Origin of the sequence: Pontibacter vulgaris, assembly GCF_022758145.1 — a bacterium.
GTDB lineage: Bacteria > Bacteroidota > Bacteroidia > Cytophagales > Hymenobacteraceae > Pontibacter > Pontibacter vulgaris.
Window position 1 is genome coordinate 115,343 of sequence record NZ_JAJVDH010000007.1, and the last position, 57,671, is coordinate 173,013.

The 57,671-nt window shown below is 48.1% G+C and carries 44 protein-coding genes (2 of these 44 running past the window's edge); 35 read left to right on the forward strand and 9 right to left on the reverse strand.

The window, feature by feature from the left end:
• Window positions 1-178, forward strand: the end of a protein-coding gene (locus LWP20_RS16295) for a serine/threonine protein kinase (protein ID WP_242929240.1). The gene continues 1,391 nt to the left of window position 1, outside the view; the window shows 178 of its 1,569 coding nt (coding positions 1,392-1,569); its start codon lies off the left edge, out of view; it ends in the stop codon at window positions 176-178.
• A 166-nt stretch (window positions 179-344) separates the two neighbouring features.
• Window positions 345-2,951 (forward strand): M1 family metallopeptidase, encoded by a 2,607-nt coding sequence (locus LWP20_RS16300; protein ID WP_242929241.1) that lies wholly within the window; start codon window positions 345-347, stop codon window positions 2,949-2,951.
• An 87-nt stretch (window positions 2,952-3,038) separates the two neighbouring features.
• Here LWP20_RS16300 and LWP20_RS16305 read toward each other — a convergent pair whose 3' ends face one another.
• The 4 genes from LWP20_RS16305 to LWP20_RS16320 form a co-directional block, all read right to left on the reverse strand.
• Window positions 3,039-4,043, reverse strand: coding sequence for an MlaD family protein (locus LWP20_RS16305; protein WP_242929242.1), 1,005 nt, complete (start codon window positions 4,041-4,043; stop codon window positions 3,039-3,041).
• Complete coding sequence (locus LWP20_RS16310; RefSeq protein WP_242929243.1) at window positions 4,044-4,817, reverse strand: ABC transporter ATP-binding protein; 774 nt, start codon at window positions 4,815-4,817, stop codon at window positions 4,044-4,046.
• 12 nt (window positions 4,818-4,829) lie between these two features.
• On the reverse strand, window positions 4,830-5,645 hold the full coding sequence (locus tag LWP20_RS16315) for an MlaE family ABC transporter permease (protein ID WP_242929244.1): 816 nt from the start codon (window positions 5,643-5,645) through the stop codon (window positions 4,830-4,832).
• A gap of 165 nt (window positions 5,646-5,810) precedes the next feature.
• Complete coding sequence (locus tag LWP20_RS16320) at window positions 5,811-7,577, reverse strand: chloride channel protein (protein WP_242929245.1); 1,767 nt, start codon at window positions 7,575-7,577, stop codon at window positions 5,811-5,813.
• A 330-nt stretch (window positions 7,578-7,907) separates the two neighbouring features.
• On the opposite strand from LWP20_RS16320, the gene LWP20_RS16325 reads away from it, so the two are divergent.
• Window positions 7,908-10,412, forward strand: coding sequence for a penicillin-binding protein 1A (locus LWP20_RS16325; protein ID WP_242929246.1), 2,505 nt, complete (start codon window positions 7,908-7,910; stop codon window positions 10,410-10,412).
• Between the two features lie 286 nt (window positions 10,413-10,698).
• Here LWP20_RS16325 and LWP20_RS16330 read toward each other — a convergent pair whose 3' ends face one another.
• Window positions 10,699-11,079 (reverse strand): histidine kinase, encoded by a 381-nt coding sequence (locus LWP20_RS16330; RefSeq protein WP_242929247.1) that lies wholly within the window; start codon window positions 11,077-11,079, stop codon window positions 10,699-10,701.
• A 21-nt stretch (window positions 11,080-11,100) separates the two neighbouring features.
• Window positions 11,101-12,366: a PAS domain-containing protein gene (locus tag LWP20_RS16335; RefSeq protein ID WP_242929248.1), complete on the reverse strand. Its 1,266-nt coding sequence runs from the start codon at window positions 12,364-12,366 to the stop codon at window positions 11,101-11,103.
• Window positions 12,367-12,653: 287 nt separating this feature from the next.
• Here LWP20_RS16335 and namA point away from each other — a divergent pair, with 287 nt between their 5' ends.
• From namA to LWP20_RS16385, 10 genes are all read left to right on the forward strand, one after another.
• On the forward strand, window positions 12,654-13,721 hold the full coding sequence (namA, locus tag LWP20_RS16340) for an NADPH dehydrogenase NamA (RefSeq protein ID WP_242929249.1): 1,068 nt from the start codon (window positions 12,654-12,656) through the stop codon (window positions 13,719-13,721).
• 216 nt (window positions 13,722-13,937) lie between these two features.
• Window positions 13,938-14,687: an outer membrane lipoprotein-sorting protein gene (locus LWP20_RS16345; protein ID WP_242929250.1), complete on the forward strand. Its 750-nt coding sequence runs from the start codon at window positions 13,938-13,940 to the stop codon at window positions 14,685-14,687.
• A 3-nt stretch (window positions 14,688-14,690) separates the two neighbouring features.
• Window positions 14,691-15,908, forward strand: coding sequence for an ABC transporter permease (locus tag LWP20_RS16350; RefSeq protein WP_242929251.1), 1,218 nt, complete (start codon window positions 14,691-14,693; stop codon window positions 15,906-15,908).
• Window positions 15,909-15,914: 6 nt separating this feature from the next.
• Window positions 15,915-17,132, forward strand: a complete 1,218-nt coding sequence (locus tag LWP20_RS16355; RefSeq protein WP_242929252.1) for an ABC transporter permease — start codon at window positions 15,915-15,917, stop codon at window positions 17,130-17,132.
• A 187-nt stretch (window positions 17,133-17,319) separates the two neighbouring features.
• On the forward strand, window positions 17,320-18,012 hold the full coding sequence (locus tag LWP20_RS16360) for an ABC transporter ATP-binding protein (protein WP_242929253.1): 693 nt from the start codon (window positions 17,320-17,322) through the stop codon (window positions 18,010-18,012).
• A gap of 1 nt (window position 18,013) precedes the next feature.
• A complete protein-coding gene (locus LWP20_RS16365; RefSeq protein WP_242929254.1) occupies window positions 18,014-19,234 on the forward strand; it encodes a hypothetical protein in 1,221 nt (406 codons plus the stop codon).
• 162 nt (window positions 19,235-19,396) lie between these two features.
• Complete coding sequence (locus LWP20_RS16370) at window positions 19,397-20,194, forward strand: bestrophin-like domain (protein ID WP_242929255.1); 798 nt, start codon at window positions 19,397-19,399, stop codon at window positions 20,192-20,194.
• A 5-nt stretch (window positions 20,195-20,199) separates the two neighbouring features.
• Window positions 20,200-20,379, forward strand: coding sequence for a hypothetical protein (locus LWP20_RS16375; protein ID WP_242929256.1), 180 nt, complete (start codon window positions 20,200-20,202; stop codon window positions 20,377-20,379).
• A gap of 529 nt (window positions 20,380-20,908) precedes the next feature.
• Complete coding sequence (locus LWP20_RS16380; RefSeq protein ID WP_242929257.1) at window positions 20,909-21,343, forward strand: hypothetical protein; 435 nt, start codon at window positions 20,909-20,911, stop codon at window positions 21,341-21,343.
• A gap of 146 nt (window positions 21,344-21,489) precedes the next feature.
• Window positions 21,490-21,897 (forward strand): VOC family protein, encoded by a 408-nt coding sequence (locus LWP20_RS16385; RefSeq protein ID WP_242929258.1) that lies wholly within the window; start codon window positions 21,490-21,492, stop codon window positions 21,895-21,897.
• Window positions 21,898-22,177: 280 nt separating this feature from the next.
• On the opposite strand, the gene LWP20_RS16390 is transcribed toward LWP20_RS16385, so the two are convergent.
• A complete protein-coding gene (locus LWP20_RS16390; RefSeq protein ID WP_242929259.1) occupies window positions 22,178-22,363 on the reverse strand; it encodes a hypothetical protein in 186 nt (61 codons plus the stop codon).
• Between the two features lie 125 nt (window positions 22,364-22,488).
• Complete coding sequence (locus LWP20_RS16395; protein ID WP_242929390.1) at window positions 22,489-24,627, reverse strand: glycoside hydrolase family 97 protein; 2,139 nt, start codon at window positions 24,625-24,627, stop codon at window positions 22,489-22,491.
• A gap of 525 nt (window positions 24,628-25,152) precedes the next feature.
• On the opposite strand from LWP20_RS16395, the gene LWP20_RS16400 reads away from it, so the two are divergent.
• The 16 genes from LWP20_RS16400 to LWP20_RS16475 all read left to right on the forward strand — a co-directional run bounded on the left by LWP20_RS16400 (window position 25,153) and on the right by LWP20_RS16475 (window position 41,844).
• Window positions 25,153-25,584: a CBS domain-containing protein gene (locus LWP20_RS16400; RefSeq protein WP_242929260.1), complete on the forward strand. Its 432-nt coding sequence runs from the start codon at window positions 25,153-25,155 to the stop codon at window positions 25,582-25,584.
• 62 nt (window positions 25,585-25,646) lie between these two features.
• Window positions 25,647-26,117 carry an NADH-quinone oxidoreductase subunit A gene (locus LWP20_RS16405; protein ID WP_242929261.1) on the forward strand — a complete coding sequence of 157 codons (471 nt, stop codon included), beginning with the start codon at window positions 25,647-25,649 and terminating at the stop codon, window positions 26,115-26,117.
• Window positions 26,101-26,739, forward strand: a complete 639-nt coding sequence (locus tag LWP20_RS16410; protein ID WP_302467600.1) for an NADH-quinone oxidoreductase subunit B — start codon at window positions 26,101-26,103, stop codon at window positions 26,737-26,739. The genes LWP20_RS16405 and LWP20_RS16410 overlap by 17 nt, the downstream gene beginning before the upstream one ends.
• A gap of 254 nt (window positions 26,740-26,993) precedes the next feature.
• The gene (nuoC, locus tag LWP20_RS16415) at window positions 26,994-28,745 is read left to right on the forward strand and encodes an NADH-quinone oxidoreductase subunit C/D (protein ID WP_242929262.1); all 1,752 of its coding nucleotides are present in this window, start codon (window positions 26,994-26,996) and stop codon (window positions 28,743-28,745) included.
• 28 nt (window positions 28,746-28,773) lie between these two features.
• Entirely contained in the window at window positions 28,774-29,643 is an 870-nt protein-coding gene (locus LWP20_RS16420) for an alpha/beta fold hydrolase (RefSeq protein WP_242929263.1), read from the forward strand.
• A gap of 17 nt (window positions 29,644-29,660) precedes the next feature.
• The gene (nuoE, locus tag LWP20_RS16425) at window positions 29,661-30,125 is read left to right on the forward strand and encodes an NADH-quinone oxidoreductase subunit NuoE (RefSeq protein ID WP_242929264.1); all 465 of its coding nucleotides are present in this window, start codon (window positions 29,661-29,663) and stop codon (window positions 30,123-30,125) included.
• Between the two features lie 5 nt (window positions 30,126-30,130).
• Window positions 30,131-31,414: an NADH-quinone oxidoreductase subunit NuoF gene (gene nuoF, locus LWP20_RS16430; RefSeq protein WP_242929265.1), complete on the forward strand. Its 1,284-nt coding sequence runs from the start codon at window positions 30,131-30,133 to the stop codon at window positions 31,412-31,414.
• Complete coding sequence (nuoG, locus tag LWP20_RS16435; protein ID WP_242929266.1) at window positions 31,415-34,150, forward strand: NADH-quinone oxidoreductase subunit NuoG; 2,736 nt, start codon at window positions 31,415-31,417, stop codon at window positions 34,148-34,150. It abuts the gene before it with no gap.
• On the forward strand, window positions 34,120-35,079 hold the full coding sequence (gene nuoH, locus LWP20_RS16440; protein ID WP_242929267.1) for an NADH-quinone oxidoreductase subunit NuoH: 960 nt from the start codon (window positions 34,120-34,122) through the stop codon (window positions 35,077-35,079). The genes nuoG and nuoH overlap by 31 nt, the downstream gene beginning before the upstream one ends.
• A gap of 150 nt (window positions 35,080-35,229) precedes the next feature.
• Window positions 35,230-35,745, forward strand: a complete 516-nt coding sequence (gene nuoI, locus LWP20_RS16445) for an NADH-quinone oxidoreductase subunit NuoI (RefSeq protein ID WP_242929268.1) — start codon at window positions 35,230-35,232, stop codon at window positions 35,743-35,745.
• Window positions 35,746-35,748: 3 nt separating this feature from the next.
• Window positions 35,749-36,276 (forward strand): NADH-quinone oxidoreductase subunit J, encoded by a 528-nt coding sequence (gene nuoJ / locus LWP20_RS16450; protein WP_242929269.1) that lies wholly within the window; start codon window positions 35,749-35,751, stop codon window positions 36,274-36,276.
• Entirely contained in the window at window positions 36,273-36,581 is a 309-nt protein-coding gene (nuoK, locus tag LWP20_RS16455; protein WP_242929270.1) for an NADH-quinone oxidoreductase subunit NuoK, read from the forward strand. The genes nuoJ and nuoK overlap by 4 nt, the downstream gene beginning before the upstream one ends.
• Window positions 36,582-36,584: 3 nt before the next feature.
• The gene (gene nuoL, locus LWP20_RS16460; RefSeq protein WP_242929271.1) at window positions 36,585-38,474 is read left to right on the forward strand and encodes an NADH-quinone oxidoreductase subunit L; all 1,890 of its coding nucleotides are present in this window, start codon (window positions 36,585-36,587) and stop codon (window positions 38,472-38,474) included.
• On the forward strand, window positions 38,471-40,042 hold the full coding sequence (gene nuoM / locus LWP20_RS16465; RefSeq protein ID WP_242929272.1) for an NADH-quinone oxidoreductase subunit M: 1,572 nt from the start codon (window positions 38,471-38,473) through the stop codon (window positions 40,040-40,042). The genes nuoL and nuoM overlap by 4 nt, the downstream gene beginning before the upstream one ends.
• Window positions 40,029-41,483: an NADH-quinone oxidoreductase subunit N gene (locus tag LWP20_RS16470; RefSeq protein WP_242929273.1), complete on the forward strand. Its 1,455-nt coding sequence runs from the start codon at window positions 40,029-40,031 to the stop codon at window positions 41,481-41,483. The genes nuoM and LWP20_RS16470 overlap by 14 nt, the downstream gene beginning before the upstream one ends.
• Before the next feature lie 79 nt (window positions 41,484-41,562).
• Window positions 41,563-41,844 carry a GNAT family N-acetyltransferase gene (locus LWP20_RS16475; protein ID WP_242929274.1) on the forward strand — a complete coding sequence of 94 codons (282 nt, stop codon included), beginning with the start codon at window positions 41,563-41,565 and terminating at the stop codon, window positions 41,842-41,844.
• 2 nt (window positions 41,845-41,846) lie between these two features.
• Here LWP20_RS16475 and LWP20_RS16480 read toward each other — a convergent pair whose 3' ends face one another.
• The gene (locus LWP20_RS16480) at window positions 41,847-43,991 is read right to left on the reverse strand and encodes an FUSC family membrane protein (protein WP_242929275.1); all 2,145 of its coding nucleotides are present in this window, start codon (window positions 43,989-43,991) and stop codon (window positions 41,847-41,849) included.
• Window positions 43,992-44,545: 554 nt separating this feature from the next.
• Between LWP20_RS16480 and LWP20_RS16485 the strand changes: the two genes are divergently transcribed.
• From LWP20_RS16485 to tamL, 6 genes are all read left to right on the forward strand, one after another.
• Window positions 44,546-48,916, forward strand: a complete 4,371-nt coding sequence (locus LWP20_RS16485) for a CusA/CzcA family heavy metal efflux RND transporter (protein ID WP_242929276.1) — start codon at window positions 44,546-44,548, stop codon at window positions 48,914-48,916.
• 4 nt (window positions 48,917-48,920) lie between these two features.
• On the forward strand, window positions 48,921-50,060 hold the full coding sequence (locus LWP20_RS16490; RefSeq protein WP_242929277.1) for an efflux RND transporter periplasmic adaptor subunit: 1,140 nt from the start codon (window positions 48,921-48,923) through the stop codon (window positions 50,058-50,060).
• A gap of 26 nt (window positions 50,061-50,086) precedes the next feature.
• A complete protein-coding gene (locus LWP20_RS16495) occupies window positions 50,087-51,220 on the forward strand; it encodes a VIT1/CCC1 transporter family protein (RefSeq protein ID WP_242929278.1) in 1,134 nt (377 codons plus the stop codon).
• A 55-nt stretch (window positions 51,221-51,275) separates the two neighbouring features.
• Window positions 51,276-51,959, forward strand: a complete 684-nt coding sequence (locus LWP20_RS16500) for a phosphatase PAP2 family protein (RefSeq protein WP_242929279.1) — start codon at window positions 51,276-51,278, stop codon at window positions 51,957-51,959.
• Between the two features lie 277 nt (window positions 51,960-52,236).
• Complete coding sequence (locus LWP20_RS16505) at window positions 52,237-57,270, forward strand: translocation/assembly module TamB domain-containing protein (RefSeq protein WP_242929280.1); 5,034 nt, start codon at window positions 52,237-52,239, stop codon at window positions 57,268-57,270.
• Between the two features lie 15 nt (window positions 57,271-57,285).
• Window positions 57,286-57,671 carry the 5' portion of a translocation and assembly module lipoprotein TamL gene (gene tamL, locus LWP20_RS16510; protein ID WP_242929281.1) on the forward strand. Its footprint extends 1,981 nt past the window's final position, so 386 of the gene's 2,367 nt are visible here — the first part of the coding sequence; the start codon lies at window positions 57,286-57,288; the stop codon falls past the right edge of the window.

The following is a 57,671-nucleotide window of genomic DNA, read 5'->3' on the forward strand; positions in this document are numbered from 1 at the left end:
AGATAAGGCTCAACTTTTCGATAATAGTGCTGCTGCCCAGGAGCCATTTTCAAGGGAAGAATTTATAGATATACTTTTGAGCATCGACAGCACCAGCACGGTAAGAGTAGACAGCATGGAAGAAGATGAAAAAGGTAAAATAGAAAAACTTCATTTTTCTATAGAAGACAAGCTGTAAGGCTTTTGAAAAGTATAAATGCATTAACTGATGTGCTTTTACTTTACAGTTTATACTTTGGGATAAGTCTTAAAAGTGTTGCTTTGTTTTATCTGTAAAATAGCTGAAATTACCTTTCAGGGTCCTTAACTATGAAACCGGCTCTCATTGAAAGTATAAATTCAGCATGAACAGAACATCCCGAAAACACCTGAAAACAGGATTGCTTATACTTACCGCAGCAGCAGCAGTTGCCTGCACTAAAGAGTTAACCACAACAGCTTCTACAAACATCGAAACCGGTGTTTCGCAGGAACTGGCCATTTACCGGAAAAGCGTGCTGCAGGGGCTGTCTTACCAGCTGCATTTTGCTATACCTGCACAAGCAACAGCACCTATTCCTGCATCTGAAACTATACTTTTTAAACTGCTTGATAATAGACAGCCACTGCAAATCGATTTCAAAGAAAAAACGGATCACCTGCAAAGCGTAAAAGTGAATGGCAAGCAAATACCAATTCAGCACACCAATGAGCACCTGATTATACCTGCCAGGTATTTAAGGAAGGGGGCAAATAAAATCGAAATTGAATTTACTGCCGGAAACCTGTCGCTGAACCGCAATGAGGATTACCTGTATACCTTGCTGGTGCCAGACAGGGCGCGCACCGTTTTCCCCTGCTTCGACCAACCTGATCTGAAGGCCAGTTATACTTTATCACTTAGCCTGCCTAAGAACTGGAATGCGCTGGCAAACGGGCCTTTACAGGATTCTGTCGTAACTGCTTCGGGCAAAACCTACAATTACCTTCCCTCCGATACCATTAGCACTTACTTGTTTTCTTTTGCAGCAGGCGAGTTCAGCCACCTGCAACGCGAAGAAGCCGGGCGTACTATGCACTTTTATCACCGCGAAACCGATAAGAATAAGCTCACAGAAAGTATAGAACCTATCTTCAAACTCCATAGAGAATCGCTTGCTTTCATGAGCAAGTATACAGGCATTCCCTACCCTTTCCGGAAATTTGATTTTGTGGCCATACCTGATTTCCAGTACGGCGGCATGGAGCATGTGGGCGCTATACAATACAAGGCTTCGTCGCTGTTTCTGGATGAAGGCGCCACACAGGACCAGAAAATTGCCCGCTCCAACCTGATAGCCCACGAAACCGCTCACATGTGGTTTGGTGACCTGGTTACGATGCGCTGGTTTAACGATGTGTGGATGAAAGAAGTATTTGCCAATTTCATGGCCGATAAGATTACACAAACCTCCGTTGCCAATGCCAGTTACGACCTTAAATTCCTGACAGACCATTTTCCGGCAGCTTATAGTATAGACCGTACCACAGGCGCCAACCCGATACGCCAGCAACTGGATAACCTGCAGGATGCTGGCTCGCTTTACGGAAATATCATCTACCACAAGGCCCCCATTGTAATGCGCCAGCTGGAGTTGCTGATGGGCAAAGAAGAATTTCAGAAAGGGCTGCAGGAGTACCTGAAGAAGTACACCAATGGCAATGCCTCCTGGCCTGACCTGATCGAAATTCTGGATGCCCGCACCCCGACAGATCTGCAACAGTGGAACCAGGTATGGGTAAATCAGCCCGGCCGGCCGGTTTTTAATTCCGAACTAAAAACTAAAAATGGCAAAATAGAAAAGCTTATACTTAGCCAGAAAGGCGAAGATGGCTCCGACAGGCTTTGGCCACAAGTATTTGAGGTAGCGCTGGTATACCCGGACCGTGTGAAGGAGCTAACTGTTACAATGGATAAAGAACAGGTTAGCTTGCAGGAAGCAGAAGGACAGCCTGTACCTGCTTTTATACTTTACAACTCAGCGGGGCAAGGCTACGGCGTATTTCCGGTAGATGAGCACATGCTTGCTTCTGTTTATACTTTGAAAGACCCTGTAGCGCGAGCATCGGCTTACATCACGCTGTACGAGAACATGCAGAATAACCGTTCTGTAAGTCCTGAGCAGCTATTGGAAGTATACCGCAAAGGATTAACCCAGGAACCTGAAGAGCTCAACCTGAAGCTAATGACTGGCCAGCTGACAGATATTTACTGGAGATTATTATTACCCCAGGATCGTTTGAATCTGGCACCAGTGCTGGAAGCAGAACTCTGGAAAGCAATGGAGCAAAACAAAATGCCAAACGCTAAAAAGCTATTGTTTAAAGCCTACCAAAGTATAGCCTTAACCAAGCCCGCGCAAGCTAAGCTTTACCAGATCTGGGAAAAAGAACAGGCCCCGGCTGGTGTCAAATTATCCGAAGATGATTATACTTCGCTTGCACTTGCCCTTGCCGTACGTGATTATCCGGCACCTGCATCTATACTTGAAAAACAGACCTCCCGCATTGCCAACCCGGACCGTAAGAAGCGCATGCAGTTCCTTATGCCGGCCCTTTCTGCTGATGTGCAAGTGCGGGATGCTTTCTTCGCTTCGCTTAAAAAGGCAGAGAACAGAGAGAAAGAGGCTTGGGTACAAACCGCTTTAGGTTATTTACACCACCCTTTACGTACCGCAACTTCAGAAAAATACTTAAAAGAAAGCCTTGATTTGCTGGAGGAAATCCAACTCACAGGCGACATCTTCTTCCCTTATAACTGGCTACAGGCTACATTTGGCAGCTACCAAAGCCCGGCAGCTGCAGCAATAGTACGGACCTTTCTGGCTGATAAACCTAACTATAACCCAAAACTAAAAGGGAAGATTTTACAGGCAACAGATGCCTTGTTCCGGGCAGAGAAGCTACTCTATACTTCCGGTTCCAAAAAGTAAAAGCCTGGAAGATTACAGTGCTCCATTAAAACACAAAAGGCCGCTTCACTACTTGAAGCGGCCTTTTGTATGTGGTATAATTATACTTTACTTCCGGTTTGTAGTATCAGCCTTTTCAGCCTTCTTAGCATCGCGTACGGCCTGGCGTTTGAAGTAGCCTTTCAGCAGGAAGTTACTTTTGATCGCTTCCATGTTCTCATCCAGTTTCTTGGTGCTGGTTTCCAGGTTACCCATTGTGCGCTGTAGCTGCCCTGCAAACTTTTCATCGTTCAGCAACACGCCCATGGCATTATCTGTGCTGTTAAGTTTGGCGCTGGTAGTTTTAAGGTTGCTTGTAATATCAGATGCAGCCGTAGTTGCCTGCTTTAACTGTGCCACAGAGCTTTGCAGTTGGTTAAATACGGCGGTATCTGTCAGCAATTGGTTGGCAAGGCCATCTTTGGTGTTCATTTTAGCTGTAAACTGCGATAGCGCCGCCGAAGCTCTTGCTGTATTAACTGATGTTTTTTCCAGCCCGGCAAGTATAGTCCGGAAGTTAGTGGCCATAGTTGAATCGGTAAGCAAGGCACCAACAGTACCTTTTCCGTTTACAAGTCCGGCGCTAAGTTGCTTAAAATCACCGGTTATAGCCTGCAGGTTCTTGTTGTTTTCCTGCAATGTGGCCATCATATCATCAGTGTTCAGGCCAGCTTCGGTCTGTAGCAGATCGCCGTTCTGAATTTGTGGAGCAGTCGGTGTTCCGCCAAGTATTTCGATAATCTGGTTACCGATAAGACTTTCAGAAGCCAGCCTGGCTTTCGCATCTTTATGTATAAATTTCTGGGCTGCTTCTTCAATAGTAAGCTCCACCTCTACCTGCGACTGGCCGGCAATTGTTATACTTTTTACAGTACCGATCTTCACACCTGAAAACCATACATTGTTTCCGGTTTTAAGACCTTCAACGTTTTCAAAAATAGCCCGCACTTTTACAGTCTGTACAAAGCGCTTCTGCTGGCCCCCCAGTGTAAGTATGGCCGCCACAAAAATAATGATGGCGATAAATACGAAAATGCCTACTATAACTGAACGTTTGTTTTCTGCACTACCCATTTAGTCTATGAAATTGTAATTGTAAAACGATTTAACGCGTTCATCATCTGTATTGAACACTTCTTCAAAAGTACCCTGGCGCTGAAACTGGCCATCCAGCAGCATCACGATCCGGTCGCCGGTTGCCCTGGCGCATGTTAAATCATGGGTAATAATAATGGAAGAAGTATTATACCTTTGCTGAACTTCATTTATAAGGTTATTTATTTCTATACATGTGATCGGGTCCAGACCTGCCGTGGGCTCGTCATAAAGCATGATATCTGGTTTTAGTATAAGCGTACGGGCAATACCGATACGCTTACGCTGCCCACCCGAAAGCTCCGACGGCATCTGATCCTTTGTCTGAGAAAGCCCAACCGCATCCAGTACCATATCTACAAGGCGGTCAATCTCTTTTCGGCTGAGATCGCGGGAGTTGCGCACCAGCGGGAACTCCAGGTTTTCCTGCACGGTCATACTATCGTAGAGGGCGCTGTTCTGGAAAGAGAACCCTATCTTAAGGCGCAGCTTATCCAGGTCTCTTGCAGACAGATTGTTCACATTCTGCCCCAACACATTAACCTGGCCTTCGTCCTGTTTCAGTAAGCCTGAAATGATCTTGATAAGCACTGATTTACCTGTACCTGAACGGCCCAGTACCACCAGGTTTTCGCCCCGGTAAAGGTCCAGGTCTACGCCTCTTAATACTTCGTAGTCATCAAAGGCTTTTTTAAGGTCCCTGATGGAGATTACTTTATCGTTATAGTCTATTTTCGAATTAGCGTGTTTCATGCAGTTTAATGGTTATAGAGCGCGTATGGCATTAATTACCTGCAGCGATAACAGCTCCTCAATAAATATGAGGAACATGGCTGTTACTACCGACGAGTTGGCTGCTTTGCCCACACCTTCTGTGCCTTTAGAAGAATGATAGCCTTTGTAGCAACCCACCATACCGATCGTGAACCCGAAAATAAACGACTTTATAACCGATGAAAATACATCCAGAAAGCTGATGGCATCAAACACCTGCACGAAGAACGTTACAAAGCTGGTTTGCTCGTGCTGGTTTACGTTTACGTAAGAGCCAAGCAATGCCACAAACACAGTGTACATCATCAGCGAAGGGATCATGAGCGTGGTTGCCAGAACACGCGTAACTACCAGAAATTTAAAGGGGTTGGTAGCCGATACTTCCATGGCATCAATCTGTTCTGTTACCTTCATCGAGCCCAGCTCTGCACCGATGTTGGACCCTACCCTGCCGGCTGCAATAATAGCCGTTACTAGCGGTGCCAGCGCCCTTACTATGGCAATAGACATTAGCGAAGGCAACCAGGCCGTGGCTCCAAACTCAGAAAGCGAAGGCCGCGACTGGTTCGTGAACACAATACCTATGATAAAGCCTGTTAAAGAGATAAGCGGAAGCGAACGTGCCCCTACCTCATAAAACTGGTTAATGATTTCTTTAAACTCGTAAGGAGGCATGAAAACCTCTTTAAAAAACCGGGTAATAAAGGTATATATTCTATACAGCTCAAAAAAAACGCGGTCTAACCTCCTGGAAAGTACGTATTTATTTGTTTTCGTATAGTCAGCTCCCTTCTGTTGGTCCCCCATATTATAACAAGTATAAACTCAGATCTAACGTAAACTTATGCGTAAATCTTCAGCATAAGTAATCCGCGAAATTAATTAAAGATTATTTCCTATCCTTATAAGATTTGAAATACAATACAGTTTACCGCTAAAATAGCCTCCTATGGCAAATACGGGCAGGTAAAACTAAAAGAAGCGGTTCACCTTTGTTAATTCTGCTCTATATTCTGTCAGAAGCCTGTTTTTAGAGATAAAACCAATTGATTTTCCGCGACTTACTACCGGCAGATACCTGCGTTTAGAATCATCAAACTTATTGAGTACCTGTGAGGCTGGCTCATTTATATCAACAGTTACCTGGGGCACATGCATAATATCGCGGGCATAAACGGTATCATAGGTTGATACTTCGTCGAGGTGTTTCCGGATATCGCTGAGCGAGATGATACCGACCAGTATGCCTCTTTCGTTCAGTACCTGCAAAAAATCCCGGTCGGAGTTAGAGAAGGTTTCCACCACTTTACGGAAGGTAGCTTCTTCAAGCACGGGTGCTTCATCGTCTTCGGTAAGCTGTCGTATGTTTAACTGGTTAAGCAATATCCTGTCTACCCTGAAGGCTTTGCTTTGCCCTTTTGGCTGTTCTACTGTTACACGCAGGTTCTCTACATAGTATTTAAGGAAGTATGCCACTGCACAAACGATCATGAGCGGCACAAACAGCTGGTAACTCTGCGTGATTTCGGCTACTAGGAAAATGGCGGTAACAGGTGCATTCATAACACAGGCAAAAACGGCCGCCATGCCCAGGAACATATAAGTAGGCGCATCCAGCCCTGCAGTCGGGAAAATCACCATCACTATTTTATAGAACAGAAAGCCTAAGAACCCACCTGTGATAATGGAAGGAGCAAAATAACCACCTTCGCCACCAGAGCTAACACAAATACCTGTACTTATGGGCTTTACCAGTGTAATAAGCGAAAAGAACAGCAAACTGGACCAGGCCGTATTTGGCAAAGCAGCAAAAGGCGAATTAAAAAACAGGGAGCGTTCTTCTAAGCGCAGCAGGGCCTCTATACTTACATAACCTTCGCCATACATGGGCGGCAATATAAAAATAATAGAACCCAGGGCAATACCGCCTGCAATAGCACGCAGATAGGCGCTTTTAATTTTTGAGAAGTAAACCGAACAGAAACTATAGGTACGCAGCAGATAAGACGAAATAAGCATGCCCAGCACGCCAAGCAGAATAATTAAGGGTATCTGGTCGTAAGTAAAATTAGCAATAGCAGCCTCAAACCGAAGATGGTCGCCCATTATAAACTCGTACAGGATTTTACCTGTAGCCGCCGCCACCAGCAATGGTATTAGCAAGGTTGGCGTGAATTCGGGAAGTATGGTTTCGAGCGCAAAGATAAAGCCACCTGTTGGCGCGTTATAAACAGCCGAAATACCAGCCGCTACGCCACAACCAATCAGCAAAGTACGCAAGCGATAGCCCAGGCCCAGGAAGCGCCCCAGGTTAGAACCCACGGCAGCTCCGTTAGTAATAATAGCAGCCTCTACCCCGGAGCTGCCTCCAAAACCAATGGTAAGCCCGGTAGTTATAAATTTAGTATAGATAAGCCTGAACCGGATAATTGAAGATTTCTGCTCGATAGCCTCGATGACATTGCGCGCTCCGTTAAAATAGGCCGTTTTCATAAACAGGTTTCTGTTCAGGAAGGTAACCAGCAGAAAACCGATGAGTGGCAGCAGGAAGTACAAAAGCTTGGGAGCAAAAAATACGGCGTACTGCTCGAAATAGAAAATGATGGTTTTAACAAGAATAGCCGAAAGCCCCACCACTATGCCTACCACAATGCTAAGTATAAAAGGAAGTATCCGATTGTTGCCCTGCTTCCGGCGCCATCGCAGGAAAGCCAGCTGGTATCGGTGATATCTGTTCATGTGCTCTGGTACCGGATTGCTTTAAACTACCAAGTTAGCAAATATTGCTAAAGTTGAATACAGCCCAACATCCTTTACCCTACGGTGTATTTTAACTAACAGCCGGATTTAGATCTAAATTTAAAGCAGGAAGATTGCCCCAGTTACAAGTATAAAGCTAAGGCTACCATGTGCTTCGGTTTAAACAGGTTAAAATAATTTAGGCTGCTTGTAAACTTTAGTGTGCAGTTTGTTCGTTTAAAGCCTGTTCCGGTTTACACTTGTTGGGCATCCTGCAAATCAGGGCCAGTAGGCAGGTTTAAAGCATAGTTTAAGAAATTTAAAAAGCTTTTGGCAAATAATACAGGGCATACCATAGCCCGCATACTTAATTTTATACTTCGCGAGTTCATTTACCCGGCCGGCCGTCTCCTGAAAGTAAGTCTTACCCGGTTTTACCTCCGTCTACGACCTAAATTTACACTAGCTTACATGCGGCAATTACGTTCCGGTGCATCAGCGGGCAGGCTGTTGCTCAAGGCTTTTTACCGGGGTAGTTTGTTCCTGCTGCTTTGCCTGGTTATGTTTTACCTGGCTGTGTATATGGGCTTTTTTGGCCGCCTGCCTACCACCTCCGATCTTCGCGATAAGCAAAACAACACGGCATCAGAAGTATACGCTGCCGATGGCGAACTACTTGGCCGTTATTACATACAGGACCGTACCAACGTAAAGTATGAAAACATTGCCCCCATTGTAAGCAAAGCCCTTATTGCTACTGAAGATGTGCGTTTTTATGAGCACGACGGCATTGATGTAAAAAGTTTGCTGCGGGTTATATTTAAAACCCTGCTGCTACAGGAAGAAAGCTCGGGCGGTGGTAGCACGTTGAGCCAGCAATTAGCCAAAAACCTCTATCCGCGGCAGGAGCATCTTATACTTACCATGCCTGCCAATAAACTGCGTGAGTTTATTATTGCCAGGCGACTCGAGAAACTATACTCTAAAGAAGAGATACTGGAACTGTACCTGAACACAGTACCAATGGGCGGTAACCTTTACGGTATAGAACGGGCATCGCGCCGCTTTTTTAACACCACTGCCGATTCTATAAAGACAGAGGAGGCTGCCGTACTGATTGGCATGCTTAAAGCCACCACCACGTATAACCCACGCCTTAACCCCGAGCGCGCCAAACAACGCCGCAATGTTGTATTAAGCCAGATGGCTAAGTATAACTTTTTATCGGTAGCCGCTGCCGACTCGCTGCAGCAACTGCCTTTAAAACTGAATTACCGATACGAAACCCATAACGACGGTATGGCGCCCTACTTCCGGGAGCAGCTCAGGCTGGAACTGGTACAATGGTGCAGCACAAAAACAAAAGAAAACGGGGAACCCTATAACCTGTATACCGACGGGCTTAAGATCTATACAACAATTGATGCCAACATGCAGGCACACGCCGAGCGCGCAGTACGCAAGCGCATGGCACAGCTGCAAAGCCAGTTTGATGCGCACTGGAAAGGCCGCATACCCTGGGGTAATAACACAACTGTAATACGCGAGGCAAAGGAACGCTCAGATCGTTATAAAAAGCTGAAAGCAGCCGGGAAATCTGATGCCGAAATAGACGACATATTCCGGGAACCGATACCGATGAAAGTGTTCAGTTGGAAAGGAACTTCAGAAAGAAGTATGAGCCCACTGGATTCGGTCCGGTATTACCAACGCTATCTGAATACGGGCTTGCTGGCCGTTGACCCTCAGTCTGGTTACATTAAAGTATGGGTGGGAGGTATCAATCATCATGCTTTCAAGTATGACCATGTGCGTTCTAAACGCCAGGCCGGCTCCACTTTTAAACCACTGGTTTATGCAGCAGCATTGGAAAAAGGCGTTGAGCCCTGCTCCTATTTCGAGAACAAACTGGTTACTTACCCGGAGTATGAAAACTGGACGCCCAAAAATGCGAACGACCAGTATGGCGGTGAATATTCTATGCGGGGTGCACTGGCCCATTCTGTAAACACTATATCGGCACAGGTGCTGCTGCAAACAGGCATAGACCAAACCGTTGCGCTTGCTCACCGCATGGGCATCCGGAGCGATTTACCTAAAGTACCCGCTCTTGCACTTGGCACAGCCAGCGTATCGCTTTACGAAATGGTGAGGGCCTACGCTACGTTTGCTAACGATGGCAACACGCAGGACCTGATTTATATCGAGAAAATAATTGATCGCAACGGCAAGGTTTTAAGGCAACACCACAAAGGTAGTAATGTTCGCAAAGCCATCTCTTCTGAAACCGCTGCCACCATGTTGCGCCTGATGCAGGGCGTGGTGGAAGAAGGCAGCGCTGCAAAACTCAGATCAGAGTTCGCCCTAAGTATGGATATTGCGGGCAAAACAGGCACGACGCAGGACCATGCCGATGGCTGGTTTATTGGCATTACCCCCGATCTGGTAACAGGTGTTTGGGTGGGCGCCGAAAGCCCGGCAGTTCGTTTCCGTACCTTAGCGTTGGGGCAAGGTTCACATACAGCTTTACCTGTCTGGGGCGATTTCATGTATCGTGTAACCCGCGACCGGACACATTCTTCTATGCGTTATAGTAAATTCAGTCCGCTACCTTACTGGTTGGAAGAACGCCTGGCTTGTGCTTCTATACTTGAAGAAAGAGTTGAAGAGCAACCTAATTTTATTGACCGGCTATTTGAAAGCATCAGAGGCAACCGTGGCAGAAGCTATGACGAATGGAAAGAGGAAGGCCGCAGAAACCGGAAAGAAGAAAAGAAACGTCGGAAAGAACGTGAAAAAGGCCGTAACAAACACCGCGATATTTTCAGGTGGTAATTTATTGTTTAAGTATGAAGCAGCTCAAGTATAAAACCAACAACAAGTTAAGTGCTCTCGCCTGCCTCTGGCGAGTGTGAGCTATACTTAGGGCTCCGGCCGTTTTAATTTATACTTTATACTTGTGGTTCAGCTCGCAGGTACGCCACCCTGTAATGCACACCCCGAATGCTTTCCGGACAAGTGCTGAAGAGTTTAAGTAAAGACTGATTAATAATGCTATAAAAAAGGCCGGGATGGCTGCTCATGCAGTTATCCCGGCCTTATATTTTAAAGGTAATTCGCTTTATACCTGCACAGCCAGTCTTCCCTCTAATTGCGAAAGTATAGCTAAAAACTGCTCCGACTTTTTATCTATTGTTCTGAGCCCTTCGTGTGCCTGGTCAATCTGGCCGCTTTTATAAAGTGTAAAGATCACATCAGCCTGCCGGCCTAACTCATTATGTAAACGGGTAAGCTCATTAAGTTCAGGTTCATTGCTGTAGCGCTCGTTACCAACCGTACGAAACCATAAGCTTATCGGCCCTACATGTGAAAAAAATACTTCGTCGTAAGTACCACCGTATAACACCGAGCGCACCTTCGTTTTATATAAAATATGTTTAATGCGGAGCTGCTGAAAATCTATCTGCGACTGGTTCATTGGCAACAGTTTCCTTTCAGGCAAGCTTCACAATTTTTTAGATGCTTAATCATTCGTTAGCGCCTGTAACTTTTGTCGGTAAATAACACGTTCGGTAACATCGTGCCCGAAAACCAGTATGCCGGTAATTTTATTATTCTCGTTAACTATTGGCTGATAAATAAAGGTCAGGTAATGTAAATCATACTGCCCGGATTCAGGCTGGTAAATTTTAAATGGTAACTCTTCTACCACAAACTCCTCGCCTGTATTAAAAACATTATCCAATAGTTCCATAACGCCCTGGTCCAGCACTTCCGGTAAGGCTTCGTCAACCGGTTTATGCAGCAGATCGCGGTTCGGGAACATATTCTGGTAGTTTTGGTTAACCAGCTCAAAACGGTGTTCCGGTCCTTTTAACACACAGCAGAAAGCCGGAGCCTTCATAATCAGATCCTTCAACAACCTACGCTCTGCTTCTGCCTTTTCGTAGGCCTTCTGTACCTGGTCAGATAGTTGCGCCATCTGCTCGTTAGAATCCAGTAACTCCTGCACCATCAGGCGGGAGTCATGTATATCTACAGAGCTGCCTATTCGCATTATGAGTGTTCCTTTTTCATCTCGCATGGGAGTGCTCCTTACCAGGTGCCAGCGGTAATTTCCATCCTTATCTCGTATGCGAACCTCAGTCTGAAAATCAACTCCATTTTCCTTTGCCTTACCCCATCTTTCCAGTACACCTAGCAAATCATCCGGATGAATAATCTGTTGCCAGCCAGAGCCAACCAGTTCTTTCAGAGGCAGGCCGGTATAATTTACAGTCCGCTGGTTTAAATAAGTAAAGTCGCCATCCGGGTTCGAAGTATGTACAAGCTGGGGCATTGCCTCAGCCATAAATCTGAACTTGTCTTCGCTTTCCGATAAGGCCAGCCTGGCTATTTCGCGTTCTGTTACATCCGAAGTACGTTGTATGATAAACTCCACATTTCCTTCATCGTCTAATACAGGCGTATGAGAGGCTTCCCAGTAACGGATATCAAACCCTCCCCCCAGCGCTTCCGGCTTCGGAATATCATAACGCAACACTTCCAGGTAGTCTATCTTTTTAGTATGCAGCGCATTATCCAGCGACTGGCGTAACAGCGAAACATTCTTAGACGCATCACTTGCGGGATTATCCGGAAAAACCTCCAGGAAATTCTGCCCGATAAGTTCATCGCGGGTGCGCATGGTAGTTTCCAGATAAGCATCGGTGGCCTCAAGTATTTTATACTCAGGTGAAACCACCACGATGGTTTCAGGTATGTTTCTGAATAGCTTATTTAAATCCATAGTTTGTATGTGCGGTACAAATTAATCTTTCAAAGATAACTATTTTATACTTTAGATCGTGTTGGTTAAAATTTCTATTAAAACGGGTAAAATGCCGGGTGTTTATACTTTAGCTAGTCATGTTCCGATATTATACCAAATAGCAAAAGCGTATATGAGCTGGTATAGCTTTTAAAGAGCTGATTTATACTTGGAGCATATCATAAAGCAAACATTTACCTCTAAGTAACTTAGCCGTAAGTAAGCTAAATCTCAATACATCCGAATAGTAAAATAATCAACATAAAATGGTAAACCTCTTCAGCCCGCTAACTATAAAAAGTATAACAATCAGGAACAGAATAGTGGTATCTCCTATGTGCCAGTACTCCTGCACCGATGGCTTTGCAACCGACTGGCATTTGGTACACCTGGGCAGCCGGGCAGTTGGGGGCGCCGGGCTTGTACTGGCAGAGGCCACCGCCGTGTCGCCGGAAGGCAGAATTACAGCAGATGACCTGGGCATCTGGTCTGATGAGCACATTACTATGCTGAAACGCATTTCTACTTTTATAGACTTACAAGGCGCTGTTGCAGGTATACAACTGGCTCACGCAGGCCGCAAGGCAAGCCATCTCAGCCCCTGGAAAGGTGCAGATCTTCAAATGCCTGAGGAAGGCGGATGGGACAGAGTTGCACCAAGTGCGATACCTTTTAAAGAAGGTGAAGCGCCACCATTGGCCCTGACGCAGGAAGGCATCAACAAAGTAATTTCTGATTTCAGAATGGCTGCAGAGCGGGCGCTTCAGGCTGGTTTTAAAGTGGTGGAAATACATGCGGCACACGGTTATCTTTTTCACGAATTTTTGTCGCCGCTGAGTAACCAACGTACCGATGCTTATGGCGGCAATTTTGAAAACCGCATCAAGCTGTTGCTGGAAGTTATCGAAAGTGTGCAGCAGGTCTGGCCAGCAAATCTTCCGCTTTTTGTCAGAATCTCGGCCACCGATTGGATCGAAGGCGGCTGGACAACTGATGACTCGGTTGCATTAGCCGGAATTCTGAAAGACAAAGGTGTAGACCTGCTGGATTGTTCAACGGGTGGTAACGTAGCCCGTGCCGATATACCCGTAGGTCCAGGCTACCAGGTGCCTTTTGCTGAACGCATCAGGAAGGAAACAGGTATACTTACAGGCGCTGTAGGGATGATCACGACAGCACAGCAAGCTGAAGAAATTATTAAAAACGGCAAAGCCGATACAGTTATGCTGGCCAGGGAACTCCTCCGCGATCCATATTTTCCGATACACGCCGCATTAGAACTGGGCTACGATTTAAAATGGCCCGACCAATATGAAAGAGCAAAACCCAGGTAAGCCGACAAAGTATAAAAAGCCGCTCTCATAACTTTAGAGCGGCTTTTTTGTTTCTAAATTATACTTTCTGCTACTATAAATTACGATCCGAACCTGATAGAAAACCAGGTAAGAAAAATAGCCAAGTATAAATGCCCGCTGTAGTTTATTTCAAAACTTATACGTAAAACTATACTTATACTATTTTATACTTTTTCAACCCATTTATAAGTTCCCATGCTTATACTTCCCATACTTTGGTTCATACTGTCTTTGCCTGGAGCCCCTGTTCAAAAGCAGCCTACTGCCCTGGAAATTGTGCAGCGTGCCGATGATAAAGTGCGGGGTAAATCGAACCAGGGCGAGATGGTGATGCGCATTGTGCGGCCTACCTGGAAACGCGAAATCGGTTTGAAAAGCTGGGCCAAAGGCACGGAACAGGCCATGATTTTGGTTACATCTCCTGCCCGCGACAAAGGTACTGCTTTCCTGAAACGAAAGCGCGAAGTATGGAACTGGCAACCCTCCATAGACCGAACTATAAAACTGCCTCCTTCCATGATGCTGCAATCCTGGATGGGCTCCGACTTTACAAACGATGACCTGGTAAAGGAATCGTCGGTAGTGCAGGATTATACCCACACCCTGGCTGGCGATACCATCATCGATAAACGCCCCTGTTACAAGATCATCATGATACCGAAAGAGGAAGCGGCGGTGGTATGGGGCAAGGTCATTTCCTACATCGACAAGAAAGATTACCTGCAACTGCTTGTCCTTTTCTATGATGAAGACGGAGAACTGGTAAACACGATGAAGGCTTCTAACATTAAAATGCTGGGTGGGCGCCTGTTGCCGGCTCGCATGGACATGACACCTACCGATAATCCTCGGAACCATACGATCATAGAGTATCGCTCTTTGAAATTTGATGTGCCGCTGGAGGATAGTTTCTTTTCCATTCAAAACCTGAAACGGGTAAAATAAGCGATGTACCTGCTCCTGGCCTGGCGAAATATCTGGCGCAACCGCCGCCGCACGCTCATCACACTGGCCTCTGTAGCCTTTGCCGTTTTCTTCTCCTGCATGATGCAGTCTATGCACACAGCCGCCTGGGGAAATCTGATAGATAATGCGGTACGCTTTTACACCGGCTACATACAAGTGCACCAGCAGGGCTACTGGAACGACAAGACCCTCGACAACAGCTTCGAGAACCAGCCAGCACTGCAAAAGAAAATTGCCGGAAGCCCGCATATAGTTACCGTTGTCCCCAGGCTAGAAAGTTTTGCGCTTGCTTCCGGCACCGATCGCACCAAAGGCACACTCGTTATCGGCATAGAACCAGAAAAAGAAGACGGACTAACCAACCTTCGGAACAAAATGCGGGGAGGCAGTTATTTAAAAACAGGGGAGAAAAAAGTATTGCTGGCCGAAGGCCTGGCCCATTTTCTGAAACTTTCTCCCAAAGATACGCTCGTGCTTATCAGCCAGGGCTATCATGGTTCAAATGCTGCAGGCAAGTATGAAATAGCAGGCATCGTAAAATTCCCCTCACCGCAGCTTAACGACCAGGTAGTATACCTGCCGCTGGCAGAGGCACAATGGCTTTACGATACCGGCAACCGTATTACGTCTCTTTCGCTGCTGGTAGATGATCCGGAGCAAGTGGAAGCTATAACCGAATCGCTGCAACAGGAATTGAACGCAACACAATTTGAGGTAATGAGCTGGCAGGAAATGATGCCGGAACTGGTGCAGAGCTTCGAGATAGACCGCCTTGGCGGTGAGATCATCCTGTTTATACTTTATGCGGTTATCGGGTTTGGTATTTTCGGTACTTTCCTGATGATGACTGCAGAGCGCCGCTACGAAATGGGTGTGATGATTGCGATTGGCATGAGCCGCCTGAAGTTGCAGGCAGTTATGTTTTTGGAGATTATTATGCTGGCCCTGGGCGGCACGCTGCTGGGAGTTTTGCTGAGCCTGCCCGTTATTTTTTACCTGCATTACAACCCCATACCTGTAACGGGTAACCTGGCAGAACTATACCAGAACTATGGAATGGAACCCGTTATCCCGTTCTCGCGCAAAGCAACCATCTTTTTGCGGCAGGCATACATTGTGGCCATCATCACCTCGGTTCTGGGCATTTACCCGATCTGGTTTATTCAGCGACTTATACCTGTAACAGCACTCCGAAACTAACGTCCTATGCCGATGCTCCTCCTTATAGCCTGGCGCAACATCTGGCGCAACCCCACCCGAAGTATAGTGGTGATAGCGGCCATAGCCGTTGGCATCTGGGCAATTGCACTTACGGTAGGCTTCATCAACAGCCTGTCCGACAGCTACATCCGAAACTCGATCAACTACGATTATTCGCACCTGCAGGTGCACCACCCGCAATTTCTGCAGGAACCCGAAGCACGTTACAGCATCCGCAATTCCAAAAGTATAACCGAATACCTGCAACACAACCCAGAAGTGAAGGCATACAGCCAGCGCGTGCTGATAAACGGGATGATCGCCTCTACAAGGGCGAGTTCCGGGGTGCAGATCTATGGTATAAACCTAGACCAGGAAAAGGCAGTTACCTCCCTCGACTCGTTACTGATAGAAGGGAATTACTTTACCGAAAAACCACGAAACGCCATACTTATCAGCCGGAAACTGGCCGACAAACTAAAGGCAGAAATGCGCACAAAACTGGTACTCACCTTTCAGGATATAGAAGGCAACGTTACAGCAGGCGCTTTCCGGGTACAGGGAATTTTCGATTCGCCCTCGCCACGCCTGACTGAAGGCGGCGTGTATGTGCGCCAGCAGGACCTGAACCAGTTACTCGGAACCGATACCCTGGTGCACGAAATAGCAGTGCTGATGCACGCCAACACGCAGACGCCAGCTGTAGCGCAGGAGCTACGGAGTAAGTACCCAGCTTCAGAAATAAAAACCTGGGAAGAGCTGTCGCCGGAACTGGAACTGATACAGGAACAATCGAACCTGACGATGGCTATACTGCTGGTGATACTGATGGTGGCGCTGGCTTTTGGCATTGTAAACACCATGCTGATGGCAGTGCTGGAACGCGAACGGGAACTGGGTATGCTCATGGCTATCGGCATGAACCGCCAGCGCATTTTCAGCATGATCCTGATGGAGACTGTTTTTCTGTCGTTGGTTGGCGGACCAGTTGGGTGCTTGTTAGGCTATGTCACCGTTACCTGGCTTGGCGATGTAGGCATAGACCTCTCTGCCTGGACAAAAGGTTTGCAGCAATACGGTTACAGCACCAAGTTATTCCCGTTTCTATCAATTAAAGAATACATACTAATGGTAGCCAGCGTAGTGCTGACAGCTATACTTGCCGCCATGTATCCTTCTTATAAAGCCGTAAAATTAAACCCGATAGAGGCAATGAGAAGCTGAGTGAGAATTGGGGAATTACGAATGGGAAGTATGAATTACGCTCTTTCGGATTTGCAATCCGGGCCAACGTAATTCTCCCCTTGAGGGGATAGTTTTAATTAGAACTTAAGTCCACTTTAAGGGGGTAGTGGGAAGGCAATCGTGCACTGAATATTAAAACCAAAGTATAAACCAAACCAAAGCTACCATGCCAGAAGTTGTGATCAGGACAAGTGGGTTAACCAAAGTATACCAGGAAACGAAAGTGCCTGTAAAGGCGCTGGGCGGTGTAGACCTGGAGATCCGGGAAGGTGAGTTTACGGCAGTAGTCGGTCCATCCGGCTCGGGTAAATCTACGTTGCTGCACATCATCGGAGGGCTCGATTATCCTACTCAAGGACAGGTAGAAGTTGGCGGTCATCACCTGAACGAACTCAACGACCGCGAACTGATCGATTTTAGGTTGGAACATATCGGTTTTGTGTTCCAGGCATTTAACCTGATACCGGTGCTCACGGCCAAAGAGAATGTGGAGTTTATTATGCTTCTGCAAAAGTTACCAGCCAAAGAACGGGAAGCTCGGGCCGTGCAGTTGCTTCAAGAAGTGGGTCTCGGTGACCGTATGCACAACCGGCCATCTGAGCTTTCGGGTGGCCAGCAGCAACGGGTGGCGGTGGCACGGGCATTGGCCTCGAGACCGCAGTTTATACTTGCCGATGAGCCCACCGCGAACCTCGACTCCAAAGCCGCCGCAAACCTGCTGAACATGATGGCCGAGATGAACCAGCGCGAAAAAGCCACCTTCATCTTCTCCACCCACGACCAGCGCGTGATCGAAAAGGCCCGGCGCGTTATAACTCTGGAAGATGGCGTGATCGTTTCTGATGTAACCAAAGCCTGAGATGCGTGGCTGGGTAACAATATGGTTTTTTATACTTTGGCTAAGCACCTGCAATGCCCTGGCGCAAACCGATTCAATAAGTATAGCTTCCGATACAGTTACACAAAATAAACCCCGCAACGCTATACTTCAGAACCTGCAGCTAAAGGGCTATGTGAAGCAACTGCAAACATTTATACTTGTCCGTGGCCTCGACTCCCTCCTCACCGACAACCTGCTGCACAACCGCCTCAACTTTAATTATAGTTTAGATACCACCCTGAACCTGGTAGTGGAAGTGCGAAACCGTGTTTTTTACGGAGACCTGCTGCGCCAGGTCCCCATTTACCCGCAACTGATCGACTCCGGAAACGATGTATGGGACCTCTCGGCAATGCCAGTTAAAAACCGCTCTTTGCTGGTGCACACCATGCTGGACCGCGCGTACCTGGAGTACACCAAAAAACAGCTGGAAGTGCGGCTTGGCCGGCAACGCATTAACTGGGGCCTCAACCTTGTCTGGAACCCCAACGATATTTTCAATGCCTACTCCTACTTCGATTTTGACTATGAAGAGCGCCCGGGCAGCGACGCGTTGCGGGTTCGCTACTTTTCGGGGTACGCTGGAGGAGTGGAAATTGCTGCCCGCCTCAGCACCGACCCTGAGAAGCGAACTATAGCCGGTCTGTATAAATTTAACCGCAAAGAGTACGACATTCAGTTGCTGGGAGGTGTGGTGGGCCGCGAGGCTGTAATAGGCTTGGGCTGGGCCGGAAGTATACAGGACGCAGGTTTCAAAGGGGAATTTACCTACTCCCGCCCCTACACAAACCCGCTCGATGCCAAGGGTCAGTTGCTGGCCTCAGTTTCCGGGGATTACTCTTTTGCCAGTTCGTTCTACCTGCATGGGTCTGTGTTGTACAACAGCCTTGGCGAGAAAAACCCTTCGGCTTTCCTGTTCCAGGCATTTCGGCCTGGCCGGTTGTCGGTTAAGGAGCTATCGCCTTACAAGTATAACGTGTTCGGTCAGGTGAGCTATACCTTTCATCCGCTGCTGGTGGGCGGGCTTTCTACCATTTATTTCCCCGAAGACCAGGCTTTCTTCCTCAACCCCGTCCTCACCTACTCCGCTTTCCCCAACCTGGATCTGGATGCCATCGGGCAGTTATTTATGGATTCGGAACAAGGCGAATTTAAAGCAACTACCAAGGTTATTTATGCGCGGGTGAAGTGGAGTTTTTAAAATAACGTATAAATAAAGACCCTTAACTATACTTTTTCTCCTGCATCTGATTAGGCTACCAGTAGCATTATTGCGAAATACGCCTATACTTCTACCCGATGCTCAGGAGATAAAACTTATACCTGCCATGCCTTACGTAGCCTGCAATTAAATAGCCTGCATATGAAACAGAACTCCTTATTGTACACAACAGATCTTAGTCTGATAATGCTCATACTCTTTGTGTTGTTAGTGGCAGCTACTTACTTGGGTATGCGGGTTGGGGTATTTCGGAGACCCTACGCAACAGCCACCGACGAGCATTCTGTTGTAATTGCGTCTGTGCTAGGCCTGCAGGGGCTACTGCTGGCATTTACTTTTGCCATGGCAGGCAGCCGTTTTGAAGCCCGGCGGACAAGTATTTCGGATGAAAATTCTGCCATACGCTCGGTTATACTAATGGCTGACCTTTATAACCCGACAGAGCGAAAGGCATTCCGGGAAGACATAAAGGCCTACCTGGAAACAAGAATCAAGTATTATGAAATGCCCTTTAACCCACCACAGATAGCCGCAGCCCGCGACCAAAGCCGTATTCAAATTTTACAGATCCTCCGAAAAGCGTTACAGCTATCCCATAATCCTGCTACCGGGCAAATAGCTTCCGAACAGATGATTACTGCGTTGCATGACCTACTGAAAGCGCAGGAAGCCAGGCATACAGCCGTAAGAGACCGTGTACCAGATGCGGTTGTATATATGCTTTTTATACAATCGTTGGCTACCGCATTTTTTGCCGGTTATGCCGGCATTGGCAGAAAAGGAAAAGACTGGCTCTCCATATTCGTCTTTCATTTATTAGTGATTCTTGTTACCTATATTACCTTAACCCTGGACCGGCCAAGAAGAGGTATAATTAAGCTGAATGATATGCATGAGATTACCTTGGAGCTTAGGAAGTTTTACAAACAAACTGAGTAAGGTAAATGGAGGAAGCAAAAATACGTGGCTACTCAACCACGTCCACGCCTACGCTGTTATCCCCAACCTTTATTTCAACTCTTTTAGGGCTGTTGTTTCTGGGTGCAGAACTGGGCGAGTTTAAAGCAACTTCAAAGATTATTTATGCGAAGGGGAAGTGGAGTTTTTGGGGTGATAATTTTTAATCTTAAAGCATAAACTTTTCCCTATATTTGATAAGATTGATAGTTCAAATATAGGAACCCTACTTCCACACATAGTGCAGATAGTAGGAGTAGGTACTCCTGCTAGCAGATAGTTGGGTGACATAATCATGAAATCAAAAGCAGTATCTCATTTTCTTGGAATTATAGTTGTATTAATAAATATTTTATTGATATACAAAGTTTGCTTGATTGTTATTAATGGGAATGACAAATCTGTTTTTTTCTTCTTGTTCTATTATCCAGTACTAATTGTATCAAACTTGATAACTGGAATGATTAGCAACAAGTGGTTTCCTTTATTTGGCAGATATTTGATAATTTCATTTGCGGTAATGACTATAATTGCTTTGCCTTTATTTATTTGGGTATCAATGTGTTGAATTTTATAAGTAAAAAAACAGATTCACTAATATATTAAAAAATTCCACCGCCCAACAAGGCATATAAGCCACACTTCGGCTGTGCCTCTTTCGCCTTTTATACAAGCCGTTAGCCGTAATATAAAGAGATGAAGAAGAAAGCTATTATAAATTATAAAATCACTATTTTCAGCTTATTCGTTTTACTTATTGCTTCTTTACCTTACATTGTAAATGAGGATTTACTTAAATTTTTGTACTCAGGAACCAGTGCAACTTATGCAGTTGCACTTATTTACAATAAATACTGGTTGGTGATAGGCTTATCATTTGTTGTTATTCTATTTTGTGTCTTATCAGCAGGATCTAAACGGCCAAGGTATTTATTTGCAATCTCTCTGATTGTTTGGGGGCTTTCATTACGGTCTTATGCTGTAATAGGAGGTTCTGCGAATACTATTGTGGTCCAAGGGATGTCGATTATTCCATTATATAGAAGTGACGTAGTCAAAAGTAACTCTGTAGGAAAGTTCGATTTCTTTTTAGGGGAAAAACTAAGAAGCACATTAGAAAAACAAAAATAATACTACCGCTAACAACACCTACCCAAAAGTAGTGAGACATTGGTTGAACCAAGCTTTGTGCTATTATCAAAGTTTCTGTTTGGTTGACAGTGAATTGCCCCAAAATCGCCACCTTCGGGTAGCTGCAAGCCGTTATATTTAAAACCATGATAAACCAGATCTTTGTAAACCTTCCTGTTCAGGACCTGAACAAGTCTAAAGAGTTCTTCACGAAGTTAGGCTTCTCGATAAACGAGCAGTTCACAGACGAAACGGCGGCGTGCGTAGTTATTTCTGAAACTATTTATGCCATGCTACTGACGCACGACAAGTTTAAAATGTTCACACCAAAAGGCATTTCAGATGCCACTAAATCGACCGAAGTGTTAACAGCGCTGTCAGTTAACAGCAAAGAAGAAGTGGACAAAATAATGGAGGCGGCTTTAGCGGCAGGTGGCACCGAGGCACGCCCAGCAGAGGATCTTGGTTTTATGTATGGCAGAGCTTTCAACGACCCGGACGGGCACATATGGGAAGTGTTCTGTATGGATATGAGCCAAATGCCGCAAAGCTAGTAAACTAAATTTCAGCTATACTTACAAAGTATAAAAGCCCCGCAGCATTTAAGTTGCGTGGCTTTTATACTTTGAGTAAATCTCGCAATTGAGAAGTGCAAATATTCTTATACTATAATCAAATTGGTTCTTCTTATTCAGGCACGCCCTCGCTCGCCTCTGGAGAGTGTGAGTAATTTGGTGGCGTCCCGCCACCTGTGCCATAGGCACAAATTAAAGCGGCCAGAGTCCGCCAGATAGCTCACACTCGCCAGAGGCGAGCGAGGGCCTTTGAAGCTGGCTAATGTTGTCTATCTTCTGCAGGCTTTATGGCGTTATAAAACACGGGGCTGAAAAAACGCAGGTTCTCTATAACGCAAGCCAGGCTATAAAACTTTTCGGGTTTAACTTCAGAGCTATTGGCCAGGGCTTCTAAGATCGTATCTAAAGTTTTAGTATAGTTTGCTTCAAATTCTTCGGAGGTCATAGGTAAAAGGCTAAAAGTTTATCTACCAAAAGATACAAACTATAACCTATAATAATTCGATTTCAGCAAAAAAAAGCGCCGTACAAAAATGCACGGCGCCCTGTTTGTAATCTATTTTATACTTACTACAGCTTCTTCAGGCCTTTTGCATCCTGCTTGCTGCCTTCTTTTATACTTACAGCCACGCCACCACCTGGGGCTATTGGCTGCTTCAGTACGCTCTTCGAGTTTACCAGCACTTTGCGGATGGTATACTTCTGCGGGTTCTTGTTCCAGCTGGCGTCTTTTGCATCGGCATAAATAGTAGCAATGTAATTTTTGCCTTTTGGCAGGTAATTGAAACGTATAGTTGCGGTGCGGGCATTTTCATCAGTGATACCACCAACATACCATTCGTTCTTACCTTTGGCTTTACGGGCAATTGTTACGTAATCGCCTGGCTCAGCTTCCTGCACCCATGTATCATCCCAATCCACGGCTACGTCTTTAATAAACTGGAAAGCATCCGGGAAGCGCTCGTAGTTCTCCGGCAGGTCGGCAGCCATTTGCAGCGGGCTGTACATGGTTACATAATAAGCCAATTGCTTCACCAATGTAGTGTTTACACGCTGGTTACCACCTGTGTTGTAGTACGATAAGTCTGTCTGGAAAATACCCGGCGTATAGTCCATCGGGCCACCCATCAGGCGGGTAAACGGAAGTATAGTAGCGTGTTCTGGAGCAAGACCACCCATCGCTTCAAACTCAGTACCACGAGCTGACTCTTGTGCAAACCAGTTAGGGTACGTACGGTGCAAACCAGTTGGTCTTACGGCCTCGTGGCTGTTTACACGTATCTGGTATTCAGCTGCTTTCTCAGCTACACGGATGTAGTGGTTCACCATCCACTGGCTGTCGTGGTGCTCACCGCGCGGTATAATTTTGCCTACATAACCAGTCTTCACAGAGTTATAACCGTTGTCTTTCATAAACTGGAAGGCATCATCCAGGCGACGCTCGTAGTTGGTAGCAGATCCTGACGTTTCATGGTGCATCATGATCTTTACACCCTTAGCAGCTGCATACTCTTTCAGCTCTTTTACATTGAAATCAGGGTAAGCCGTTACAAAGTCGAAAACCTCTTCTTTCCAGTTACCGAACCAGTCTTCCCAGCCAATGTTCCAGCCTTCTATCAGTACGGCATCAAAGCCATGCTTGGCAGCAAAGTCGATGTGTTTTTTAGCGTTCTCGGTAGTAGCACCGTGGCGGCCGTTTGGCGTTAGTTTGGTAAAGTCGTCGGTCAGTTTTACGTTCGTTTCTTTACCGTAAGCCCAGGTGCTTTTACCAGCTACAAAATACTCCCACCAGATACCGATATACTTCACCGGCTTGATCCACGAAACGTCTTTATACTTAGTAGGCTCGTTCAGGTTAAGTATAAGCTTCGACTCCAGAATATCTGTTGCGTCATCACTTACAACTATAGTTCTCCATGGCGTGTTAAAATCTGTCTGCACATAGCCTTTATTGCCCATCGGGTCCGGGGTCAGGTGCGAGCTGAACTTAAACGTTTTCGGGTCCACGTTCAGGTTCATGGCCGGGTAGTTGATCAGGGCCGCTTCGTGAATATTAATGTAAATACCATCAGAAGATTTCATCATAGATGGCGTTTGCACAGCCGTGTTTTTGATAGGCCACTGCGCGTGTACATCTATCGTAGCTTTCTTCATCAGACCCGGAATTTCAGAGATCTTTGACGTAGTATAAGCATATTCGTTAGTGTCGTAGTCGCCCGGAATCCACCAGATCTTGTGGTCGCCGGCCAGGTTAAACTCCGTGTTCTCTTCTTTGATAACGAAGTAATTTAGCTCAGGCTGCTCCGGAAACTCGTAACGGAAACCCAAGCCATCGTTAAACAAACGGAAACGGATTAGGATCTTACGGTCTTTCTGCTCTTTCTGGGTAAGCGTTACCAGCAGCTCGTTATAGTTGTTACGGATGGTTTTCTGCTCGCCCACTATAGGCTCCCAGGTGTTGTTTACAGATGCCTGCTCTGTTTTGGCAACCGTAAAGCCGTTCATCATCGAAGGGGCATCTTTCAGTTCCAGGCCCAGTTTACTTTCCTTGATAACCGGCTTCTTTTTATAGGTAAGCTGGTAGGTTGGTACACCGTTAGCTGCCAGTTCAAACTTCATGGTAAAGTTTTTGTCCGGCGAGGTGATTACCTGCGCATTTACCAAGAAGGTAAATGTGCTGAGGAACATAACCAGGACAAACCGGCGCATCTTCAGGCGCACTTTGTCTGCAGTTCTTGCTGCGTTGGGTACTTTTGTAGTAAGCTTATAGTTCATTGGTTTTTCAGGTTTACTGAAACATTGATTTTTGTTTAAGGTTAAGCAAGAAGTAATACGTAAGCAAATTACATTAAAATAGTGGCATTCCTGTATACTTTTATAAGTGGCCTTTTCTATCATCTTACCTGACAAGATTATCCGCCAGAATATTTGCTTTAACTTGAGTGTTTATTGATAAAGTATAAATAGCGTTAAAATTTAAATTAACCTAACTAAACCCTTCACCCATTTATACATATAACTCACAGGCAATTAAGTATTTATAACTAATCTTAAATTCACTTCACTACTCTTAGCATTAAATTATTCCTGCATTATAATACTCTACATAGTACAAAATATTATAATATAAGTAACTTTTTAAAAAATACACGTATGTATTCTTAACGCGCAACAGGATTCATAGAGCAAATTCAATATTTGTCTATATATATTTTAAAATCAGGAGGAGGAAAAATGGGAAAGGTCAGAAATATCCTTGGGATAAAGGGAAATGCTGTATTCTCTGTTGAACCAGACGCCACGGTTTACAATGCGCTGGAACTCATGCACGAGAAGAACCTTGGCGCACTGTTAGTGCTGGAGAATGGCAAATTCGTCGGCATTTTTACCGAGCGTGACTATGCGCGCAAAGTTATCCTGCGTGGCAAATCGTCCCGCGAAACGCAGATCCGGGAAATTATGAGCGAGCACCCCGCCACCGTAACACCGGATACCACCATAGAAGATTGTATGAAACTCATGACCAGCCGTTACATCCGGCACCTGCCCGTAATGGAAAACGGTAACCTGGTAGGGCTTATCTCAATTGGCGACGTGGTGAAGTATATTATTGACGAACAGAAATTTATTATCGAGAATCTCGAACATTATATCACCGGTCACTGACAAAGTATACTTTATACTTTAAGCGGTGTGTTTACTGACGCATACGGCGTAGAAACAAAACTTTGATCTCTGGAGGGGGATCTGACATGGATACTTCTGCTGAAAACACAACAGTGCTCTGGCCCCTGCTGGTGTATGCTGCCATTGTGCTGACTTTGGTTGCTGCCATACTTACGCTCTCTCACCTGCTGGGTGGGCGCCACATGGAGCACGCCACACAGGAACCCTACGAAGGTGGCATCGTGAGCACCGACACAGCCCGCCTACGCTTCTCCAACCAATTCTATCTTGTTGCTATGCTCTTCGTCATTTTCGATGTGGAAACTGTTTTCATAGTTTCCTGGGCTATTGCTTTTAAAGAGCTTGGCTGGTACGGCTACTTTGGCGTGCTGGTGTTCATCGGCATACTTGCGGCGGTGCTGGTATACGAGTGGCGCAACGGCGCTTTGGATTTCGGCCCGGATGGCAAGAAGATATTACAGGCATACAAACGTCTCACCCTGAAAAAGGAACCGCATGAAATGGTGGCTTAGTAAACCCGACGAACCGGCAAACGCCATGACAGGCACCAGCTCTTTCGAAGAAACGGTGCAGCAAAGTATCATGCTGAGCACCGTGCAGGACTTGCTGGCCTGGGGCCGTAAAAACTCGATGTGGCCTTTCCACTTCGGCCTTTCCTGCTGTTTTGTGGAGATGGCCACCAGTATGACTCCCAAGTATGACGTGGCCCGTTTCGGTGCCGAAGTTATTCGTGGTACGCCGCGCGAAGCCGATGTGATGATCATTGCGGGTACGGTTTTCATTAAAATGGCCCCGATCATCAAGCGACTTTACGAGCAGATGATGGAGCCGCGCTGGGTAATTTCAATGGGCTCCTGCGCCAACTCCGGCGGCATGTACGACATCTACAGTGTGGTGCAGGGCGTGGATAAATTTCTGCCGGTGGATGTATACGTGCCGGGTTGTCCGCCCAGGCCTGATGCCTTTATGGAAGGCCTGATGCTGCTGGCAGATTCGGTAGGAAAAGAAAAGCGGCCACTGAGCTGGACCATTGGCGAGCAGGGCATCATCAAACCGGAAAAAGTAGCCGTGAAAGATCGCAAGCGCGAACGCTGGGACCAGATGACCGCGTTCCGCTCGCCAGATGAGATTTAGACATTAGACTTAAGACTAAATAGTGCAGCTTACTATACTTTGTAGACTTCTCCCTTTTGTTATCCTGAAAGGATTCTTGTAGGAAGGTAAGTTAAGCTGAAGCTAAGAACTGTAGTAGCATAAACTAGAGCGGCAAAGTATAAAAACAGACTTTCAACAAACAGAGATAGAGAGCAGCGAGAGTACATGAAGGTATAAAAGTATTACGGGAACAAGTATACCTGCACCACGGGTATGCCTATACGATCCAATTTATGGAAAAAGGCAGCGGCATTTTAGAGCAATTGCAGTCCAGGTTCGGTGACACAAAGTTCACCACCCAAACCACCAAGGATGAGATCCTCACCCTCTGGATACCTTTGAACCAGTCGCTGGAAATCCTGCGGTATCTGAAAACGGAGATCCCCCAGCCTTTCCCCTTCCTCTACGACCTGACCGCCGTGGACGAAAGAACCCGCAACCGGGCGACTAACCACGTACCGCAAGCTGACTTCACGGTAGTTTACCATCTCTTTTCTTACGCGCGCAATGCTTTTGTAAGGCTCAAGATCGGTCTGTTTGGCGAGCACCCCGAAGTGCCAAGTATAAGCATCCTCTGGGCAAATGCCAACTGGTACGAGCGCGAAGTATACGACCTGTTTGGTATCAAATTCACCGGCCATCCGCACCTGTCGCGCATACTTATGCCGCGCTCCTGGGAGGGCCACCCGCTCCGCAAAGAGCACCCTGCCCGCGCTACTGAAATGGGCCCGTTCAGGCTCTGGGATGATAAAGTAGACAAACTGCAAGCTGATTTGAAATTCAACCCGGAAGAGTGGGGACTCAAGCGCCACAGCGAAGACAGCGACTTTATGTTCATGAACCTGGGGCCACAGCACCCAGGCACGCACGGCGTTTTGCGCATCATACTTCAATTAGACGGCGAAGACATTGTAGACGCGGTCCCTGACATTGGTTTCCACCACCGGGGCGCCGAGAAAATGGGCGAGCGCCAGTCCTGGCACACTTATATCCCCTACACCGACCGAGTGGATTATCTGGGAGGCGTGATGAATAACCTGGCTTACCTGCTGGCTGTCGAAAAGCTGGCAGGCATCGAAGTACCAGACCGGGTGAAGGTGATCCGGATCATGATGTGCGAATTTTTCCGGATTGCCAGCCACCTGGTATGGTATGGTACCTTTGCCCAGGACATCGGCCAACTCTCCCCTGTCTTCTACATGTTCACCGACCGCGAACGCATTTTCGAGATAGTGGAAGCTATTTGCGGGGGGCGCATGCACCCCAACTGGTTCCGCATCGGTGGCGTGTCGCAGGACCTGCCGAAGGGTTGGGAAACGCTGGTGCAAAACTTCCTCAACTACTTCCCTAAAAAGCTGAAAGAGTACGACGCAATGGTAATGAAGAACAGCATTTTCAAAGCCAGGACAGTCGGCATCGGCATATTTACACTGGAAGAAGCCATTGAATGGGGCGTGACGGGACCAAACCTCCGCGCCTGCGGCATGGAGTGGGACTTCCGCAAAAAACGCCCTTACTCCGGCTACGAAAACTTTGAATTTGACATACCAACCGCTACTAACGGCGACTGCTACGATCGTGCCGTGGTGCGCGTAGCTGAAATGAGACAGAGCCTCCGCATCATCGAACAGTGTATGAAGAACATGCCCGAAGGTCCTTACAAAGCAGATCACCCGCTTACCACACCACCGATTAAGAAGCACACCATGCACGATATCGAAACGCTGATCAACCACTTCCTCAACGTGAGCTGGGGACCTGTGATACCAGCCGGAGAAGCCATGAGCTGCATCGAGGCAACCAAGGGAGCCAACAGCTATTACCTGACCAGCGACGGAAATACCTCGCCTTACCGTGTCAGGATCCGCACTCCCTCGTTCCCGCACATGCAAATGCTGCCCTACATCAGCAAAGGCTACACCGTAGCCGACCTGCTGTCTATACTTGGTGCCATGGACTACGTGCTGGCCGATATTGACCGGTAGGAGTTCTGAGTCTTGAATTGAAAAAGGAATGAAAGAAGTAACGTCAACGGAGCTTAAGGAAATCGAGATAAACGGCATTGCCCTCTCCTACACAGAGCAGGGCGAGGGCGAGCCGATTATCCTGGTCCATGGCAACCTGAGCGATTACCGGATGTGGGAAGGACAAACAGGCCCTTTTTCTGAGAAGTACCGGGTTATTTCCTACAGCAGACGTTACGCCTATCCGGCAAAGTCAACAGATGATAAGGCAGGTTATACAATTATTCCGCATGCAGATGATCTGGCAGCATTAATAAAGAAGTTAAATCTTGACCAGGTGCATCTGGTAGGCCATTCATTCGGTGCTTATACCGCATTGCTAACAGCTATCGAGCATCCCGAACTGGTAAAAAGCCTTTGCCTGGCCGAACCTCCCGTTGCGTCTTTACTGGTAAATTCAGAAGAAGGGAATAGGCTTCTTTTTGAGTGGGAAACACAAACGATTCTGCCATCCGCCCAGGCTTTTGAAAGCGGCGATGACTTACAGGGAGTGAAGATTTTCCTGGATGGCATCATGGCCGACACCAGCTTCTATGATAAAATGCCACCCGAGGTGCAGCAGCAGATAAACGACAACATACAGGAGATGAAAGGGATCATTTGCTCTAAAATGATCTTTGAACTCTATCCATTTATCACCTGCGCCGACATTAGAAAAGTGAGGGCACCTACGCTGCTTATTACTGCTGAAAAAAGCCCCAGGTTTTTACATGTGATCGCCAATGAACTGGAAAAATGCCTGCCGAAGCCGGAGCGTGCCCTGATTCCGAACTCCTCGCACGAAATGGAAGTGGATAATCCGCAGGCTTTGAATGAAGCTATACTTCGGTTTATAGCGAGACATAGTGCTCACTCATAATTTATAAATAAATAGAAATGCTAACGCAAGAGGAAATACACCAGATAGAGCACGAGATCAGCCTGGTGCCGCACAAGAAAGCAGCCTGCATCGAGGCGCTGAAAGTGGTGCAGCAGCACCGGGGTTGGGTGTCGGATGAGGATCTGAAGGCTACCGCGGCTATACTTGACATGACACCCGACGAACTCGATAGTGTGGCTACGTTCTACAACCTCATTTTCCGGAGGCCGGTGGGTAGGCACGTTATCTTACTCTGCGACAGCATTAGCTGCTGGGTGATGGGCTATGAGGGATTGCGTGAGCACCTCATGCAGAAGCTAAGTATTAAGTATGGCGAGACCACTCCGGATGGTCGCTTCACGCTGCTGCCCAACGTGTGCCTCGGCACCTGCGACTGCGCCCCTGCCCTGATGGTCGGAGGCGACCTTTACCAAAATGTATCACCCGAGCAATTAGACGAGATCCTCAGCAAGTATAACTAAGCCTTATGGAAAAGCCGCTGACCCAACATATTGTACCCGGCCGATCGCCGCTCAGCCTGAAAGAGTATGAAAAGGTAGGCGGCTATCAATCGGTGCGCAAAGTACTAAAAGAGATGACGCCGGCCGAAGTACAGACGCTGGTGAAAAACTCGAACCTGCGCGGTCGCGGTGGTGCCGGCTTTAACACCGGCCTCAAGTGGAGCTTTGTGCCGATGGGCGATAATGTACCACGACCTAAATACCTCGTAGCCAACGCCGATGAAATGGAGCCCGGCACTTTCAAAGACCGCCTACTGCTCGAAGGCAACCCACACCAGCTCATCGAGGGGATGATCGTGGCTTCTTATGCGATACAGGCCGATATCTCCTATGTTTTTCTGCGGTTCGCTTACAAACTGGCAGCGCAGGAAATTACCAAAGCCATCAACGAAGCTTACGAAGCCGGCTATCTCGGCAAAAACATACTTGGCTCCGGCTATAGTCTGGAAATGCACCTGCACACCGGTGTAGGGCGATACATGTGCGGCGAGGAAACAGCCCTGCTTAATGCACTGGAAGGCAAACGCGCTAACCCACGCGCCAAGCCACCCTTCCCGCAAGTAAGCGGCCTCTACGGCAAACCTACTATAGTTAACAACGTGGAAACCCTCTGCTGCCTGCCCCACATCGTGAACAACGGCGCCGAATGGTTTAAAGGATTGAGCAGGAACAAATCCGAAGACGCAGGCACCAAACTCTACGGTGTGAGCGGCAAAGTAAACAAGCCCGGCTGTTGGGAATTACCGATGGGCGTAACGGTGCGGGAGCTGCTGGAAGAGTATGCCGGCGGTATGAAGAACGACTACAAGTTCCGTGGTGCGTTGCCGGGCGGTGCCTCCACCGACTTCCTGGTGGAAGAACATTTAGACGTAAAGATGGACTATAATTCGGTTGCCGCAGTAGGCAGCCGCATGGGCACCGGTACCATGATCGTCTTAGATGATCAGACCTGTCCCGTAGGATTTGTGCAGAACCTGCAGCACTTCTTCGCACAGGAGTCCTGCGGATTCTGCACGCCTTGCCGCGAAGGTTTGCCCTGGGTAGAAAAAGTGCTCAGCTCCATCGATAGCGGCACTGGCAAGCAAGCCGATATGAACATCCTGGATTTTCACACCAAATACCTTGGCCCCGGCAACACATTTTGCGCATTGGCACCCGGCGCCATGGAACCACTGCAGAGCGCTCTGAAATACTTCAGGGAGGATTTTGAACGGCATATACACGAACAACGATGTCCCTGGAGGTCTTAGATGGTAACCATATTCATAGACAATGTACCCTACGAGGTAAAGCCGGGCAAGAACCTGCTGGAGGCTTGCCTTACCCTTGGCATGAACCTGCCCTACTTCTGCTGGCACCCGGCTATGGGCTCGGTAGGCGCCTGCCGCCAGTGTGCTGTTAAGGTTTTTAAGGACGAGGCAGATACCAAGGGCAAGCTGACCATGTCGTGTATGGAACCGGTACGCGATGGCATGCGGCTGTCCATTAACGAGGCAGACGCTGTGGAGTTCAGAGGTCACATCATCGAATGGCTGATGACCAACCACCCGCACGATTGTGCCGTGTGCGACGAGGGCGGCTCCTGCCACCTGCAGGACATGACCGTGATGACGGGCCACAACTACCGACGTTATGAGTACCAGAAGCGTACGTACCGCAACCAGTACCTCGGTCCTTTCCTGAACCACGAAATGAACCGCTGCATCCAGTGCTACCGCTGCGTGCGCTATTATAAAGATTATGCTGGTGGCCACGACCTGGATGTGTTCGCCGCCCACAACCACATCTACTTTGGCCGAAGTGAAGACGGCGTGCTGGAAAGCGAGTTCAGCGGCAACCTGGCCGAAGTATGCCCAACCGGCGTGTTTACCGACAAAACTCTGAAACAACACTATACCCGAAAATGGGACCTGACCATGGCGCCCTCTGTTTGCCAACACTGCAGCGTGGGCTGTAACATTACGGCTGGTGAGCGCTACGGCACCTTGCGCAACATCCTGAACAGGTATAACGGCGAAGTGAACGGCTATTTCCTCTGCGACCGCGGCCGCTTTGGCTACGAGTTTGTCAATAATCCGGGGCGTGTCAGAAAAGCCTTGGTCAGGAGCCAGTTACCGGAAGCAGTAAATCCTGTAACAGCCATACAGGAAGCCGTAGCTATACTTAGAACGGGCCGCGTAATTGGCATTGGTTCGCCGCGTGCTTCCCTCGAATCAAACTATGCATTGCGTACGCTGGTAGGCGAAGAAAACTTCCACCACGGCGTAGCTGATAACGACCACGATCTGGCAGATCTGGCTTTGAAGATATTGAGAGATGGACCAGCCAGAACATTCTCTTTAAAGGAAGTGGAAACGGCTGACGCTGTTTTTATACTTGGCGAAGACCTGACCAACACCGCTCCCATGCTGGCGCTGGCTGTGCGGCAATCGGTAAGGCAACAGCCCTTGCAGCAGGTAGCCGCTGCTAAAATCCCGCTCTGGCAGGACGCAGCCGCCCGAGAGTTGATACAGGACCAGAAAGGACCGCTGTTCATCGCCACCTTCACCGATACCAAACTGGATGAAGTCGCCACGGCTACTTATCATGCCTCGCCCGACACCATTGCCCGCTTAGGCTTTGCCGTAGCCCATTACCTGAGCGACAACGCCCCGGAAATGAACGACCTGACCGAAGACGAGCAGGTACTGGCGCAACGTATTGCCATGGCTTTACGGTCGGCAAAAAAACCAATGGTGATCTCCGGTTGCTCCAGCGGCAGCGAAGCTATACTTAAGGCAGCTGCCAACGTGGCTACTGCCCTCTTCGAACAGAATCCGGCAACCGGCATTTCACTAACCGTACCGGAATGCAACAGCATGGGCCTGGCGATGATAGGCGGCCACAAACTCGAATCAGCTTTTGAGGCAGTGCAGAACGGCTATGCTGATACCGTCATTATCCTTGAAAACGACCTCTACCGCCACGCATGTAAAACCAAGGTAGAAGAATTTTTGAACACAGCCAAACAAGTAATAGTACTCGACCATACCCATCATGCTACCACCGAAAAAGCAGCCATACTTTTACCGGCCGGTGCCTTCTCCGAAGCAGATGGTACTTTGGTAAACCACGAGGGACGGGCGCAGCGCTTTTACCAGGTATACCCTACTCCGGAAGACATACAGGAAAGCTGGCGCTGGTTGACTGATCTGGGCACTGTTATGGCACATCCACAGATGATCAACTGGCATAACATCGATGATATAAAACAGGCTATAGCGCAGGAGCTGGCGCAGTTCAAAGGTATAGAAGGCATCACGCCTTCTGCTAACTTCAGAGTGGCCGGCCAGAAAATAGCCCGCGAGTCGCACCGCTTCAGCGGCCGCACCGCCATGTTTGCTAACCAGAGTGTGCACGAACCAAAACCACCTGAAGACCCGGATTCACCGCTGAGTTATACTATGGAAGGTTTTCATGGTGAGGCACCTGCACCGGTGAATCCATTCTTCTGGTATCCGGGCTGGAATTCGGCACAATCGGTAAACAAGTACCAGGAAGAAGTGGGCGGACACCTGCATCATGGCGACCCGGGCCTGCGCCTGATAGAGCCGCCAAAGGAAAGTATAAAGCATTACTTCACGGTGATACCGGAACATTTCCAACCGATCCGGAACCACCTGTACATGCTGCCGCTCTACCACATTTTTGGATCGGAAGAGCAGAGCACACAGGCGCCGGCCATTGCCCAGCGCGTGCCGGAGCCTTACGTAGCCCTGAGCCGTGCCGACGCCCTAGAGCTGGATAAGCAGGAAGGCCAGGTACTCACCTTCAGCATAGAAGGCATAGTGTACCAGCTGCAGGTACGCATTGATGATAACCTGACCAAAGGAACTGCCGGCTTGCCGAAAGGCCTGCGCGGGGTACCATTCGCAGAAATGCCCGCATGGGCCATACTTAACAAGGAGGAACCATCATGGAAGAATCAGCCCCAAATTATCTCCTGATCATCGGAGGCGTGTTGTTCGTGCTGCTTAACGTGGCGGCCGGGCTCATCTGGGTGGAGCGCCGCATGCTGGCGCTGTGGCAGGATCGCTACGGTCCTAACCGTGCCGGTCCCTTCGGCCTGTTCATCGTGCTGGCCGATTCTCTCAAGCTCTTCTTTAAGGAAGACTGGATTCCGCCTTTTGCCGATAAAATCGTGTTCGTGCTGGCACCCACTATCGTGCTGATCTCGGTGCTGCTGAGTTTTGTGGTCATTCCGTTTGCGCCGGGCATTATCGTGGCTGACTTGAACATTGGGGTACTGTTTTTCCTGGCGATGTCCTCGATGGGCGCTTATAGTATCATATTGGGTGGATGGGCCTCTAACAACAAGTATAGCTTACTCGGTGCCATGCGTGGTGCCGCGCAGATGATCTCTTACGAAGTATTCATGGGTCTGGCGCTAATGGGTGTGGTACTGCTGAGCGGTTCTTTTAGCTTGGTAGATATCGTGGAGTCGCAGCGCGGACTGTGGTTTTTCATACCTCAGATCATCGGTTTTGTGATCTTCTTCATTGCCGGCGTTGCCGAAACGCACCGCCTGCCCTTCGACATACCGGAAGCAGAAAGTGAACTGATCGCCGGCTTTCACTCCGAATATTCCGGCATGAAGTTCGGCATGTTTTTCATCGGGGAGTACCTGGGCATAACGCTCATATCCTGTATGGTGGTGACTTTATACTTCGGCGGCTGGCTCGGCCCGGACTTCCTCCCGCCGATCGTGTGGTTCATACTTAAAGTAGGTGCCTTCCTGATGATCTTCATCCTGCTGCGCGCCTCATTGCCACGCCCCCGCTACGACCAACTGATGGAGTACGGCTGGAAGATCCTGCTACCCCTGACCCTGGTCAACCTGATGGTAACGGCAGCGATTGTGTTGATGAATGAGTAACTCAGAATGTCATTTCGAACAAAGTGAGAAATCTGATACAGGTATAGGTTGATTCAGATCTCTCCTATTGTCGAGATGACAGAAAAATATAGCAGAGCCTGTCCCTTCAAGGGGACAGTCAAACAACAAGTATAAAAGAAAGGAGCAGGTATGTTTAGTTTACTGCGCAGTATGTGGCTCACATTTTTGCACGCCTTCCACAAGCGGGAGACCATCGAGTATCCGGAACACAAAGCCAAGCTATCGACGCGCTGGAGGGGCCGCATTGTGCTGACGCGCGACCCGGACGGCGGCGAGCGCTGCGTAGCCTGCAACCTCTGCGCCGTTGCCTGCCCTGTGGATTGCATTGCCCTGCAGCCCACCGAAGACGAACACGGCCGGCGCTATCCCGAGTTTTTCCGGATCAACTTTTCGCGCTGCATTTTCTGCGGCTTCTGCGAAGAGGCCTGCCCCACTTACGCCATCCAGCTCACCCCTGATTTTGAAATGGGCGAATACAACCGCCAGAACCTGGTGTTCGAAAAACAGGACCTGCTCATCAACGGCGAAGGCAAGTACCCGGGCTACAACTACTATAAAGTAGCAGGTATGGCCATTGGCGGAAAAGACAAAGGCGAGGCAGAAAACGAGCTGCCGCCGGTTGATATCAAAAGCTTAATCCCATAACCTATGGAACTGACCTTCTACGTAGCTTCCGCTATCGCTATTATCGCTACCATTATGGTGATTACCAACTATAACATGATTCACGCGCTGCTCTACCTGGTGGTGTCATTCCTGGCTGTGGCGGTGGTGTTTTTCACGCTTGGTGCTCCGTTTATGGCAGCGCTGGAGGTCATCATTTACGCCGGCGCTATTGTGGTGCTCATCATTTTCGTGATCATGATGTTGAACCTGACCAACGAGGATGTGCAGCAGGAAAGAACTTGGCTCCGACCTAAAACCTGGATCGGTCCTGCCCTGCTTTCGCTGGTGCTGCTGGGCGAGCTGGCTTACCTGGTGATTGCGGAAGATATGCCAACCATCAACAACCAACCGGTAGACGCCCGGCAAGTTGGTCTTGCTTTGTACGGTCCCTACCTGCTGGGCGTGCAGCTGTGCGGCATGCTGCTGATGGCCGGTATTGTAGGCGCCTACCACCTGGGCAGACAAAAGAAAAAAGTGGTTCACCGTTTTCTGGAAAGGAGCGAAATATGACCAATATTCCCATGGAAGCCGGCCTGCTGCTGGCAGGTATACTTTTTACGCTTGGGCTGATCAGCGTGCTCATCCGGCGCAACATTATCTTTATGCTGATCTCGGTGGAGATCATGCTCAACGCTGCCGGACTGGCATTTATAGTGGCTGCTACGCGTTGGGCGCAACCCGACGGGCAGGTGATGTTTATTTTCATACTAACGATGGCCGCTGCCGAAGTATCGGTAGGGCTCGCACTTATACTTCAGCTGCACCACCAACTGAAAACTCTCGACAGCGACGCAGCCAACAAAATGTTCGGATAAGCTATGGAAAATCTACTCTGGTTAATACCCGCCTTGCCTTTTGCCGGCGCACTCCTGCTCATTTTGTTTGGCCGACGTATGCCCCGGAACCTGGTAGCTATACTTGGCGCCGGCAGTGTTGGCATTTCCGCGCTGATCACGCTGTTGATAGGTTTCCAGTTTCTTTCGGCCCGGCCCGACTTTTACGTGCAGCAGGTATGGACCTGGTTTGATGTAGCAGGCTTCACCCCCGGCATAGCTTTCCACCTCGACGCGCTCTCGCTGGTCTTTGTATTTGTGGTCACGTTCGTAGGCTTCCTCATCCATGTTTATTCGGCTGGCTACATGGCCGATGAAGAAGACTTTGCCCGCTTCTTTGCCTGCATGAACCTGTTTGTGGGCTCCATGCTCATGCTGGTACTGGCCGACAATCTGCTGCTTTTATACTTAGGCTGGGAAGGTGTGGGCTTGTGCAGCTACCTACTCATCGGCTTCTGGTACAAAAATCCGGCAAACGGGTATGCCGCCCGCAAAGCGTTCATCATCACGCGCGTCGGCGATACCGCCATGGCTATCGGGCTGTTTATACTTTTCCAGACCTTCGGCACGCTCAATATACAGGCTATACTTTCAGAAGCGCCGCAAACCTGGCCAATCGGTTCCCAGATGGCAGTGCTGGTAGCGTTTCTACTTCTAGGTGGAGCCGTGGGTAAATCTGGTCAGTTGCCGTTGCAAACCTGGCTCCCCGACGCGATGGCTGGTCCGACACCTGTAAGTGCACTCATCCATGCCGCTACCATGGTAACGGCTGGTGTATACCTGATCGCCCGTACCAATGTCATCTTTGAACTTGCGCCAGCAGCCATGCTGGCCGTGGCCATCATAGGAGCTGTTACGTTGCTCATTGCCGGCTGCACCGCCCTTACCCAATACGACCTGAAACGGGTACTCGCTTACTCCACCATCAGCCAGATCGGCTACATGTTCCTAGCGCTGGGTGTAGGAGCCTGGTCGGCAGGTATTTTCCATTTCATGATCCATGCTTTCTTCAAGGCGCTGCTCTTCCTGTGTGCCGGGGCCATCATCATTGCGCTGCACCACGAACAGGACATGCGGCAGATGGGTGGGTTGCGCAGAGCCTTGCCAGTAGTGTTCTGGACCTTTTTGATCGGGGCTGCTTCGCTTGCGGCGCTGCCTTTGGTAACGGCAGGTTTCTATAGCAAAGACCAGATCCTGTGGTATGCACTGGCTGGTGAACGGGGCAATGTATGGCTATACTTAGCAGCACTCGTCGGCGCTTTTATCACGGCTATTTATACGTTCCGGATGGTGTTCATCACCTTCTACGGCGAAGCGAAAACGCACGTATCTCACCCACCGGGCATGGTGATGGTGGTGCCGCTGATCATACTGGCTATACTTTCCATCGTCGGCGGATTTATTGAGCTGCCGCACAACTTCGCACACCTCACCTTGTTCTCGGATTTGCTGCAGCCGGTGCTGCCGGGTATAGCCGTGGACGAAACCATAGGCGAATCGGAGTGGATGTTCCAGTTATTAGCTGCTGGCGTAGCTTTGGTCGGGGTATTTCTGGCTTACCTGTTTTTCTATGCCCGACGGACTGCTTTTGAGGAAAGTATAGCACGATCAAGTTTGGCAATGGCGATCAGGCAATTCTGGTTTTCTGGGTGGGGCTTCGATAAACTATATGATACGCTCTTTGTACGGCCTTTTGTATACCTGGCAAACATCAACAAAAACGATATAATTGACAGCGTTTATAATGGCCTTGCGGCCTTTGCCCGATCTGTTAACAAAGGACTATCGCAAACGCAAAGCGGCATTATGCGCTGGTACATGATGGGTGTAGTTGTGGGTGCCATCCTGATCTTAACCATAAGTTTGTTGCCATGATCTTAGCCTGGATACTTATTATACTGATGGCCGGTGGAGTGCTGGCCTGGATAGCCGGAAGATTGAATACTACCCTGCCCCGCTGGATTGCACTTGTGGCCACATTTGCCTGCCTGTGTATGACAGTATACTTATGGATAGAGCTCCCCGCCTCTACGGATGCTGTCGGTAACTGGATCATGCGTTTTCAGACTCCCTGGATTCCGCAATGGGGTATTAGTTTTCACCTGGCACTGGACGGACTCAGTTTACTCATGCTGTTGCTTACCTTCTTCCTGGGTATACTGGCCATACTTACCTCCTGGCGTGAGATAGATACTAAAGTAGGTTTTTTTCATTTCAATTTATTGTGGGTGCTGGCGGGCATTTCCGGAGTTTTCCTTACCATGGATCTGTTTCTGTTCTACTTTTTCTGGGAGGTTATGCTGATACCCATGTACTTCCTGATTGGTATTTGGGGGCACGAAAACCGTACATACGCAGCTTATAAATTCTTCATTTTTACGCAGGCCAGTGGCTTGCTTATGCTGCTATCCATACTTGGTTTATACTTTGTGCATGGCTATAGTACGGGGGTTTATACTTTCAACTACTTCGAGCTGGTTGGCACTTCGTTTGCGCCGGAAGTTGGCGCACTCCTGATGGCTGGTTTTCTGGCTGCCTTCCTGGTGAAGTTGCCGGTTGTACCTTTCCATTCCTGGTTACCCGATGCCCACTCGCAGGCACCGACAGCAGGCAGCGTCATTCTGGCTGGCCTGCTCCTGAAAACAGGTGCTTATGGTTTGCTGCGTTTTGTAATTCCCATGTTTCCGGATGCGGCCCAGGCTTTTGCCCCGTGGGCTATGTTACTGGGCGTGATCGGTATTCTTTATGGAGCCATACTTGCCTTCTCGCAAACCGACCTCAAACGACTTGTTGCCTATACTTCCGTCAGCCACATGGGCTTTGTGATATTGGGTGTTTTTGCTTTTAATGAGCTGGCCCTTCAGGGAGTTATTATGCAAATGATTACACATGGTTTAAGCACAGGAGCGCTGTTCCTGCTGGCCGGATTCCTGTACGATCGCCTGCATACCCGCGACATCCGGAAAATGGGTGGCTTCTGGACCAGTGTTCCTAAAATGGGGGTTATCGCTTTGGTATTTGTAATGGCATCGTTGGGTTTACCGGGGCTGGGCAATTTTATTGCAGAGTTTCTGACCCTGGTAGGAAGCTGGCAGGCAAATAACTGGCTTACTGTTTTTGCAACGCTTGGTCTGGTAGCCGCCACCGCTTATTCTCTCCGAATTATGCAAAAGATATTCCTGGGAAACACAGCCAACCACCCTGCTTTAGCTGACCTTAGCCTACGCGAACTCATGATTGCCGTGCCGCTTGTGGTGCTTATCCTTTGGCTTGGTCTTTATCCGCAACCGGTTCTTAACACTGCCAGGGCATCCGTAACAGAACAATTACAGGCCTATACAAATCCAAAGGTGGCAGAACCTGCACAGGCCATGCTCCAAACAGAAGCCTCAGATTCGCTTACCATCCATACTTTGAAAGGACGTACTTATGAGCCGAAATGACCTTTTATACCTGATGCCGCTTCTGGTACTGGCAGGCGGTGCCATCCTGAACATGCTGTTGGTAGCTGTAAAACGCACCCATAAGATAATGTATGTGCTAACTATTCTGGTACACATCGGGGCACTGCTGGCACTATACAACATCAAAAATATTACCGCCTATACCGTTTACCCACTTTTTATACTTGATGGACTGGCCGTTTTTAACCTGGGGCTTATTCTGCTTACATCGCTGGCAGTAACACTGCTTTCCTATGCCTATTTCGAACAGCGCGAAGAACGGAAAGAAGAATACTATATCCTTTTGCTGCTGGCAACTCTTGGGGCCTGCGTGCTGGTCATCAGCAGGCATTTTGCTTCTTTTTTCCTGGGGCTTGAGGTACTGAGCGTTTCGCTGTACTCCCTTATTGCGTACCTGCGCACCCGTGAGCGCTCTGATGAAGCAGGTATAAAATACCTGATCCTGGCCGCGTTTTCTTCTGCTTTTCTTCTTTTTGGAATGGCGCTGGTTTATGCTGTATCCGGAACAATGGAATTCTCAGGAATCGGTAATTACTTAAGCTCTTCGAGAGAACTGGATACTTTGCTTTTAACGGGCTTTGGACTAATGATAGTAGGCATCGGGTTTAAGCTGGGCGTTGTACCGTTTCATATGTGGGCGCCAGACGTTTACCAGGGAGCCCCGGCTCCGGTTACTGCTTTTATTGCAACAGTATCTAAAGGTGGTATGGTGGCGCTTTTGATTCGGTTCTTCTCGCAGGCAGGCGGATACCGTTACCCAGACATGCTGCTGATTTTTACCATTATTGCCATCGCCTCCATGTTTGCCGGCAACCTGCTTGCCCTACGTCAAAAGAATATCAAACGTCTGCTGGCCTACTCCTCTATTTCGCATCTGGGGTATTTGCTGGTTGCTTTTCTGGCTGGCAATAAACTGGGTGTGGAAGCTGTAAGCTTTTACCTGGTAGCGTACTTTATCACAAGCCTGGGCGCCTTTGGTGTAGTAACTATACTTTCAGATAAAGACAGGGATGCTGATAAGCTTAGAGATTACCGGGGCCTGCTCTGGAGAAGACCTGTAACAGCAGCTATTTTCATAGCTATGTTGCTTTCGCTGGCGGGCATACCGTTAACTGCTGGGTTTGTTGGCAAGTTCTATTTGCTGGCTGCCGGGGTTAATACACAACTCTGGCTACTGGTGGTTATGTTAGTGATAAACAGCGTGATAGGCTTATACTATTACATTAAAGTTATAGCTGTTATGTTTGCCCAACCTAATGCAAAACGGGAGCCCCGCAAGCTGTTGCATCCTGTATTTTACCTCACCAGCGGCTCTACCATGATGGTACTGGCATTGCTGCTTGTGTGGGTAGGCATAAACCCCAATGGACTCATGCAACTGATTCATGGCTTATTAGATACGTTTATAGCAGCCAGGTAAACTTAGCCCCAAAGTATAAACTCAGCCTTAACAGCGTTCCTGGCATCTCGTACAAACACTGTAGTAAACTGAACAACCTATGGAACTGAATATAATTCACGATGCGGATGATCTGCGTTTTTACGCCGTTGTAGATGAAGAAGAAGCCGAGCTGACTTATACTTTTACAGATGAGGAGGCCATGGACCTGGATTATACTTTTGTGCCCGAAAACCACCGAAACAAAGGTTTGGCAGACCAGTTAGTGAAAGCTGCCTTAGATTATGCCCGCCATCAGAACATCAGGGTTATACCATCGTGCCCGGTAGCAGAAGCTTATATAAAACGCCACCCGGGTTACAATGATATAGTTTGTTTATAGGATCAGGCAAGTATAGCGTCCGTCGTTTTCCGGATATCGGTGCTTACTTTCTGTATAAACTCCAATTGTTCTTTCAGTAGCAGGTCTTCGGCGGTTGTTGCCCGGTTTACAAGCTTCTCGGTTTCAGTTATCAGAGGTTCTGCAACTGCTTCCGGTTGAGCTGGCTCCAGCTTTTTAAGACTCTCTGAAAGTACAGCCAGCGCCCGTTTTACCAATCTCACATCTTCCTGCGGGTATACATGCCGCTCTTTATGAAGTATGGCCGATGCCAGTGTAGCCGTGTACGACGACAGAATATGGTTTAGCACAACAAAACGATGCACCTCTTTGCTCTTTCGTTGCTTACGCTTGGGCTCAGAGGTCATGCGCTGGAAAGATGCCGAAAGGTTAGCTGAACTCACATACACCTCTTTGCGCGCCAACTTGTAGTCAAGCGTCTGCACCGGTTTGCCTACCAAGTTTTCGGCCAAAATTTGAAGATAATTAATGTTTGCCCTAAGTACGCCTGCCATATTACGCTGCAATTGCTCCGACTCCCAGCTCGGGAAAATAAAGTAACTGGCAGCAAACGCAATCCCGCAACCGATCAGGGTATCCACAATCCGCTCCTGTACTATATCCAGTTCACCACCGCCCAGGAACTTAAAAAGTATGAGCACAAACGGTGTCATAAAGATCACGCTGATCACATAGTTTATCCGCTGGAAACTATAAGTGCCTACCATAAAAAACAGCAATAGCACAAACAGCGCGGTCTTATCTTTTACCAGAAACAATATCAGAACCCCGGCCAGCCCGCCGGCCAACGTACCAATCATGCGTTCATAGTTGCGCTGCTTCGTTAGGCTGAAACCCGGCTTAAGTATAACAATGATCGTAAGCAATACCCAGTAACTGTGGTGCCCATAGGCAAGGGTTTTAGTAACTATAAATCCAATAAGACACACCAAAGCCACCCTGAATGAATACTTGAAGATAGATGAGCTAAATGTCAGATTATCACGGAATATCTTAAAGCTATAATCCTGCCTAGATATAAACCTACTATACTCCAGCTCGCGGTTGTTTTCTTTGGCTGTATAGCGCTGGCTGGAGTAACTATGCAGGTCATTCAGGCGATTTACAAGATTACGAAGGTTGATCAGTATTTTCTTCAGTGGCAGGTTGCTTACCTCTTTTTCAGTCTCGCCAATCACATCTATCCGGTATTTCAGCTGCTCCAGGTAAGCATTTAAGTCAGAATGTTTTTTGTAGGTGGTATTCGATTGTATGGCGAAGCCAATATTGTCGAGCTCGTCGGCAATAAGCTGGATCAGGTGCTCAATGTTCTCCAAAATACCCGTTCTGCCAAACTTATTCCGCAGCGAAGTATAATCGTAATGCGTGGTGGTAATCTGCTCGTACAGGTCCACCACATCCACAAAAGAAAGCATTAACAGCCGGCTGGTATGGGTTGATTCTTTTATCAGCAACCTGCTTTTAAATAACACTTCCCGTACGGCATCCTGCTTTTCGTTTACAAGTACCTGCTGCGTAACCAATTGGTGATAATCTTCTTCTATATCGGTAGCAGGGTTATAAAAAGCAGATCTCAGGCGCAGGAACTTGGCAACCTCATGTATACACTCGCCCAGCGACTGCTGCACTGCCCGGTAAGGCAACATCTGGAAAAACAAAAGGCTGAGAACAGTATACCAAAGCCCTCCTGCCAATACCAGACAGCTGTAAAAAGGCACCTGCGCCGGTGTGAGGTTATTATCCATCATCAGGATCATGACAAGCAAGGGCGCTACCCCAACGCCGGCCGCCCGGTTGCCATACACCACAAACATCGAGAAGAAAAAGCTAAACAAGAGCACCTCTAAGCCAAGCACATAAGTATTCATGCGGGCAAAACCGGTAATCATAGCCGACACAAAAATCAGGAAGCTACTGATCAGCATGGCGTTGCGTTTATGCACTACCGGGCCGGGCGTATCAACTATACTTACACAAAGCGCGCCCAGCGAAAGCGTAAGGCCTACTTCAAATTTATTATTTAAGGCAAAAAGCAGCGAAGGCAAAAGTACCCCAAGCGTAATGCGCAACCCATCGGAGAAATACTGGCTGAAAAGAAAATACTGTATCTGAAGGGTCTTTTTGTTCATATCTGAAATTGTAACGCGAATATACCCACGACAGAATGTTGTTAAAAGTTATCTGCCCCAAATAAAAATTTTACTCAAAAGCTTAATCTAAAATGAATTCAATTCACAACTTCCAAGGCAATTTACACAACATCATTTATACTTAACAATCAACTAATTAACACACAATACATATATAAATTATTTAGCTACAATTCATACTTCTATATTATCTATAAACTGAGAGAAATTACCTCTTATGGAAAATTACTCATACTCTCAAACCGGTTAAAAGCTGGTCTTTGGCCTGATGCTATACTTTTAAAGGGTTGGCTAGCATCAAATCTCAAGTGCTAATTATTAACCTAATCTCTAGGCAAAATATTACCCGTACCAGCATACTTTGTTCAGGTATACCTGCCTATAAATATCCATACATTAACTATCTGGTTAGTGCTAAAAGTCACTTTTCGAATTGACTTAAAACATCGGAAAAGAAAATAAATCAATGAAATTTTACAACCTCGCTTAATAGGGCAAGGTTTAACTAATAGCAGGTGATAGAGTGTGACAGCATGCTGAACAGAATTATATCCTTTTCGATACAGAACAAGCTCATCATAGGCCTTTTTGTGTTCGCGCTGATCGTGGTTGGGGTTTATAATGTGACTCGGCTGCCCATTGATGCCGTGCCCGATATAACCGATAACCAGGTACAGGTAATAACAGTAGCGCCATCGCTGGGTGCTCCTGATATTGAGCGGCTTATTACGTTTCCGGTAGAGCAGGCTAACAGCAATATACCCGGCATAAAAGAGATCCGCAGTTTTTCCCGTTTCGGCCTTTCGTTGGTAACTATAGTTTTCCAGGAGGGTGTGGATGTTTACTGGGCCCGGCAACAGGTGGCAGAGCGGCTGCAAACCGTGCAGCAACAGATACCCGAAGGCGTTGGTAGCCCCGAGCTTGGCCCTGTAACCACCGGCCTGGGTGAAATTTACCAGTACATGGTTCGGCCTAAAGAGGGCTACGAAGGGAAGTATGATGCCATTGAATTGCGAACCATACAGGACTGGATCGTGCGCAGGCAGTTGCTGGGTGTGCCGGGCGTAGCCGATGTGAGCAGCTTTGGCGGTTACCTGAAACAATACGAGATTGCCATAGACCCTTCGCGGCTAAAATCCTACGGCCTTACCATTTCCGATGTATTCACAGCACTGGAAAACAACAACCAGAATACCGGTGGCTCTTACATACACAAAGGCGATGCGGTACTTTTTATCCGGAGCGAAGGCTTGCTGGGAAGTATAGAAGACATTGAAAGTATAGCTCTTAAAAATACTGCAGGCGGCTCCCCTTTATACCTGCGCGATGTGGCGGAAGTAGGCTACGGCCATGCTACCCGTTTCGGGGCCATGACCTATAACGATAAAGGCGAAGTGGCAGGTGCCGTAGTAATGATGCTAAAGGGAGCCAACAGCAACCAGGTAATTAAAGAAGTAAAAGCCCGTATTGCCCAGATCCAGGAGTCGTTACCCGAAGGAGTTGTGATAGAGCCTTTCCTGGACCGCACCAAAATGGTGAATAATGCCATCAGTACCGTTGAAAAAAACCTGCTGGAAGGTGCCCTGATCGTGGTGTTTGTGCTGGTGCTGTTCCTGGGCAACCTGCGTGCCGGGCTCATAGTTGCTTCCGTTATTCCGCTTTCGATGCTGTTTGCCGTTACCATGATGAATACCTTTAGTGTGAGCGGTAACCTGATGAGCCTGGGAGCGCTGGACTTTGGTTTGATAGTAGATGGGGCCGTGATTATAGTGGAAGCCGTGCTGCATACTTTCCATTTCAACAAGCGTTTTGCCACCACCAACCGCATCGACCAGGCACAGATGGATGATACCGTGCAGCAGTCGGCGAGCCGCATGATGAACAGCGCCATTTTCGGGCAGATCATCATCCTCATCGTTTACCTGCCTATACTTACGCTACAGGGCATCGAGGGCAAAATGTTCAAGCCCATGGCGCAGACAGTAACTTTTGCTCTTATCGGGGCGGCCATACTTTCGCTAACCTATGTGCCCATGATGAGTGCCCTGTTCCTGAGCAAAAAGATCAGCCACAAGGATACATTTTCGGACAGGATGATGGCCAGGGTGGAGAACTTTTACCAAAAGAACCTGCGCCGTGTTATTGAGTTCCCTAAAATGATAATTGCCGGTGCGGTTATGCTTTTTGTAGGGGCTGTTATGGTTTTAATGTCGTTGGGTGGAGAGTTTATACCTGCCCTGGAAGAAGGCGATTTTGCCGTAGATACCCGCGTGCTGACGGGCAGTAACCTGAACACAACTATAAAATCGACGCAACAGGCCGCAGGTATATTGTTAGACCGTTTCCCGGAAATAGAGAAAGTAGTTACCAAGATTGGCTCCGGCGAGATACCCACCGACCCGATGCCCCTGGAAGCCAGTGATATGATGGTGATCCTGAAACCCAAAAAAGAATGGACTTCCGCTGCCTCTTTTAACGAAATGGCCGAGAAAATGGGAAAAGCGCTACAGGACGTGCCCGGCATAACGGCAGGTTTCCAGTACCCGGTGCAGATGCGCTTTAACGAACTGATGACAGGCGCCCGGCAGGATGTGGTATGTAAGATTTTTGGGGAAGACCTGGACACGCTGGCACGGTACGCTCAGAAACTGGGCAGCATTGCCACGACCGTGGAAGGTGCCACAGACCTGTATGTAGAAACCGTTACCGGTATGCCACAGATCGTGATAAAGTATGACCATGCCGCCATTGCCCAGCACGGCACCAACATAGCAGACATAAACCGCACCGTTAATGCTGCTTTTGCCGGCGTAAGCAGCGGCCTAGTGTTTGAAGGTGAACGCCGTTTTGACCTGGTAGTTCGGTTAGAGGGAGAACTAAGACAGAACCTGCCCGATGTGCAAAACCTGCTTATACCTACGCCAAATGGCCAACAAGTGCCGCTATACTTGCTCGCGGATGTTCAACTGCAGGAAGGCCCGTACCAGATTCAACGCGAAGATGCCAAGCGCCGCATTATGGTTGGTTTTAACGTGCGTGGCCGCGATGTGCAAAGTATAGTTGCCGAACTGCAGCAGAAAGTACAGCAACAACTGCAATTACCACCAGGCTACTATGTAGTGTATGGTGGCGCCTTCGAGAATTTAGAGGCTGCCCGCAAACGCCTGACAGTGGCTGTTCCGGTCTCATTGGGGCTTATCTTCCTGTTGCTATACTTTGCGTTCCGGTCGGTGCGCTATGGTTTGCTGATTTACTCGGCTATACCATTGTCGGCCATTGGGGGCATTTTCGCGCTATGGGTGCGGGGCATGCCTTTTAGTATTTCGGCAGGAGTTGGTTTTATTGCGTTGTTTGGTGTGGCCGTACTGAACGGAATTGTGATGATCGCAGAGTTTAACCGCTTGCGGATGGCCGGTGGTTTAAGTTTGAAAGAGATCGTGCTGGAAGGTACAAAATCTCGCCTGCGCCCGGTACTGATGACGGCCAGCGTAGCCAGTCTGGGTTTTTTACCTATGGCTCTCAGTTCAGGAGCCGGCGCCGAAGTGCAGCGCCCGTTAGCGACTGTGGTTATTGGAGGGCTGATAGTAGCCACCATGCTTACGCTGTTCGTACTGCCATCACTTTACATCCTTTTCGAGAAAGCTGCCCATCACGATGATAAACCTAACAAACCTATTACAAAAGCCATCGGAATTATACTTCTGTTGCTTCTTCCGAATCTTGCATCAGCACAACAACCTATAACGCTGGAACAGGCCATCACCAAAGCCCGGAAACAGAACCCGCAACTACAGAACGAGCGACTCCAGGCTAATGCCCTTCAAAAACTTCAAGGCACTGCCTGGGATATTCCGCAGACAACTATAACTGGCGAGTATGGGCAGATAAACAGCACCTACAAAGACACCCGTTTTAATGTCTCGCAAAGTATAAAATTCCCGACGGTGTATGCCCAGCAGAAGCAACTGCTGAAACAGGAATGGCAACAAGGTATTCTGCAGGCAGAACTGACCGATTTTGAACTACAATGGCAGGTTACGCAACTATACTATGAGGTGCTGTATGCCCGCGAAAAACAGAACCTGCTCCTGCGCACCGACAGCCTGTACAGAGAATTTCTGCGTACTGCCGAGCTACGTTTTAAACTGGGCTCCAGTAACATCCTCGAAAAAAACACTGCCCAGACCCAGCGCGGACAGGTTAGCCTGCAATTAAAACAACTGCAAAACGATATAATAGAACTACAGCAACAGTTCCAGCTTATACTCAACACCGATACCCTTTACACTCCGGCTGCGCTCCCGTTAAAAATGGAATTGGCCATACTTAATGACTCCGCAACTATAGCCGATCATCCTTATTTAAAACTATTGCAACAGCAACAGGAAATAAGCCAGGCAGGCACAAAAGCAGAACAGTCCCGCCTCCTCCCCGACCTGCAGCTGGGTTACAATAACCAAAGTATAAAAGGCATACAGAATGTGGATGGCGTGGAGCGGAATTATACTTCCGCAGACAGGTTTACATCCGTAGAAGTAGGTGTGGGCGTGCCGCTGTTTTATGGTGCTCAGAGATCCAGGATACAGGCTGCCCGCATACAGGAACAAAAAACCCGAAACAACTATACTTCCGGCAAACTGTCGCTGGAACTGCAGTTGCGCAAAGCGATGGACCAGTACCAGGTAGCTGCCGAAAACCTGGCCTATTACGAGAAAACTGCTTTACCGAATGCCGAAATGATCATTAAAACAGCCGATGAACAGTTCCGGGGCGGAGAAATTGATTACCTGGAATGGGTACTGCTCACTAATCAGGCCATCAGCCTGCAAACCAGTTACCTCGATGCCGTACGCAGCTACAATCAAACTATACTTGAGATTAAAGCCCTGACCGGAAGCCGATAACGCCATGAAAAAGTTACTATACCTCTGTTTTGCTACTGCATTATTTACAGGCTGCAGCTCTGAGCAGCCAGCCGAATCTACGGTAGCAGAAAAGCCGCAGGAAACGAACCTGGTGCAGCTAACCGCAGCCCAGATGAAGAATGCAGGTGTGGCTACCGGAAAGGCCGAAGAGAAGCAGATCGCATCGGTGCTGCTGGTAAACGGCATAATGGAAGCGCCACCGCAAAGTATGGTTTCGGTGAGCGTGCCTTTGGGCGGCTACCTGAAAAAGACCAGCCTATTGCCCGGCATGCACCTTAAAAAAGGCCAGCTGATGGCAGAACTTGAAGACCAGGCTTACATACAACTGCAACAGGATTACCTTACCGCCAAAGCCAGACTTGGTTACCTGAGCCGGGAATATAACCGACAGCGCGAACTGAACCAAAGCAAAGCCACCAGCGACAAAGTATACCAGCAAACCCAGTCCGAGTACCACAGCCAGCAGGTAATGCTGAAAGCCCTTGGCGAAAAGCTGCGCATGGTTGGCATTAACCCAAACCGACTCACACAAAATAACCTGACCCGTACTTTAAGGCTCTATTCCCCTATTGACGGTTACGTGACCAAAGTAAATGTGAATGTCGGCAAGTATGTAGTGCCTACCGATGTGCTATTTGAACTCGTAGACCCGCGCGACCTGCACCTGATGCTCACCGTTTTTGAAAAGGACCTGGACAAACTGGAGATCGGGCAGCAAATACTGGCTTACCGCGCCAACCAACCAGAGAAAAAGTATCCCGGAAAGATCATCTACATTGGCAAAGACGTAACCAACGACCGTGCTGTAGAAGTGCACTGTCACCTGGAAAAACAGGACCCGTCGCTGGTGCCCGGTATGTTTATGAATGCCGAGATCGAAGTGCAAAGCAAAAAAGCCTATACCTTGCCCGAAGATGCCATTGTGCGTTATGGTAATAAACAGTATGTATTCGCTGCCCGGGATAGTGGCGTATTTGAGATGATGGAAGCACAGGCAGGTACTTCAGAGCATGGTTTTACAGCCCTGGTGCCCAGCCAAAGTATAAAACCCGAAATCCAGACCTATGTAACCCGCGGAGCTTACACCCTGCTCATGAAACTGAAGAACAAGGAAGAAGAATAAACTATACTTTAAAAAAATTCCCGCACATGGCCGCTATCGATTCCAAAGCTCATAAAAAATATACTGACAGTTTACAGACAGAAGTTGACGCTGCATTCCTGTACAGTAGAATTGCTGCTGCCGAAGAAGTACCGGCCATAGCAAAAATGTTTCGGGAGTTGGGCGAAATTGAGCAGGAGCATGTTACCAAAATGACTGAAAAGTTACTCCGGGATGGAATAAAGATCACGGTGCCGCCTCCTTCCTGGCGTGCCCGTACCCTCGACCGCGTTGGCAAAATACTGGGATACGGATATATAATTGGTGTGCTGATGGACACAGAAAAAAGTATAACGGCAGCCCAACTTGCTCAGAAAGAAAAAAACCACATACCCGTTTCCGGCGACGAAGCCAACCATGTAAAAATTCTGCAGGCATTACTAAGCAGCAAAAGCAAAGTATCTGGTGAGCATATTTCCCGGATCGAGGGCAAACACAGGAGTATAGGTGGCAATGCACTAAGGGCTGCTGTGCTGGGTGCAAACGATGGCCTGGTTTCTAATATGAGCCTTGTAATGGGCGTGGCCGGCGCCACCGACGGGCAGAGTGGCGTGTTGCTGGCAGGTATGGCTGGTTTGCTTGCAGGAGCTTTGTCGATGGCGCTCGGCGAATGGATTTCAGTAAAGAGCTCGCAGGAGCTGTATGAGCGACAGATGGCCCTCGAAATGCTGGAGATAGAGACTAACCCCGAAGGCGAAATGCGCGAACTTGCCCTGATCTATATTGCAAAAGGCATACCCGAGGCTCAGGCGCACCAAATGGCTGCCGCTGCCATACAAGACACCGAACATGCCCACGAAGTCCTGGTTAAAGAGGAACTCGGCATTAACACCGAAGAATTGAAAGGCTCTGCCTGGGAAGCTGCCATTACTTCCTTTCTGCTGTTTGCCATCGGGGCTATACTTCCGGTCATCCCGTTCTTTTATACTTCGGGGTACATGGCCATAGGCCAAAGCCTGGCTTTCAGCACAATAGGCTTGTTTGTCATAGGAGCTGCTATCACACTTTTTACCGGCAAAAGTATCTGGTTCTCGGGCTTCCGGCAGGTACTTTTCGGGTTGGCGGCTGCGGCAACTACTTATGTTATCGGTAAACTTATCGGGGTAAGTATAGCTGGTTAATTTTCAAAGTATAAAGCCATTCAACTGCTGATAATTACAGGTCGTATGAGTTAGTATGAAGGGCTTAGGCCGAACAATATGGCACCTGCTTGCGCTGCTCTCGGTTAAGGTAGTTACACTCAGCCTTCTTTTTCTTGTCTGCCTATCGCTTACCTATTCCATCGTGCACGATGTTTTTACAGACAGCGATACCGGCTTCGATACCAGGATGTTTGCCTTTGCCGACCGGTTTGCTTCACCGGGCATGACGCGATTTATGCATTATATTTCTTTTTTAGGCTCTGATGAATACCTGATCGTTTTACCCGCACTTATTGTACTGATCTTTTCGTTTTACAAAGGTCTGCGCTGGCATAGCCTGCGGGTGCTCTTAATTTCATTTATCAGCTCTATACTTAACCAGTTACTCAAACTATACTTCGAGCGCCCACGCCCGCCCTTAACCCCAGTAATTGTTTCGGGCTTGAGCTTTCCTAGCGGTCACGCCATGATCGGAGGTGTTTTCCATGGCCTGCTTATCTATATTGTTATCACCACTGTGCAAAGCAAACTATGGCGTTGGCTGCTGTCGATACTACTTACTATGGTTGTGCTACTGGTTGGCTTTAGCCGTATTTATTTAAGAGTACATTATGCTACCGATGTTGTGGCTGGTTATACCATGGGCATGATCTGGCTTATGATCTCTTTATATATTCTTTCAGTAATCGAAAAAATCTACCTCACAAAGTATAAATAAGGCTCCTGCTGTTGCTTGAAGTATACATTCAGACCTGTAGCTGTTACCAACCTCACCATAATATTGCTCTGCCAATGACCTTTCATAAACCTTGTTCTTGCATTAAAATAACAATCCACAACTCCACAGCAGTGCTACGCACAATAACTATACAAAAAAAATTATATAGCAGTCCATCCTAGATTGGTCAAATCCGTAAAGGCATACCGAAGAAACTCTAACTAATTGCACTATCGCAACAGCTAAACATATCGGTATCACCATTCTGAAAGTGCTTATGTGGCTACTTATTGCAGTAGTTGCATTGGTAGTGATCATCGTTATTGCCCTTCAGTTTCCGAAGGTACAGAATATGGCTGCGCATAAAGGGGCTTCCTATTTATCCAAGACTTTAAAAACCGAGGTCAGGATTGGTAGCTTTACTACCGACTGGCGTAATGCCCTGGTACTAAAGGATGTATATATTGAAGATCAGCAACAGGATACGCTCTGGTACAGCGAGCGGCTGGGCGCAGATATGAAAATCCTGTCGTTGCTGAAAGGTGAGGTAAATGTAAGCAAACTTGACCTACAGAATGCCACTGCCAAAATGCATATTCGCCCGGACAGCAGTACCAACTATGATTTTATACTTAATGCTTTTGCTACCGATACAGCCACTGCACAACCTACCGATTCTACCGCCAGCGCTCTGAAAATCAGCCTTGATCTGATTAACCTGGAAAATGTGTATGTAAACTTTAACGATGAACTGGGTGGAAACCATATCCGGACGCGTGTGGGACAACTGATGACCACCATGGATGAACTGGATCTGGATGCTGAGAAATACCTGGTAGATGAAATTGAGTTGCGCAATACCTGGGTTGATTATGTACAGACAAAACTACCTCCCGACACTTCTGCCGCTGAGCCTTTAACCATGCAGTTTGGCCTGAACCGGGTAGAGCTGGAAAACCTGAAGGTAAACTATGTGAACCGAGTAGCCGAGCAGCGCATAAACCTGAACCTGGGAAAATCTGAGCTAGTAGCAGATAACATTGACCTGCCCAACGCCCGCATCGATCTTAAAAGTTTTGACCTGCAGAACTCCACCATCGTTTACGCCCAGGACAAGTATAAACCCTCCGACTCACTGGCTGTAAACCCTGAACGCACTGCCGAAGAACTTGACAAAGCAGTGGAAAAAACAAAAGGCAAACCCGTGAACTGGGTAATGAACCTGGATAAAATGGACGTATCGGGTGTGGATGTTGCCTTTGATAATTTTAATACGCCAAAGCTGAAACGTGGCATGGATTATGACCACCTGCGGTTCAGGGAAATTGAAATTGATGCCGCATCTATACTTTATAGTCTCAGCAAAATGAAGCTGGATGTTAATCAGTTAAAATTAAAAGAGCAAAGTGGCTTTAAAGTTGAAAATCTGCAGGCAGTAATAAATGTAGATACTACCCGCGCCAGCCTCAGCGACCTGAACCTGAAAACCGGTCATAGCCAGATAAACAAAGAACTGGCCGTGCGCTATCCATCTTTACAGGCCGTATCCGAAAACCCCGACCTGCTTGCACTGGACCTCGACATTGAGAACAGCCGCATAGGCATGCAGGATATTTTATACTTTGCCCCCGATATGGCTGGCAACCCATCGTTCCGTAAAATTGCCAACTCTACCCTGCGCGTAGACGGGCAGGCCAAAGGCCGGTTGGATAACCTGACCATTCCGCGGCTACAGATTGCAGGTTTGCAAGGCACCAACGTAAACGTGAGCGGCAACATCCGGAACATGCTGGAGCCTGAAAAATTATACTTAAACCTGGACATTAACCGGCTTGCTACCACCCGTACCGATATCCTGGCGCTTACGCCTGCCGGAACGCTGCCTCCCAACATCAGAATACCTAACTCCCTGAGCATGGCCGGAACCTACCGTGGCAGCCTTACTGCTTTTGATGCCACTGCCGATATCAGAAGTTCCGTGGGTAATGTAGAGGCGGTAGTAAACATGGATCCGGGGCCAAAAGGGTCTGAACCATTTAACGCCACGCTTACCACCAACCGATTAGATGTAAGCAAACTGCTCACAGATAGTTTGGGAGTAGGCATCGTATCGATGTCGGCAACTATAAAAGGCGCCGGACTTACACCGGAAACCATGCGTGCACAAACAAAGGCACAGATTCAGGAGCTAAATTATAACAACTATACTTACCATAACATCGGTTTGGATGCCACTATTAACCGGAACCTGTATACCGTAGCAGCTAGGTCACGAGACCAGAACCTGAACTTTAACCTGAACGGCGACTTTAACCTACGCAACAGCAAACAGCCAAACTATAATTTCGCCCTCGACCTGGGTGGTGCCGATCTGAAAAAACTAAACTTTTACGGCGAAGAGCTGGGCCTGCAGGGCCGTATTACTGGTAACTTTACAGGGGCAGATGCAGGTTCGCTAAGCGGAAAAATGGAGATGCGCCAGTTTCTTGTTCGCCACAACCAGAAAACGTTTCCTATCGATTCTCTGCTCCTGACACTGGATCAGCGTGGCGGCGGTATGGCTATAACTATACTTTCGGATGCCATGGATGCTGAAATGCGTTTTGCCAACTCCATGGCTTCATTGCCAACTGCTTTGCAGAAACACTTTTCGAACTACTTCGACCTGCAACCTGATCCACCCTACCCTGCCGACCTGAGCCTGGGCGACTTTGCATTTGAAATTGGCCTGAAGCGCACCGACCTGATTACATCCTTTGTTCCAGGACTAATGGAGTTTCAGCCTACTGGCCCGCTAACAGGAACTTATGACCGTGAAACACAAGCCCTTAAAATGGATGGCGCCTTCAGCACCATAAAGTATACCGATTATACTTTAAAAGACCTTGCCCTGCAGTTCCGCGGCGACCGTAACCAGATTGGCTATACGATAGGCTTAGGTAACGTAACATCTCCATCCTTCAGAGCAAAAAATGTATCGCTGATTGGTGCAGCCCGCGACAACGACCTGACCATGCGCCTGGCAGTGGCCGAGAACAATGGTCAGGAACGTTTTGTACTTGGTGGATTGCTGAACAGTATTGGAAGGGGTTATCGCTTCGTTTTCAATCCTGATCAACTGGTTATCAATCACGATCAGTGGCGCGTTTCGCCGGATAACTACCTGCAGTTCGATACCAACCTTTTATATGCACACAATATCCGGCTGGAGCGCAACAACAGTTTTATAGCACTAAACAGCACCGGGCCGGTAACATCTTCCGCTCCTATGCAGGTACAGTTCGGAAATTTCGAGATCGGATATCTGATGGAGTCGTTTCAGCAACAGGACAGCCTGATGGCTGGAACTATAAACGGTGTTGCAACACTGCGTAATATAATGTCGGGCAGCCCCGGCTTTAATTCTGATTTAACAGTAACCAACTTTGCCTATATGGGCAACCCGATAGGCAATATTGCCCTGAAGGCCAACACAGCTGCCAACAACCGCTACAACGTGAATGCAGCACTCACCGGCAACGGCAACCAGATGCTGGTTACCGGTTTTTACGAAGCCCAGCCTACGGCCAGCCTGCTCAACCTGAACGCCGACATTAACAGCCTGAATATAGCCGCGCTTGAAGGGTTTATGCAAGGTATGGTAAAAGACATGAAAGGCTCAGCAAATGGCAATCTCCGCATCACAGGCACCTTAGAAGACCCGAATATTAACGGACAACTTAATTTTAACCAGGCGCAGTTTAACCTAGCCATGCTGAATGCGGTGTACCGCCTGCAAAACGAACGACTTCTGTTCAATGACCAAGGTATCAACTTCCCGAACTTCACACTCACCGACTCCCTCAACAACCCGATGGAGATAAACGGGAACATTTATACAAAAGACTACACAGATTATCGCTTTGACCTGCGCGCCAACACCAACAATTTCCTGGCCATGAACTCCACTGCAAAAGATAACGACCTGTATTATGGTACCCTGCGCATAGCTGCTGACGCAACTATAACCGGCGATATGGCCCGGCCGGAAATTGATGCCAGAGTAAGAGTACTGGATAATTCTGCTTTTACGGCTGTAGTGCCAGCCGATGAGGCAGGCGCTGCCGAACGGAAGGGTATTGTAGAATTTGTGGACCTAAGCGATTCGCTGAACGTGATACTGAAAAGAGGATTGGAAGAGCAGGCTGAGCAAACAGGCTTTGTAGGAGCAGATATAGAGGTAGAAATAACTGTAACTGATAATACCCCGATCACCATTGTTATGGATCCGATTACAGGCGACCACCTTATTGTAAAAGGAGCAACATCACCGCTCATTTTTGCCATGACACCTAGCGGCCAGATGAATATGACCGGCCGTTATGATATTACCGAAGGCCAGTATAAAATGGCTTTCTACGACATTGTTACACGAGAACTGGATATTGCCAAAGGCAGCTACATTGCCTGGGAAGGCGACCCGATGCAGGCTGATATTGCTATAACTGCTATTTACAAAGTGGAAACGGCTCCGCTCGAGCTCGTGTCCTCGGAATTAGGGTCACTGGAGCAGGCCGAACAAAACCGGTACCGCACTCAATTGCCATTTCAGGTTTATGTGAAGGTACAGGGCGAAATGCTGAAGCCTGAAATTGGTTTTGATATACAGTTACCGGAACGCAACCGCGACGCATTTGATGGCCAGATAGAATCAAAACTGATGACACTGCGCCAGGATGATGCTGAGATGAACAAACAGGTATTCTCGCTACTGGTGCTGGGACGTTTTATGGCTCCGGACCCGCTGCAAAGCTCCGGGGGTGGCTTTGCCTCTACCGCCCGCAACTCCCTAAGCCAGGTAATGAGCGACCAGCTTAGCAACCTGACCCAACGCTATGCCGGTGGTTTGGGTCTTGAAGTTGGCGTCAATTCTTACGAGGATTACTCTTCAGGCTCAGCGGAAGGACGTACCGACCTGGATGTGGCAGTTCGCCAGCAATTCCTAAACGACCGCCTGACAGTACGTGTTGGTAGCGCCATCGGGCTGGAAGGAAAAGGTGCATCGCAGACTGGCAGTGCAACCGGTGGTTTTGGCGGAGATATTTCCGTTGAATATTCGCTTACACCAGATGGCCGCCTGCGGGTGCGTGGTTTCCAGCGCGACAGGTATGAAGACTTTATAGAAGGAGATGTGCGTGAAACCGGCCTCTCGCTCATTTTCGTACGCGACTACGACAATTTCTCTGACCTCTTCCGCAGCCTTGAATCCAGGAAAGCACGCAAGCTGGCCCGCCGCGAAGAAGAAATGCAGAAAATACGAAACAACCAATAGACACCCGATGCCTGTATGCTGAAATCTATACTTCGTAAACCGCTACCTCAAACTCTGCTACTGTGCCTGTCTATACTTATACTGCAGGGTTGCAGCAGCACTAAAAGTGTACCTGAAGGCGATGCCCTGTTTACCGGTTTTAAGGTTGAAGTAAAAGGCGAAAAAAATAAAAAGCAGAAAGCAAGTATAACTACAGAACTGGGCAACACCGTAAGGCCAAAACCTAATGCCTCTATACTTGGCCTGCGCCCGAAACTCTGGATCTATAACGCTGTCGGCCCTACAAAAAAAGAAAAAGGATTAAAGCACTTCATAAAAAATAAGCTCGGCGAAGCCCCTGTGCTGCTGTCGCAGGTAGATACGAATAGAGTAGGTGGCGTAATGAGCTCCAGGCTGCACAA

Coding starts and splice junctions, on each gene's coding strand:
- LWP20_RS16300 (WP_242929241.1), top strand. CDS start 345: ATGAACAGAACATCCCGAAAACACCTGAAAACAGGATTGCTTATACTT.
- LWP20_RS16305 (WP_242929242.1), bottom strand. CDS start 4,043: ATGGGTAGTGCAGAAAACAAACGTTCAGTTATAGTAGGCATTTTCGTA.
- LWP20_RS16310 (WP_242929243.1), bottom strand. CDS start 4,817: ATGAAACACGCTAATTCGAAAATAGACTATAACGATAAAGTAATCTCC.
- LWP20_RS16315 (WP_242929244.1), bottom strand. CDS start 5,645: ATGGGGGACCAACAGAAGGGAGCTGACTATACGAAAACAAATAAATAC.
- LWP20_RS16320 (WP_242929245.1), bottom strand. CDS start 7,577: ATGAACAGATATCACCGATACCAGCTGGCTTTCCTGCGATGGCGCCGG.
- LWP20_RS16335 (WP_242929248.1), bottom strand. CDS start 12,366: ATGGATTTAAATAAGCTATTCAGAAACATACCTGAAACCATCGTGGTG.
- namA (WP_242929249.1), top strand. CDS start 12,654: ATGGTAAACCTCTTCAGCCCGCTAACTATAAAAAGTATAACAATCAGG.
- LWP20_RS16345 (WP_242929250.1), top strand. CDS start 13,938: ATGCTTATACTTCCCATACTTTGGTTCATACTGTCTTTGCCTGGAGCC.
- LWP20_RS16350 (WP_242929251.1), top strand. CDS start 14,691: ATGTACCTGCTCCTGGCCTGGCGAAATATCTGGCGCAACCGCCGCCGC.
- LWP20_RS16355 (WP_242929252.1), top strand. CDS start 15,915: ATGCCGATGCTCCTCCTTATAGCCTGGCGCAACATCTGGCGCAACCCC.
- LWP20_RS16360 (WP_242929253.1), top strand. CDS start 17,320: ATGCCAGAAGTTGTGATCAGGACAAGTGGGTTAACCAAAGTATACCAG.
- LWP20_RS16365 (WP_242929254.1), top strand. CDS start 18,014: ATGCGTGGCTGGGTAACAATATGGTTTTTTATACTTTGGCTAAGCACC.
- LWP20_RS16370 (WP_242929255.1), top strand. CDS start 19,397: ATGAAACAGAACTCCTTATTGTACACAACAGATCTTAGTCTGATAATG.
- LWP20_RS16375 (WP_242929256.1), top strand. CDS start 20,200: ATGGAGGAAGCAAAAATACGTGGCTACTCAACCACGTCCACGCCTACG.
- LWP20_RS16380 (WP_242929257.1), top strand. CDS start 20,909: ATGAAGAAGAAAGCTATTATAAATTATAAAATCACTATTTTCAGCTTA.
- LWP20_RS16385 (WP_242929258.1), top strand. CDS start 21,490: ATGATAAACCAGATCTTTGTAAACCTTCCTGTTCAGGACCTGAACAAG.
- LWP20_RS16390 (WP_242929259.1), bottom strand. CDS start 22,363: ATGACCTCCGAAGAATTTGAAGCAAACTATACTAAAACTTTAGATACG.
- LWP20_RS16395 (WP_242929390.1), bottom strand. CDS start 24,627: ATGCGCCGGTTTGTCCTGGTTATGTTCCTCAGCACATTTACCTTCTTG.
- LWP20_RS16400 (WP_242929260.1), top strand. CDS start 25,153: ATGGGAAAGGTCAGAAATATCCTTGGGATAAAGGGAAATGCTGTATTC.
- LWP20_RS16410 (WP_302467600.1), top strand. CDS start 26,101: ATGAAATGGTGGCTTAGTAAACCCGACGAACCGGCAAACGCCATGACA.
- nuoC (WP_242929262.1), top strand. CDS start 26,994: ATGGAAAAAGGCAGCGGCATTTTAGAGCAATTGCAGTCCAGGTTCGGT.
- LWP20_RS16420 (WP_242929263.1), top strand. CDS start 28,774: ATGAAAGAAGTAACGTCAACGGAGCTTAAGGAAATCGAGATAAACGGC.
- nuoE (WP_242929264.1), top strand. CDS start 29,661: ATGCTAACGCAAGAGGAAATACACCAGATAGAGCACGAGATCAGCCTG.
- nuoF (WP_242929265.1), top strand. CDS start 30,131: ATGGAAAAGCCGCTGACCCAACATATTGTACCCGGCCGATCGCCGCTC.
- nuoG (WP_242929266.1), top strand. CDS start 31,415: ATGGTAACCATATTCATAGACAATGTACCCTACGAGGTAAAGCCGGGC.
- nuoH (WP_242929267.1), top strand. CDS start 34,120: ATGGAAGAATCAGCCCCAAATTATCTCCTGATCATCGGAGGCGTGTTG.
- nuoI (WP_242929268.1), top strand. CDS start 35,230: ATGTTTAGTTTACTGCGCAGTATGTGGCTCACATTTTTGCACGCCTTC.
- nuoJ (WP_242929269.1), top strand. CDS start 35,749: ATGGAACTGACCTTCTACGTAGCTTCCGCTATCGCTATTATCGCTACC.
- nuoK (WP_242929270.1), top strand. CDS start 36,273: ATGACCAATATTCCCATGGAAGCCGGCCTGCTGCTGGCAGGTATACTT.
- nuoL (WP_242929271.1), top strand. CDS start 36,585: ATGGAAAATCTACTCTGGTTAATACCCGCCTTGCCTTTTGCCGGCGCA.
- nuoM (WP_242929272.1), top strand. CDS start 38,471: ATGATCTTAGCCTGGATACTTATTATACTGATGGCCGGTGGAGTGCTG.
- LWP20_RS16470 (WP_242929273.1), top strand. CDS start 40,029: ATGAGCCGAAATGACCTTTTATACCTGATGCCGCTTCTGGTACTGGCA.
- LWP20_RS16475 (WP_242929274.1), top strand. CDS start 41,563: ATGGAACTGAATATAATTCACGATGCGGATGATCTGCGTTTTTACGCC.
- LWP20_RS16480 (WP_242929275.1), bottom strand. CDS start 43,991: ATGAACAAAAAGACCCTTCAGATACAGTATTTTCTTTTCAGCCAGTAT.
- LWP20_RS16485 (WP_242929276.1), top strand. CDS start 44,546: ATGCTGAACAGAATTATATCCTTTTCGATACAGAACAAGCTCATCATA.
- LWP20_RS16490 (WP_242929277.1), top strand. CDS start 48,921: ATGAAAAAGTTACTATACCTCTGTTTTGCTACTGCATTATTTACAGGC.
- LWP20_RS16495 (WP_242929278.1), top strand. CDS start 50,087: ATGGCCGCTATCGATTCCAAAGCTCATAAAAAATATACTGACAGTTTA.
- LWP20_RS16500 (WP_242929279.1), top strand. CDS start 51,276: ATGAAGGGCTTAGGCCGAACAATATGGCACCTGCTTGCGCTGCTCTCG.
- LWP20_RS16505 (WP_242929280.1), top strand. CDS start 52,237: ATGTGGCTACTTATTGCAGTAGTTGCATTGGTAGTGATCATCGTTATT.